Source organism: uncultured Sulfitobacter sp. (assembly GCF_947500075.1).
Lineage (GTDB): Bacteria > Pseudomonadota > Alphaproteobacteria > Rhodobacterales > Rhodobacteraceae > Sulfitobacter.
Genome location: NZ_CANMQS010000012.1, coordinates 1 through 57,671, shown reverse-complemented (window position 1 = coordinate 57,671; position 57,671 = coordinate 1). Strand labels below are relative to the sequence as shown.

The 57,671-nt window shown below is 58.7% G+C and carries 31 protein-coding genes and 1 pseudogene (1 of these 32 running past the window's edge); 19 read left to right on the top strand and 13 right to left on the bottom strand.

What is annotated here, in order from left to right; all coding sequences use genetic code 11:
* The 7 genes from Q1A91_RS22600 to Q1A91_RS22570 all read left to right on the top strand — a co-directional run.
* Positions 1 to 17,753: the 3' end of an LEPR-XLL domain-containing protein gene (locus Q1A91_RS22600; protein ID WP_299882912.1), read on the top strand. Its footprint begins 17,884 nt before the window's first position; 17,753 of the gene's 35,637 nt are visible here — the last part of the coding sequence; its start codon lies off the left edge, out of view; its stop codon occupies positions 17,751 to 17,753.
* A 153-nt stretch (positions 17,754 to 17,906) separates the two neighbouring features.
* Positions 17,907 to 19,898: an HlyD family efflux transporter periplasmic adaptor subunit gene (locus Q1A91_RS22595; protein ID WP_299882910.1), complete on the top strand. Its 1,992-nt coding sequence runs from the start codon at positions 17,907 to 17,909 to the stop codon at positions 19,896 to 19,898.
* A 4-nt stretch (positions 19,899 to 19,902) separates the two neighbouring features.
* Positions 19,903 to 22,050, top strand: coding sequence for an efflux RND transporter periplasmic adaptor subunit (locus Q1A91_RS22590; RefSeq protein ID WP_299882909.1), 2,148 nt, complete (start codon positions 19,903 to 19,905; stop codon positions 22,048 to 22,050).
* A 108-nt stretch (positions 22,051 to 22,158) separates the two neighbouring features.
* Positions 22,159 to 22,944, top strand: a complete 786-nt coding sequence (locus Q1A91_RS22585; protein WP_299882907.1) for a SapC family protein — start codon at positions 22,159 to 22,161, stop codon at positions 22,942 to 22,944.
* Positions 22,937 to 24,955 carry a translocase gene (locus tag Q1A91_RS22580; protein WP_299882905.1) on the top strand — a complete coding sequence of 673 codons (2,019 nt, stop codon included), beginning with the start codon at positions 22,937 to 22,939 and terminating at the stop codon, positions 24,953 to 24,955. The genes Q1A91_RS22585 and Q1A91_RS22580 overlap by 8 nt, the downstream gene beginning before the upstream one ends.
* Positions 24,956 to 24,960: 5 nt before the next feature.
* Positions 24,961 to 25,764, top strand: coding sequence for an efflux RND transporter periplasmic adaptor subunit (locus Q1A91_RS22575; RefSeq protein ID WP_299882903.1), 804 nt, complete (start codon positions 24,961 to 24,963; stop codon positions 25,762 to 25,764).
* A gap of 49 nt (positions 25,765 to 25,813) precedes the next feature.
* The gene (locus Q1A91_RS22570) at positions 25,814 to 26,668 is read left to right on the top strand and encodes a sulfotransferase (RefSeq protein ID WP_299882902.1); all 855 of its coding nucleotides are present in this window, start codon (positions 25,814 to 25,816) and stop codon (positions 26,666 to 26,668) included.
* An 18-nt stretch (positions 26,669 to 26,686) separates the two neighbouring features.
* Here the strand turns inward: Q1A91_RS22570 and Q1A91_RS22565 are convergent, their stop codons facing one another.
* A complete protein-coding gene (locus Q1A91_RS22565) occupies positions 26,687 to 27,562 on the bottom strand; it encodes a sulfotransferase domain-containing protein (RefSeq protein WP_299882901.1) in 876 nt (291 codons plus the stop codon).
* Positions 27,563 to 27,731: 169 nt separating this feature from the next.
* Positions 27,732 to 28,898, bottom strand: coding sequence for a nucleotide sugar dehydrogenase (locus Q1A91_RS22560; protein ID WP_299882899.1), 1,167 nt, complete (start codon positions 28,896 to 28,898; stop codon positions 27,732 to 27,734).
* 396 nt (positions 28,899 to 29,294) lie between these two features.
* Between Q1A91_RS22560 and Q1A91_RS22555 the strand changes: the two genes are divergently transcribed.
* The 4 genes and pseudogenes from Q1A91_RS22555 to Q1A91_RS22540 all read left to right on the top strand — a co-directional run bounded on the left by Q1A91_RS22555 (position 29,295) and on the right by Q1A91_RS22540 (position 32,015).
* Positions 29,295 to 29,711, top strand: a complete 417-nt coding sequence (locus Q1A91_RS22555; RefSeq protein ID WP_299882897.1) for a DUF4279 domain-containing protein — start codon at positions 29,295 to 29,297, stop codon at positions 29,709 to 29,711.
* Between the two features lie 234 nt (positions 29,712 to 29,945).
* Positions 29,946 to 30,387: pseudogene (locus Q1A91_RS22550) on the top strand (cupin domain-containing protein).
* Positions 30,387 to 31,433: an FAD-dependent oxidoreductase gene (locus Q1A91_RS22545; RefSeq protein ID WP_299882895.1), complete on the top strand. Its 1,047-nt coding sequence runs from the start codon at positions 30,387 to 30,389 to the stop codon at positions 31,431 to 31,433. The pseudogene Q1A91_RS22550 and the gene Q1A91_RS22545 overlap by 1 nt, the downstream one beginning before the upstream one ends.
* Positions 31,434 to 31,445: 12 nt before the next feature.
* Positions 31,446 to 32,015, top strand: coding sequence for a TetR/AcrR family transcriptional regulator (locus tag Q1A91_RS22540; protein WP_299882893.1), 570 nt, complete (start codon positions 31,446 to 31,448; stop codon positions 32,013 to 32,015).
* A gap of 2 nt (positions 32,016 to 32,017) precedes the next feature.
* On the opposite strand, the gene Q1A91_RS22535 is transcribed toward Q1A91_RS22540, so the two are convergent.
* On the bottom strand, positions 32,018 to 32,584 hold the full coding sequence (locus tag Q1A91_RS22535; RefSeq protein WP_299882892.1) for a TetR/AcrR family transcriptional regulator: 567 nt from the start codon (positions 32,582 to 32,584) through the stop codon (positions 32,018 to 32,020).
* Between the two features lie 84 nt (positions 32,585 to 32,668).
* Between Q1A91_RS22535 and Q1A91_RS22530 the strand changes: the two genes are divergently transcribed.
* From Q1A91_RS22530 to Q1A91_RS22515, 4 genes are all read left to right on the top strand, one after another.
* Positions 32,669 to 33,130, top strand: a complete 462-nt coding sequence (locus Q1A91_RS22530) for a (2Fe-2S)-binding protein (protein WP_299882890.1) — start codon at positions 32,669 to 32,671, stop codon at positions 33,128 to 33,130.
* Positions 33,131 to 33,132: 2 nt separating this feature from the next.
* Positions 33,133 to 35,370 carry a molybdopterin cofactor-binding domain-containing protein gene (locus Q1A91_RS22525; RefSeq protein ID WP_299882888.1) on the top strand — a complete coding sequence of 746 codons (2,238 nt, stop codon included), beginning with the start codon at positions 33,133 to 33,135 and terminating at the stop codon, positions 35,368 to 35,370.
* Positions 35,371 to 35,381: 11 nt separating this feature from the next.
* Positions 35,382 to 35,732, top strand: a complete 351-nt coding sequence (locus Q1A91_RS22520; RefSeq protein ID WP_299882887.1) for a hypothetical protein — start codon at positions 35,382 to 35,384, stop codon at positions 35,730 to 35,732.
* A gap of 87 nt (positions 35,733 to 35,819) precedes the next feature.
* Complete coding sequence (locus Q1A91_RS22515; RefSeq protein ID WP_299882885.1) at positions 35,820 to 37,070, top strand: glycosyltransferase family 4 protein; 1,251 nt, start codon at positions 35,820 to 35,822, stop codon at positions 37,068 to 37,070.
* Here the strand turns inward: Q1A91_RS22515 and Q1A91_RS22510 are convergent.
* Positions 37,067 to 37,993, bottom strand: a complete 927-nt coding sequence (locus Q1A91_RS22510; protein WP_299882883.1) for a glycosyltransferase — start codon at positions 37,991 to 37,993, stop codon at positions 37,067 to 37,069. The two genes, Q1A91_RS22515 and Q1A91_RS22510, sit on opposite strands and share 4 nt — an antisense overlap.
* A gap of 231 nt (positions 37,994 to 38,224) precedes the next feature.
* On the opposite strand from Q1A91_RS22510, the gene Q1A91_RS22505 reads away from it, so the two are divergent.
* From Q1A91_RS22505 to Q1A91_RS22495, 3 genes are all read left to right on the top strand, one after another.
* A complete protein-coding gene (locus Q1A91_RS22505) occupies positions 38,225 to 41,878 on the top strand; it encodes a hypothetical protein (RefSeq protein WP_299882881.1) in 3,654 nt (1,217 codons plus the stop codon).
* A 136-nt stretch (positions 41,879 to 42,014) separates the two neighbouring features.
* On the top strand, positions 42,015 to 45,365 hold the full coding sequence (locus tag Q1A91_RS22500) for a calcium-binding protein (protein ID WP_299882879.1): 3,351 nt from the start codon (positions 42,015 to 42,017) through the stop codon (positions 45,363 to 45,365).
* 72 nt (positions 45,366 to 45,437) lie between these two features.
* Positions 45,438 to 46,223 (top strand): Stf0 family sulfotransferase, encoded by a 786-nt coding sequence (locus Q1A91_RS22495; RefSeq protein WP_299882877.1) that lies wholly within the window; start codon positions 45,438 to 45,440, stop codon positions 46,221 to 46,223.
* On the opposite strand, the gene Q1A91_RS22490 is transcribed toward Q1A91_RS22495, so the two are convergent.
* Positions 46,224 to 46,880 carry an ABC transporter ATP-binding protein gene (locus tag Q1A91_RS22490; RefSeq protein ID WP_299882875.1) on the bottom strand — a complete coding sequence of 219 codons (657 nt, stop codon included), beginning with the start codon at positions 46,878 to 46,880 and terminating at the stop codon, positions 46,224 to 46,226.
* 9 nt (positions 46,881 to 46,889) lie between these two features.
* Positions 46,890 to 47,969 (bottom strand): capsule biosynthesis protein, encoded by a 1,080-nt coding sequence (locus Q1A91_RS22485; protein WP_299882873.1) that lies wholly within the window; start codon positions 47,967 to 47,969, stop codon positions 46,890 to 46,892.
* A gap of 450 nt (positions 47,970 to 48,419) precedes the next feature.
* Here Q1A91_RS22485 and Q1A91_RS22480 point away from each other — a divergent pair, with 450 nt between their 5' ends.
* Positions 48,420 to 49,232: an ABC transporter permease gene (locus Q1A91_RS22480; protein ID WP_299882871.1), complete on the top strand. Its 813-nt coding sequence runs from the start codon at positions 48,420 to 48,422 to the stop codon at positions 49,230 to 49,232.
* On the opposite strand, the gene Q1A91_RS22475 is transcribed toward Q1A91_RS22480, so the two are convergent.
* From Q1A91_RS22475 to Q1A91_RS22445, 7 genes are all read right to left on the bottom strand, one after another.
* The gene (locus Q1A91_RS22475; protein ID WP_299882869.1) at positions 49,222 to 51,717 is read right to left on the bottom strand and encodes a glycosyltransferase; all 2,496 of its coding nucleotides are present in this window, start codon (positions 51,715 to 51,717) and stop codon (positions 49,222 to 49,224) included. The genes Q1A91_RS22480 and Q1A91_RS22475 overlap by 11 nt on opposite strands.
* Positions 51,718 to 51,762: 45 nt before the next feature.
* The gene (rfbA, locus tag Q1A91_RS22470; RefSeq protein ID WP_299882867.1) at positions 51,763 to 52,635 is read right to left on the bottom strand and encodes a glucose-1-phosphate thymidylyltransferase RfbA; all 873 of its coding nucleotides are present in this window, start codon (positions 52,633 to 52,635) and stop codon (positions 51,763 to 51,765) included.
* Between the two features lie 139 nt (positions 52,636 to 52,774).
* Positions 52,775 to 53,635 (bottom strand): dTDP-4-dehydrorhamnose reductase, encoded by an 861-nt coding sequence (gene rfbD / locus Q1A91_RS22465; RefSeq protein ID WP_299882865.1) that lies wholly within the window; start codon positions 53,633 to 53,635, stop codon positions 52,775 to 52,777.
* Positions 53,632 to 54,672, bottom strand: coding sequence for a dTDP-glucose 4,6-dehydratase (gene rfbB, locus Q1A91_RS22460; protein WP_299882862.1), 1,041 nt, complete (start codon positions 54,670 to 54,672; stop codon positions 53,632 to 53,634). Before rfbB ends, rfbD begins: the two co-directional genes overlap by 4 nt.
* Positions 54,669 to 55,235: a dTDP-4-dehydrorhamnose 3,5-epimerase gene (gene rfbC, locus Q1A91_RS22455; RefSeq protein ID WP_299882860.1), complete on the bottom strand. Its 567-nt coding sequence runs from the start codon at positions 55,233 to 55,235 to the stop codon at positions 54,669 to 54,671. Before rfbC ends, rfbB begins: the two co-directional genes overlap by 4 nt.
* A gap of 68 nt (positions 55,236 to 55,303) precedes the next feature.
* Positions 55,304 to 56,392 carry a DUF2793 domain-containing protein gene (locus Q1A91_RS22450; RefSeq protein ID WP_299882858.1) on the bottom strand — a complete coding sequence of 363 codons (1,089 nt, stop codon included), beginning with the start codon at positions 56,390 to 56,392 and terminating at the stop codon, positions 55,304 to 55,306.
* Between the two features lie 168 nt (positions 56,393 to 56,560).
* A partial coding sequence (locus tag Q1A91_RS22445) for a ParB/RepB/Spo0J family partition protein (protein WP_299882856.1) occupies positions 56,561 to 57,671 on the bottom strand: 1,111 nt, incomplete at its 5' end.

The window sequence follows — 57,671 nt, the reverse complement described above, 5'->3', positions numbered from 1 at the left end:
GCGACGCAGGCTCCGGCGGTCTTGTCGGTGTCGCAGGCGCGGTGCTGAGCGCCAAGGTCGGCGGCGCGGTCATTGCCGAAATGAACGGCGACGTGAATGATGCAAATGCGGTGACTGTCACCGCGACCGGCAACAACAACGCCGATGCAGAGGCGCTGACCATCGCGGTTGGCCTTGCGGGTGGCGCGGGTGCAGGGGCGACGGCAGAAGTCACCTCCGCAGCCGATGTGGAAGCCAAGGTGGGCAGCACGGCTGTGCTGACAACACCGAATGCGCCGGTATCGGTTACCGCGACGGGCGACAACAATGCCCGTTCCAAAGCGAATGGCGGCGCTGCTTCGCTGTCGCTTTCCATCGCGGCAATGCTGCCTACTGCCAAGGTTGGCGGTGCGGTGCTTTCCGAATTCTCGGGCCAGATGGCGGCAGACAATGCCGCTTCCAGCCTGACAGTGAATGCGCGCGGTGAGAACACCGCGAATGCCGAAGCGATTGCGGTAGCAGTTGGTCTTGTAGCTGGTGGCGCAGGCGCAAACGCGGTTGCCGAAGTGACAACTGACGCGGACATCACAGCGCGTCTGGGTGCTGCGGCAATGGTCCGCACCACGGGTAACGTTACAGTCGATGCGCGCACAACTGGCCTTGGCAATTATGCCAAGGGTTCCGCCAAGGGCGGCGGCGGTGGTGCCTTTGCCGGTGCTGCGGTCTTCTTGAGCGAAGCGCGCGTTGGCGGGTCGGTTATTGCCGAAGTTGCCGGCGACGTGCTGGAATCCGCCAATATCACCGTCAATGCGGATGGTCGCAATTACGCCGAGACCGAAACGCTGGCCGTTTCCGGTTCCTTCGGTTTGAGCGGCTCCGGGACAGGTGCATCTGTCGAGATCCTCGGCGATGACAGCTCTTCCGGCAATCTGGTTGAGGGCGCAAATGTCGTGGCCCGCGTGACGGATACGGCGCAACTATCAACAGACGGTGCGTTGGACGTGACTGCGACCGGCGACAATGATGCGATTACCAACAGTGATGTCGGTGCGGGCGGTGTCGTCGGAATTGCGGCGGCAGAGCTGAAAGCCAAGGTTGGCGGCGCTGTGAAAGCCACGATGGATGGCGATGTCACTGATGCCAGCGCTGTGACGGTAGATGCGGATGGTGATAACAAAGCCGATGCCAAGGCGCTTGCAATTGCCATCGGGCTTGCAGGTGGTGCCGGCGCAAGCGCGATTGCGGAAATCAGCAGCGCAGCGGATGTCGTGGCCAGCGTTGGATCAGCGGCGGTTCTGACCGTTGCGGGTGCGGCTGTCACGGTCAACGCGACGGGTCGCAACGAAGCGGATGCAGTGTCAAACGGCGGCACCGGCGGCATCATTGCCATCACGGTGATGTTGCCAACTGCAACCATCAACGGCGGCGTAACTGCCGCATTCGATGGCACGTTGACGGATGGCGATACCGATGCGGCCTCGCTCGATATCGATGCGATTGGCAGCAATGACGCGCAAGCAACCGCAAAGCTGCTTTCAGTCAGCCTCTTGGGTGGCAGTGGTGCGCAGGGCACGGCGACCATCGGGTCCGAAGCGGATATCGTTGCACGCATCGGCGGATCGGCGAGTGTCGCGGCTGATGTTGTGACAGTAGATGCAACACATGGCGTGCGTGCGGGCGCAACCAACAGCGATGGTGGCGCGGCACAGGCGCAGAACCGCGCAATCAGCAAGGTCGAATCCTTCAACGGAGCGCTGCTGGCCAGCATTTCAGTGGTTCGGACGACTTCCACCGTCGACGGCGCTGTGCGAGCGCAGATGAATGGTGACATCACCGATGGCGGGGATGTCAGCGTTGCCGCGGACAGCGACAATTACGCTTGGGCGCGTACTGAAACACTCGGCCTCGGGGCGATCAGCTTTGGCTCGGCCGGGTCGAGCGCTACGGTCGGCAACAATGCCCGGACCGAAGCGACAGCGGCGAATGGGTCCAGTGCGGCCATCAGCGGTAATCTTGGATTTGTCGCAACCAGCGACAGCGATGCGATTGCCTTCTCGGATGCGAAAACCGGTGGTTTGGCAGCGGTTTCCACAACGAAACCTGTCGCAAGCGTTGGTGCGAAGACCCGTGCAGTTGTCGATATTGATGTAACCGGCGCGGGCGGGATCAATGTACGTGCGACGGCGGACAACGACGCCAAGGCGACGTCAAATGCCGTTGCCGGCGGTCTTGTCGGTGTGAACGATTCAAACGCTCAGGCGGATATTACGTCCGAGGCGGTGACCGAGGCAGAGATTGGCAGCAATGCCGATATCAACTCGCCCGCTGCAGACATCGTGGTTCTTGCCGAAGCCAACAACGACGCCATTGCCGAGACGGATTCCACAAGCGGCGGTCTTCTTTCGATCGGTGCGGCAAGCCCGAAGGCAACGGTTTCCAGCATCACGCGCGCAAACATCCTGGGCCAGGTGCGTGATGGAGATGGTGCGGGTGCCGCGTCTATCTCGGTAAACGCGCGCGGTTCTGATGCCGCTGTGGCCACTGTCATCTCTACGGGCGGCGGTCTGCTTGAGGTTGGCTCGTCCAATTCCGAAGCACGCAGTGGCGGCAGCACCAATGCAACGGTCGGCAAATCCGCAGGCAAGATCATCGCGACCGGCAATATCGAGGTGCGCGCGCTGGGTCTGACGGATGCGGATGCCACGACCCGCTCGACAGGCATTGGCGGGCTGAGCATTGGTACCTTCGGTGGTGCGGCAGTCAGCACAAGCGCGGTAAACGTGACCGTTGAAGGTGGCTCCACATTACAGTCACTGGCAGGTCTTGTTTCCATCGCTGCGGATCACAATGTGCCTGATGGCATTGCCTCCGAAGGGGCGTTCAATGCAGCACAGGTGAACGGCGCCACGGATACGATCCTGTTCGATCTGCCGCATGGTCTGACCACGAATAATTCGGTGACCTACAGCGCCAACGGCAACACACCGCTCAGCCAGCTGACGGATGGGGCGGATTACACTGTTCTGGTGCCGACTGCGAATGGCATCCAGCTGGGCGCTGCAACACAGACTGTTGGTGGGTTCACAGCTGTCGACACAGCCGCAAATACAATCAACTTCCCATGGCGTCACAACCTGACCGACGGCATGATCGTCACCTATTTCTCCAGCGGCACACCCATTGGCGGGTTGGTCGATGGCGAAGATTACCGCGTCAAGGTGATCTCGGAGGATGTGATCAAGCTGCAGGACAACGATGTACCGCCTGCGATTGTGAACACGACAGCCAACAACGTGTCCGGCAACACGGTCACTGCGACGAACACTTTCAATGATGGTGATCTGATCACCTATACCGCCGAGGCGGAGATTGACGCATTCAGCTCCCTGTTCGTGGATGTCGCAGTCGCCGGTGGTGAAGTTGTTCTTGATGGCATGGAAAACACGACCGATGTGCCCGGTAACAACAACATCATCGTCGAAGACGGCAGCCCGCTGAACGTGGGGGATCAGGTGATCTACAACCTGATCGACAATGACACCGATCCGGGGACCAATCCGGTTGCAATCGGGGGTCTGACAGATGGCTCAATCTATCGTGTCGCAACGAAAGATGGCGATTCCATTCAGCTCAAGCGGAACGACCGCCTGTTGAACCTCTCCGTCGATTTCATCCGCGATGGCAACAGCGGAAACGTCACCGCCAAACGTCTGGATGGCGGCAATTGGGGCAACAATGGCTTTGGTCTGACGGCCGGGGAGCAGGTGGACATCACCATGAGCGCGGCGGCAAATGGCACCTACACCATTGTCAGCATCTCAGGCGATGAGATGGTTCTGTCCGGCGCAAGCGGCATTGATGCAACCATTGCCGAGATCGCGCTTGAAGGCATTCAGGCCGCCGAAGACGGTATGGGCAACCCGACCGGTCCAAATGACCGTCTGGTGCGTTCCGATGGCCGCAGTTGGTTGGATGATGGCTTCACCAACGGGACACAGATCACCGTGTCGGGTGCCGGGTTCGCAAACGGAACCTACACGGTTCTCAACGCCTCCGCGACGACCCTTGAACTGACTGTGCGTAATCAGATCAACGATGGTACTGACGGATCGGCGCAGGTGGAGCGTGCCAACACTGTTGCCACCTTCGATCAGGGCATTATTGCGCTGTCACCGAACAAATCTGCTGGTGCGGCTGAGGATTTCCACACGCTTCAGCGGGTCCAGGATCAGCAGCTGAACCTGACCAACGGCGCGGACTATTATGTCGTCAACAGCGACGGCGGCTCTTTCCAGTTGTCAGAGACCGAGGGCGGAACGGCGATCAACCTGAACCCCAATGGCTACAACGCCGGGGATCACAAGTTCGAGTTGGAAGGCCTTGACCTGACGTCGCCGGGCAGTGGTGAACATCGTGTGGTGATCGATATCGAGCCTGGCGCAGGCACGCATATGTTCGACCTGACGAGCGCTGCGAACTTCTCCGGTGCGCCATCCGGTGACCGGGCTGTGACGTCCTCCGCCTCCGGCGGCGGCGGTGGTGCAATTGATGTCAAGGTTGCCAATGCGACGACAAACGTCACCGTGAACGGCAACCTGACTGTTGAGAACGGTGCGCATATCGAAGGCAACGAAGTGGATATCACCACTGATATCCGCGGAACTTCCCTGGCGGTCGCGACGTATCGCGGCGGCGGCGGTGTGTCAGTCGGTGATGCGAACGCCACAGCGAACCTGACGATCATCAGCGATCTGGACATCGGTGAAAACGACGGCGGTGCTGATACAGCAGGCGCCCTGGCCCCAACGATCATCGCCAATGGTGATGCAGCGACCGGTCTGGCAGGTGACACGTCTGGCAACGCAAATATCGAAGGCCGCGTCCAAGCCAAGACCGAGGCGACGTCCTCCACCAATACTGGTGGTTTGGGTGCCGGCGCAGACAGCACCGCGAAATCGACAACCAACGTGACCAATACTGTCGACATTGACGGCTTGGTCAAAGCCTCCGAAGAGCTCACAGCAGCGGGTCGGACCTTTGTGGATGGTGATGTCTACGCCCGTGCAGACGGTTCCGGCTTTGGCGCTGACGCAAGTGCCAACGACACTGGTGGCAAGGGTGTGACGATAAATGCGACCACGCGGGTCACGCTTGAGAACGAAGCTGTACTCGAAGCCAACGACGTCGACATTGTCTCCTCCAACGAGGTGAACGGTCGGGCGGATGCCTTTGCCATCGCCCGCGCCTTTGGCGCGGACAGCGATGCACGTGGCGACGTGACCCTCACCGGGGCAAGCCATGTGATCCTCGATACCGGTTCACAGATCCTTGGCAACAGCGAGGTCGACATCTCGGCCCGTTACGACAAGCTGGACCTCCGGGCAGATCCGCGTGCTGAACTCTATGCGGTAGGTGGGGACACCGACGGGCGTGCAAACGTCACCGCCAACAACATCGAAGCCAAGGTGTTTGGCCGCGATGAGAGCTTTGTGCGGACAGCTGAGTTGAACGTGAATTCGCTTGTGGACCGTGACCGCGTCGCGGCACAGGCGTCGCATCGTAAGTCAGGCATTGATTTCGGCAGCGTCTCCAACAACCGCAGCGAACGGATCGAGCGGGAAATCTTCTGGGAATCCACCGTGATCCTGCTGTCCTCGCCCAACCCGATCCTGCGGGTCAACGCCGGCGGCATTGTTGTTCAGAAGGTCAATGTGACACTGGCGGGTGGTCAGGAAGTCGGCGATCCAATCGGTGTCGGCGATGACATCGTGATCAACGACATCCTCAACACCGGTTCTGGCCGCGCGACATTCACGGCGAATGAACCGGGTGCCGGCAATCCAGCGGGTCAGATCTGGGGCAACGCGGGTCTGTTTGATCTGCATCGCACATGGGACTTCGTCCTGATCGAAAACCAGAGCGACCGAAATGTGGTGGTCAACCGCATCTCACCTGTCAATCCTGGCAGCCTTGGGACGAATCCGACCAATGTGGACCCGGCGGATATCGAAATCCGCGTTGCGGGTGTGCCCGGTCCGGTGAATGCGCCAGCCAACAATGTCTCGCTTGCAGAAAACACCGATTCCGGTGTGACCTTCGAATTTGACATCGTGAACACCTTCACCCGGACGGTGATCGACATTCTCAACCTGAATGCGAGCACCGGGATGGGGGCGAACATTGCACCGTCCAACATCATCCTGAATGGCCTGATCGATAATCCGATTGGCATTACGACCGTTCTGAACGAACGCGGCAACATACTTGCGGGGGCCAACGCGGTCATTCGCGGCAACGAAGTTTACCTTGACGCAACCGGCGGCTCCATTGGTCTGCTGGACGGCACGACGCGCGAAGCGATTGTTGTGGAGCTCGTCCGCTATCAGGACCGTGACACCACGGTCTTTACCGAGAACATGACAGCCAATGCCACGCAGGACGTGGTGCTTGACCTGTCGTTCTTTGACCGGTCTTCCGCCACTCTGGGCGACAACCTGCCTGTGACGGTCAATATCACCGAAATCACGGCTGGTGATGACGTGTCCATCGTCGTGAATGACAGCCGTGAAGGCAACGATCTGGGTACAGTCGGCAACGTGAGCGTCGCGGATCGCGGCACAACACCAGAGGTCGGGTTCTTCTCCAAGCATTTCCGGCCAACGGATAATACACCTGATGTGGCGCTTGACCGTATCCTCCGGGCCTTCGGCACTGGTGCGATTGGCATGGCAATGGCACCACGGGTGAACTCCGTCTATAACTTCCTGAACATCCGTTCCGGGGACGATATGGATATCGGCCATGTGGACGGCGACGCCGTGGGCGGCGAACAGCGTCTCTATGAGACCACGCGCCTTGGCGGCAGCACCTATGGTCTGTCCATCATCCCGGATGTGCCAACCACAACAATCGACTTTGTCATCAACGGTGACGTCGATTGGGCAGGTGGCATGTCAGAGGACGACATTGAGCAGATCTTTGTCACCACCAACGGCATGATCACCTACAACGAGATCGCAGGCGACTTGCAGGCGGGTCACATCAACTCCACCGCGGGTGACGTGGTGCTCAACAGCTCTGCCAAGATCACCGATGCGGACAACCTGCCGACGGTGGATGTGACAGCGGCGAATATCACGCTGAACTCCGGCGTGAACACGATGCTGCCAGCATCGCTGAACCCAACTGCGCCAACCGTCAGCGGGATTGGTGACGCGGACAACTTCCTTGAGATCAACACCGCCAAGGGTGGCACGGGCATGCTGAATGCCTGGGATTCCAATTCAGTTGTTGGCTCGCCCACGGTGGCGACCACAGCAATGGGTATCTATCTGGATGAAATTGCCGGTGACATGCCGGTCGGTGTCGTGGCTTCCGATGCAAATGTGTCGCTGCGGACGGTTGACGGTTCGGTCGCTGATGCGCCCGAGAACAACCTGACAAATGTCTATGGCCAAAGCGTCGACATTGACGCCAATGGCGGTGGCATTGGTGCATTTGACAATGATCTGGAGATCGACAGCCAGTTCGGCATCGCTGACAACACCAGCACGACGGCAGGTGGTGCCGACGTCGCACTTGAGGCAACGGGCGACATCTATGTCGAGGAAGCCGATGGCGGACTGCGCCTTGTGCTCGCGCACAGCTTCACCGGCGACATCAACCTGCTTGTGCGGGAAACCGCGGAGCTGGACGAAGATCTGATCATCGTCGATGCAGGTTCTGCCCGGTTTGCGGAAAACAACGACCGTGGTCCGTCCAACCAGGCGGATGCAGACCGGATCATCAACAACGGTGCCATCTTTGCCGAACAGGGCGGCATCGTCCTTCGGGTTGGCGACGATATCACCTTCGATGACAACGCCGATGTGCTGGCCGCGGAAAACATCGCGATCTTCGGGGACTTCCTGAACTTCGATTTCGGTCACGGCGCCGATATCATCCTGCGCGGCCGTATCATTGCCGGTGCCGATGTGGCACTGGGTAGCGAATCCGGTGGGGATCCGATGGGCACCGCCACGCCAACCTTCACGGCTCCGACCTTCACCACCACGGTGACGGGTAATAGCGATGTCGATGACATCCAGTTCGGTGACGCCACTGGTATCAGCGGCACAACCACGCAAGGGCAGGACGGCTACATCTTCCTTGGCTCCAAGACACGTGTTGAGGCCGGCGGGAATGAAGACAACATCACAGTCTACTACCTGCAAGACACCGCAACCGTGACGTCGCCTGCGCAGCTTGATGTGCTCACCGCGCTTGGCCATGAGAACGCAGAACATACGCTGCGTCTGGATGGTCAGCAGGGGACGGATACGTTCAATGTCTACACGCTGGGCTCCAATGGCCCGGATCAGCGGAACTACATCATCAACGTGCTGGACACCGGCGCGCAGAACGATGGTTCCGATGAGTTGTTCATCCACGGCAATGAGACCGAGGACGATATCTTCCTGCTGCGTGGCTCGAACTTCATCCCGAACGAGACGGCGGATCGTCCCGGTTATGTGGCGCTGGTCCACGGCGATGAGGACACCTACCGCGATACGCTGCAAGGCAATGAGCCTTTCGCAGAAGTGCAGCGCATTGGCTATGACACCTCCATCAATGGTCGCATGACCGTGCTGGGCAAGGGGGGCGACGATTCCTTCTTCACCGATGACACGACTGTCATCACCACGCTGGACGGTGGCGAGGGCGCTGATAACTTCCAGATCGGCCAGATCTACGGCCTGAAGCGGAACGAAGTGGACGGCAACTTGCTGCCGCAGGACGCCTTCCCGAATGTGATTGCCACAACGCGCGGCTTCCTGTCTGCGGGCACGAATTCACCACTGCTGGCGCAGGGTGGGTCAGGTAATGACACGTTCACCGTCTACTCCAACCAGTCTGAGCTGCGTCTTGAAGGTGGCGACAACGATGACACCTTCACCGTCCGCGCCTTCGCGCTGGCGCTGGTCGATGGATCCGGCGATCTCATCCTCGGCGATGATGGGCTGCCACAGCCGATCATTGGCGCCAATGGCTTCTCCATCGACCGTCCGGTTGATGTGCGCACCGGCGGTGGTGATGATGAAGTGCGCTACAACGTCAACGCACCTGTCTCCATCGAGGGCGGCACGGGCTTTGACAAGGTGGTCATCCTCGGCACCGAATTTGCCGACGACTTCGTGATCACGGATGAGGGTATCCTCGGCGCTGGTCTGAATGTGCGCTACGACACCATCGAGGTGATCGAAGTCGACGGTCTGGAAGGCGACGATGAGTTCTTTGTCCAGTCCACGGCCTTCGGCGTGGCCTACCGTGTGATCGGAGGCCTCGGCTCTGACACGATCAACGTGGCGGGTGACGTGACCGAAGACATCGTGACACGCGAGTTGGAAGGTGCCTCCGGTGCCGTGAACCATCTGCTGTCCTCTGACGATGTGGCCTACGATGGCTTGCTGGTCGACGGGTTCGATTACAACGTGCCGCGCGAAGAGACCGGCCTTGTCGTGATCGAGGAAACCGACGGCTTCACCGGGATCACCGAAGGTCCGGGTGCGACAGCAACCGACAGCTACACCGTGCGTCTGGCGGAACAGTTGCTGGCAGGACAGGTGGTATATGTCACTGTCTCCGGCGCGCGTTCCACGCAAGAAGAGCAGGACGGCACGTTGTTCAACGACGGTCTGCCCGGCGGTGTCGGTGACACCTTCTGGCTGTCGTCCACAGCACCTGCCGATGCAAACGATCCACAAGCGGTTGAGTTCACCCGTCCGGTGAACGTCGACAACGTGATCGAAAACAAAGAGAACCGTTCACTGGTGCTCCGCTTTGACCACACCAACTGGGATCAGGCGCAAAGCGTGCATCTGTTTGCAGTCGATGATCTGCGGGCCGAGGGCGACCAGCGTGTCGTCACCCAGCACACTGTCATTGCGACCGGCACAGGTGCTGAGGTTGAAGCCTACGACGGCATCGCGGTCCGCAACGTCGAAGTCGACCTGCGCGACAACGACACGCCGGGTGTGCAGATCTTCGAGATCGAGAAAGACAGCTACAGCCCTGTCGACAACACCTTTGTCGAAGATCAGGACACCACCGTCATCGAAGGTGATGCGGTTACAGGTCTGTCTGACCAACTGCTGGTCCGTCTGTCGAAAGCGCCAGAGTTGGGCGAAAGCATCGTCGTCAAGCTGGCGCTTGGTGAAGAAGCCGACAAGCAGATCCTGCTGACCAGCGCGGATATAGGCGCATTCGAAGGGGCCGATGGCTTCTTGCGGGTGACCTTCACCACTGCCAACTGGGACACCGGTGTGGTTGTGGATGTGGAAGCGCGTGACGACGCCCGGATCGAGGACACCAAGGGTGCCGTGATCATGGTGGAGCGTGATGATGCAACCACGCAGGCCGATTACATCTTCCCGAACCTGCGGTCTGATCCCGGCTTCCTGGATGTGACCGTGCTGGACAACGACACCGCCGGTGCACTTGTTCAGGAAAGCGGTGGCAGCACGTTGCTGGCGCCTGCGGATGACTACACCATCCGTCTGACAGGTACGCCCACAGCGGATGTCGATGTGGCGCTGTTGAATGACGGTCTGGCCAATGTCGTCAGCGTTAATGGTGTCAACGTGACACCTGCTGACTATGTTTCTGTCGGGGCGCTGCGCCCTGTGCAGCAGTTCCAGGGTCAGGTTGTGGCTGAAAACGCCGGTGGCGTTGGCACGATCAGCCGTGATGGCGTGGCGCAGGGCTTTGGCTCCTTTGTTGACGAAGGCTTCACAGCCGGTCAGCAGATCCGGGTTGAAGGTTTGGGCACTGGCTTTGATGGGGACTACTTCATCGCTTCTGTGACTGCACAGACCATTACACTGACCGAAGCCTTCACCGGCGCGGGTCAGGCGACAGCCGAAGCGGCAATCCTCTTCGATCTGGCGCGTATTGGTATCTATGAAGGCACTGTGACCAGCGCATTCGACGCCGATCCTGAGTTTGGCGGGCCGCAGCTGGTCCGTGCAGATGGCACCGGTTGGCTGGCTGATGGCTTCCTCGAAGGGCAGTGGATCCGTGTGACGGATCTCAACAACGCTGCCAACGAGATCGAAATGAAGATCGAACTCATTCGCGGTGACAACGACACCAACGATGAGAAGCTTCAGGTGACTGACTTCACAGCCGCCTTGCCCGCATGGCTGACGTCTGGGTCAACGGACGTCCGCGTAGAACGCATCGCCGCTGTGGCGACCTTCACCGATGCGGATTACTGGGTACAGCAGACCATCGGTCTGGAAGCAGATAGCTTCTTTGACACACCGATCACGCGCGAAGGCTCCAAAGTCTTCCCAGCGTCTCCGCATCTTCTGTCCAACATTCGCGGCCCATTGCAGGTCGAAGGTGGCGTTACAGGTGCGGATCGCTCGCTCCAGAACGGTCTGAAACTGCCGGGTGAGAAGGACGACTTCCTGTTCGCCATTGGGGCACAGGCGCCTGAAAGCCAGCAGATCGATGTGCTGAACATCTTCAACGACAGTTCCGTTGAGAATGGCACAGGCGTGATGACAGAAACCACGCTGACTGGCTTCGGCATGGCAGAAGAGCTCGACTTCGGGCCGCAGTCCGCCAACGAATTTGGCGAAAGCACCGTGGTGCCGGGTGGCATCAGCTTTGGCCGGATCACCTTCGGTGCGGACGGGTTCCAGACCGCAGACACCACAAGCACCATCGAAGTGGTGAATGTGATGCTGGGTCAGGGCAACGACACGATGACTGTCGAAGGCACGCTGAATCCTGCGAACTTCGTGGATACCACGGGTGAATTCACCATCACGCCAAACGGCACCGATGGTGGCACGATCAGCCGTGAAGGCATCGATTGGCTGGGTCTTGGCTTCCTCGCAGGCCAGACCGTGACCATCGAAGGCCAGACCGGTCAGTGGACCGTGGAAAGCATCGACGATGCGGTCACGCCAGAGGGTCAGGACCCCAACGACAACTCCATTCTGGTGTTGTCAGGTGATCCACTGCCTGTTCTTGCAGGCGAGATCACCGTGGTTGCCACGGATGCGCTGGTTGAAACCATCGGCACCTTCGCCGTGGCGACAACAGGTACAGAGACCCGTGTGACACGCTCCGATGGCGGCGATTGGGAAGATGATAACTTCCTCGTTGGTCATCTGGTGCAGATCAAGACCGATGCGGGTGTGCAATCCGTGCGTCTGATCGGCATCGAAGACGATGGCGACACGCTGGTGCTTGAGAACACCGATTTCGTCGGCACCTCCGTCGTCGAGATGGAATTGTCTGTCCAAGGTCCGCATGGCGGTCTGACCGTCCTGCACGGTGGTGGCAACATGCCGCTTGAGCTCTGCATTGATCTGTTCGGCTCCAACGAAGAAGGCGACACGATCGAGTTGACCCGCTTTGACGGTCTCGACTGGGCGGGCGACAAGTTCCAGGTGGGTGACTACATCCAGCTTGAGGGTGAAGACAGTACGCGTCTGATCCTCGACATCGTGGATGCTGATCCAAGCCTTGAGCCTGTGGATGCCTTTGGCAACTGGGGCGATGGCTCCACCCTGATCCTCGACGGTGGTCCACTGACCACCACGGGCAATCTGGACGATGCGAAGATCCACGTGGCCAAGGCCGAGCGGGTCGAGACGCAGGTCGAGATCGACATCGATTGCTGTGACAAGGGCGAAGGTATCCTTGAACTCAACATCGAAGGCGATTGGGAAGAGCTTGGCTTCTTCGTGGGTCAGGAAGTGACCATCGAAGGTCTGCCGGGCACATCCACCGTGGCCTCCATCGACGGCGGCACCATGCTGCTGACGAGCGAGACAATCGGCATCCAGATCGAAGGTCTGGTGACGGTCTCGGGCTTCAATCCGCGGATTGATGGCGGCATCCTGATTGGTGGCGACACGTTCGAAGTCTTGGGCGGTGCAGGGCCTGACAGCCCGCTGGTCATCTACGGTGACACAAGTCAGGACGGCAACTGGTACGCCGGTGAGCCTTACTCCGTACTTGGCTATGACTTCGGTGAAAAGCCATTCGATCCGTTCCCACTGCTGCCCGATGGCGACAATGAGGACGACGAATGGGTGATGCCATTGGCCAATCCATTCGACTACGCCGGTAACGACATCATTGACGCGAGCGCACTCTTTGCGGATGTGGCAACAGCCGATCTGCCAAGCGTGGGCATCACGGCTTATGGTGGGGCAGGTAACGACCTGATCATCGGCAGCCAGGCAGGCGATCACCTTGCGGGTGGTTCAGGGGATGACATCATCCTTGGCCAGCGTGGCACCGATCACATCTATGGCGACAGCGGCGTGAACGTCGATATCCTGACACGCGCCCTGCTGATCGCTGTGGACGACCAAAGCCCACTGCCAACGGTGAATCCGAATGTGCCTTCTGACGGCACCACATTGCAGCCAAACCCATCGCCGGTGCGCGATAATCTGGTTGCCGGCAATGACGTCCTGTTTGGCGATGGACCCGGCAGCATTGATGGTGGCCCAACCGCCCCAGAAGGCGCGTTCCGTGACATCATCTTCGGGGATCATGGTATCGTGATCCAGACCGTTGAGGATCCAAATCTGCCGCCAGAGTTGTTGCAGAAGATCCAGACCACCGACTTTGACACCGTCACCGAGATTATCGGTGTGGGTTCCGACAACGGCGGCCAGGATGCGATCTTTGGTGGTGTTGGTGAAGATGTGATCATGGGCGGTGCCGGTGATGACTTCATCGAAACCGGAACACTTCAGAACGTGCGCGACGTGGTCTTTGGTGACAATGGTCGCCTGACCCTGAACGGCAGCGAGACCTTCGATGCGCCTTCGGCAGAAGACCAGAGCGGTGAAGAGTTCACACATCTGAACTTCTCCTTCGACAGCCGTCCGGGTCGGGCGACTGTGATTGGTGTTGCAGGGACAAACGACAGTGTCTCGACCAACGGTCTGCCAGCACCGCGCAGCGGCAACTGGAACAACCTGACCACACCATCGGGCCTGATTGGCAACGAAGCGGGTGAATTCATCACTGATGAGAATGGCATTGATATTGCCGGTCTGACCATCGGATGGCGGGTGAAGACAGATGATGTCCCAGCCTACCTTGACGATGATTTCAGTGACGGCTTCGGCTATGATCCTGAGGACTACGACTTCGCCGAGGAAGCGTTCAAGTCAGAGGCGGATTACCTCGAGAACCGCATCTTCGGTCAATATCCCGCGCGCTTCGACGCACACCGTGAGATCGACCCACGTCAGGACAACGACAAGCGTCTGTTCGAAGGGTATATCTTCACAGCCAAGCGTTCGACCATCGAGGTCGTGATCGAGGGGCTGGATCAGTACTATTCCGAGTATGACGTCTATCTCTACATGGATGCTGACAATGACAACTCGCCTGACGGGCTGGGGACACGGGTTGCACGTATCGGGTCGGATGATCCGATCTACATCGCTGATCCACGTGGCACCCACTTTGATGGCCAGTACATTCAGGCCACATCCACTGATGTGAACAATCCGACAATCGGGAACTACGTCGCTGTATCCGGCCTGACCGACGGGCGTCTGGTGATTGAAGTCACGGCACCTCCCGGCGCGCTGTTTGCGACCCGTCCAAACCTGGCGGGCCTTCAGATCGTGGGCAAATCCCTGCCTGTTGACCGGGCAGAGACGGTGGATATCGAAGTTGGCGGCAACGATGCCATCTTCACTGGCGGCGGCGATGATGTGGTGTTCGGTGGGACCGGCAATGACTACATCGATACATCCGGCGATGCCGATCTGGGCGCGACCGACTATGATGCCGTCTTTGGCGACAATGGCCGCGCGACATTCACCCTGACCGAACGGACCGTCACACCAGAAGGTGGCGACCTGGGCGAGCTGCGGGATATGCGCACCCAGACCACGTCCGAAGTCTTCAGCTTCAACGACATCATCATCACCGGCAACGGTGAGGATATGGTGATCGGCGGTCAGGGCGACGATTGCATCCATGTCGGTGACACCGGCGTGCACAATGGCGTGGATGACGCGCTGCACGGTGAAACGCCTGACATCACGTCGCTTGGGTTCAACCTGTCATCGACCGTGGATGAGGCTTTTGTTGAAGGAACGACAGGCTATGTCGCTTCGGATAACTGGCTGAACCTCGACAACCGGACCTTGGGTGACTTCTTTGATCCTGCGGATGGTCTGGATGACGAAAACGGTCCCAAAGGTCAGGAAGCAGAACGTTTCACCTCTTCGGAAGGTGTGAGCCTCCTGATTGGTCGGGCACTGGATTCGAGCTTCCCACATGTGGGTCAGATCCGTGACAGTTCTGCCATCAACCCTGATACCCAACTGGGTCGCCTGTACAACGGCTACATGCGCGAAAACAGCGCCCGCGTACAAGGTGCAGACCTGACCGGTGTTGACGGGTTGGTCGGTGCAGGAAATGCCTATGACGTCTACCTCTATATCGACATGCAGTTCCGCCCGGAGCGGTTCGATGTGGATATCGAGTTGATTGACGCAAATGGTGTCGTGCATTCCATCCTGAACCCACGGGGCCTCGCGTTTAATCGGGAGCTCGTCACCAGCGATGGCAGCGATCCGTTCCTGCGGGCGAACGTCTTTGTCTTCAAAGACATCGTTGGCGATGGCTTCTCACTGCGTCTGGCGGGACAGGACGGGCGCAACATGCCTGCTCTTGCAGCGCTGCAAATCGTGAGCGGTAGCGACAAGGACAACATCGTTCCACAAGGTGACTTCGACAGTGATCGCGTGCTGGGTGACCAGGGTCAGATCCGTGTGCTGGACCGCGTGACCTACGAGATGAACTCCGAAGCGCTCGGCCTTGTGAACTCCTCCGACCAGATCTTTGGTGGATTGGACGGTGACGTGATCGTGGGTGGTGATGGTGCTGACTTCCTGCATGGTGAAGATGGGGATGATATCACTGTCGGTGATCATGCGCAGGTTCGCCTGTTCGCTGGTGAAGTTGTCCAGCTCGGCACACCTGACCTGAACAAGACCTTCCCGGCGGATAACAAGGATCATCCAAACTTCGATCCTTTCTCAGTCACGGGTCTGAAGCTGACGGATGTGACAATCGGCGGTGGCGACGTCATCGAAGGCGGTCGCGGTGATGACATCTCCTATGGTGGGATCGGCGACGACAACTACGTCTTTGCCGGCAGCCGCCTTGGCTCCGACATGATCATCGAAAGCGGGACATTCCCGGCTTCCATTGATCCTGATGGTGATGGCGGCGGGGCACAGATCCCCGATGGCCTGACCAACGACACCGGCGATGTGCTCGACTTCAGCAATTTCCACACGGGTATCACCCTTGAATTGCAGGACATCGGGGTTCAGGCCTATAGCGATGACGTCATCCTTGGCGATGCCGACGGATCTGTGCGGTTGTTCTCCCGTGACAATATCGAAGATGTTGTCGGGTCGGAGTTTGCAGACAACATCTGGGCCAATGACCGCAACAACGCGATCATGGGTCTGCGCGGCAACGATGAGATTGCCACCGGCGGCGGACACGACTTTGCCCACGGCGGCGGAGGTCACGACATCATCTGGATGGGTCTGATCGCCAGCACCAACGGGTCGCGTGACTTCGTGATCCCAGGTGCCGACGAAGACACCCTGTGGCGTCACGTGGCGCTTGGTGGCGGCGGCAACGACAACCTGTACCTGTCCAACGGTATCGACCTTGCCAGCGGCGAGGGCGGCAGCGACCGTGTTCTGGGTGGCGGCTTCTTCGGTGAGCCGGGCTCAGCTTCGCAGCCGGGTGATCTGCTCTTTGGTGAAAACGGGTCGGACCGTGTCGAAGGTGGCGCGGGTCGCGATACGCTTGTGGGTGGCAACGGCGAAGACTTCGTCCGCGGCATCGGCAACGACTTCATCGCGGGCAACAACCTGCCGCAGTCCGAACGTGACACACTGGTTCAGGCCATGCTGGCAGAATTTATCGCTGCCGCAGACCGGCCCGATCTGGTTGTGAGGGAGAACAGCAACAACGCCATCCGTGGCAAGCTGAACCCCTTCATTGCAACCATCCCGGCACCGGTGAAATGCCCAGAGGAAATGGTGATGCTGACGGCCTCCACCCATGCGGATGGTGTGTCTGATGCACGGGTGACCCTTGATGAGGCCCGCGAAGTCCTCGAAGCGGCAAAGGAACTGTGGGAAGAAAGCGGTCATCTGGACGACGAACAGATCGCAACCTTGCGTGACGTCGAAATCCGTGTGGCAAATCTTCAGGGTCAGGCACTGGCAGCAGCGCAGGGCAACACCATTTTGGTGGATGTCAACGCGGCTGATCACGGCTGGTTCGTCGATGTCCGTCCGGCTGAGGAGGCAGGCTTTGTCGCTGACAATGCAGGCACCCTGCGTGCGGTGGACGGCTCGGATGCGGAAGGCCGGATGGATATCCTGTCTACCCTGACGCATGAGTTGGGCCATACACTGGGCTACGATCACCTGATCGGCTTCGATCCGTCACATGTGATGAACGAAACGCTGGACACAGGCACACGCTTTGATGCGCCTGCCACCCTCGTCTTTGACGATGTGACCGGCCAGTTCGTTGATCCCGACACGGCACGGAGCCTGTCCGCAATCGGTGACGCGGATGACGATGGCAGCGTTGGCGCCCCCATTGAAGTCAGCGAATCTGAAGGCGCTGGCAGCTCTGGTGCAGTGAACTGGCTCGCTGGGGCGAATGGATTTGTGTCCAAACTGACCTCATTGCTGAAATAGGATCAGCTCAAGAAACAGTACCGGCCTCTAATACAACAGAGGCCGGTTCTTCTTTGAGCAATGCTTGATTTGCATCAGGTCATGGTGTTCTCCTATCCCCGATGATGGCCGGCAATTACGCCGCCCGCACCAGCCACCACGTCAGGGAACGCCATGTCCGATCAGGACACACCGCGAAATATGCCCGAAACCGGCGCGTTCATGTCTGTCCGAAAGGGCGGGCAGAACCCGGATGGTGAGGCGGATGGCGACACCCGCAAAAGTCGGATCACCCCGCAGAAAGGGATCGTCAGCACCAAGGCAGCCAAGACGGAACGGGCTTCTGAACCACGGGTGGCTGTTTTGGAGCATACCCTTTGGGCGCAGTTCCTGAACGCCAGTTCTGGTGAAGGTTTTGTACGCGCCTGGCTGGGTCTGCAATGCCGCAATATCACCGGGGCAACCGCGGCCGTGGTCGTCTTGGGAGAGCCGGAAGTCGGTCCCTTCACACCGGTTGCCACGTGGCCCGGAACCGATGACGTCTCCAACGCCTTGATGCAGGCCGCCAATGAAGCGCTGAGCAAAAAGCAGAGCGTCGTTGTCGGTGCCGCGCAAGGCGGCAGCGGCGGCACACTGGCACTGCCCTTGATGCTGGAGGACAAGATCTACGGCACTGTGGCGGTCACACTGGGGTCCAACAGCATGGCGGCTGCTGACGCCCTGCACCAATTGCGCTGGGGCACAGGCTGGCTTGAAGCCCTGCTACGCCGGGAGCAGGGAGCCGAGGATTCAGCCCTACACGCACGGACACTCAAGGCCTTGGATTTCGTCGCTGTCGCGCTTGAACAACGGCGCTTTTCGGATGCTTGTTCTGCTCTGGTGACCGAACTGGCCAGCCGCCTTGGGTGTGAGCAGGTGGCCCTTGGGTTCCTGAAACGTAAACGCATCCGCGTGGCAGCACTCAGCCATACCTCCGGCTTTGGCAGTCGGATGAATCTGGTGCGCGATATCGGTCTTGCGATGGACGAAGCGCTGGATCAGGAAGACGTGATCCTCTACCCCGCCCCGGAGGCCTGGGACTACCGCATCACGCGTATGCACAAGGACCTCTATCACGCGCACATGGCCGGCAGCATTCTGACGGTGCCCCTGCGTGCAGAGGGGGAGATGTTTGGTGCCCTAACCATGGAACGTCCGGCTGATGAACCCTTCGATCAGGAAACAGTGGAGCTTTGCGATGTGATCGCCAGCCTTATCGCCCCAATCCTGAACGAGCAGCGCAAGAACGACCGCTGGTTGATCACCAAGATATTCGACACCATCGGACGCCAGATCGTTGCCCTTCTGGGTCCGCGCTATTTCTGGCGCAAGCTGATTACCATTGGTTTGGCGGCAGTCATCTATCTGGGTGCGACAACCGAAGGGACCTTCACCGTATCCGCACCATCGCGGGTCGAAGGGTCGGTGCAGCGAACCATCGTGGCGCCCTTCGATGGCTACATCCAGACCGAAACCGTGCGGGCTGGGGCGCAGGTCGGGGCAGAGGACGTGCTGGCCACGCTGAACGACCGTGACCTGCGGCTTGAGCGTCTGCGATGGACCACTGCGCGCAACCAACGCCTGATTGAGTTTGACCGCGCCCTGGCGACTGGTGAGCGGGCGGAAGCCAACATCATCCGCAGCCAGATTGATCAAGCGGATGCACAGCTTGCACTGTTGGACGAACAATTGAGCCGGACACTGATCAAGGCTCCGTTTGAGGGCATTCTGGTCTCCGGTGATCTGAGCCAGCTTGTCGGCACTTCCGTCAATCGCGGACAGGAATTGTTCAAGATTGCCCCGCTCGACAGTTTCCGTGTCTTGTTGGAGGTAGATGAGACAGACGTTGCACAGCTTGACGTGGGCCACGAAGGTCAGTTGCGCCTCTCGTCCAGCCCGGATACCCCCCTGTTCTTCACCGTGCAGGGCATCACGCCGGTGGCAATGCAACGGGATGGGCGCAATTATTTCCGGGTCGAAGCCGAATTGGACAGTGCACCCGATTGGGTGCGTCCAAACATGGAAGGCATCGGACGGGTTGCCATTGATGAGCGTCTGATTGTCTCCATCTGGACGCGCCGGTTGGTGAATTGGGCGAAAATGGTCGCCTGGCGCTGGAGCCCGTAGGGTCATGGCAGGCAGTTTCTACTCCGCCTCCTGGTACCGGGTTGCCCCGCTGAAACCAAAGCTGCGCGCGCAGGCACGTATCTTCCGCAGCCACTATCGGGGCAAGCTGTGGTACGTGCTGCAAGACCGAACATCCGGTCGCTTCCATCGTTTCACACCCGGTGCCTATTTCGTTGTGTCCCTGCTGGATGGCGAGCATTCGATGGAAGATATCTGGCAGATCGTCTCTGCCCAGATGACCGACGACAGCCTGTCGCAGGATGAGATCATCCGCCTGCTGGGCCAGTTGCACAGCTCTGACATCCTGCAAAGCGACAGCATCCCGGATATCGAGGAAATGGTGACCCGCGGCGAAAGCAGCCGGTTCAAGAAGCGCGTGACATCCGTCCTCAACCCGCTCGCCTTGCGGGTGCCCTTGATTGATCCCGACGGCTTTTTGAAGATCACCGAACCGCTGGTCCGGCCGTTCTTCTCCATTGTCGGGGTCATTTTGTACCTGTGTCTGATTGGCTATGGAGCCACGCTGGCCGTGCTGAATTGGGACGGCCTGACCGACAACCTGATTGACCGCGTGCTTTCGACCGAGAGCATCATCCTGCTGCTGATCTGCTATCCACTGGTCAAGGCAATACATGAACTTGGCCATGCCTATACCATCACCCGGTGGGGTGGGGAGGTACATGAAATCGGGATCATGTTCCTTGTCTTCATGCCCGTGCCCTATGTCGACGCCTCCGACAGCCTGTCGTTTCCCAACAAATGGCTCAGGGCGTTGGTGGCGAGTGCAGGCATTCTGGTCGAAGTTGCGCTGGCTGCGATTGCGATGATCGTCTGGGTGAATGTCGAAGGAGGGTTGGTCAGCGCCTTTGCCTTCAACGTGATGCTGATCTCTGGCGTGTCGACGTTGCTGTTCAACGGCAACCCGTTGCTGCGCTTTGACGGGTACTATGTCCTGAGCGACATCATTGAGATCCCGAACCTCGGCCGCAGGTCAAATGAATACATCGGCTACCTGATCCAGCGCTACATTCTGGGCATCAAGGACGCCAAGAACCCCGCCACCGCGAAAGGGGAGGCCGTCTGGTTCTTCTTCTACTCCATCGCCGCATTCATCTATCGGCTGTTCATCACCTTTGCGATCATCCTGCTGGTGTCGGCCAAGTTCTTCTCGCTCGGTATCCTGCTGGCTGTCTGGTCCGTGGTGCTGATGTTCGTGGTGCCGCTGGTCAAACAGATCTGGTTTCTCCTCGCCAGCCCGCGTCTGCGGCGACGCCGGGGCAGGGCACTGAGCGTATTGGGTGTAACCCTTTCGGTCATTGTGGGGCTGCTGGTGTTCCTGCCGCTGCCCTACTCGACCGTGTCCGAAGGGGTGATCTGGGTCCCCGGCGACGGTGCAGTTCATGCAGAAACAGACGGGATTGTGCAGCATGTCGCCGTGAACCAGGGGGCGGACGTGAGCGTGGACACGCCGCTGGTCCAGCTTCACGACCCGCTGCTTGACGCGCGGGTCAGGCTTTTGGAAGCGACGCTGGCAGAGATACAGTTGCGCCGGATTACGTTGTCTCTGGATGATCCCGCAGGTGCAAAGATCGCTGAAGAAGAAATGGAGCACGCACTGGCTGATCTGGAGCTTGCCCGCGACCGTCAGCGGGCGCTGACCGTTGCGGCAAAGCAAAACGGGCGGGTCGCACTCTTCAATGCCACTGATCTTGAAGGACAATATGTCACCAAGGGTCAGCTGCTGGGCTATGTCAGCACCTTTTCAGAACCCGTGATCCGGGTTGTTGTACCGGAAAATGACACCGACATCGTGCGCCGGGAAACGCGCGGGATCGACATTCGCTTTGTCTCCAATCCCGACGAGACACTTGAAGCGGAAATCCTGCGCGAAGTACCCGCGCTGGACTCCGTCCTGCCGAGCCTTGCCTTGGCAACCGAAGGGGGCGGCAGCATTGTTCTGGACCCCTCTGATCCGAACGGTCAGCGGGCCTTTGGGCGATTCCTTCACCTTGACCTCGCGTTAAGTGTGCCACATTCTTTTGAAACAATAGGCGACCGCGCGATGGTTCGTTTCTCGCATGAACCCATGTCGCTCGCCAAAAGGGTGTATAGACGGGCCAGACAGGTCTTTCTGAGGCAGTTTGACATATAAATGTGGATTTTTGGCCCGACACATGCTCAGAATTTGGCCGACCGTATACCCGAAAGGAGTACGGAATTTATTTAAGATTGCGTCCCGGGGGGCGCACAGGAGGATATTATGGCGACCCAACTGCTTTTCTACGATAACGCTGCACCTGTCAGTTCCAAGAAACACGCGAAGACCTGCGTCAAGGCAGGCACCAGCTTTGCTTTTGCAAGCAAGGTCAATTCCGTGCCTCTGACCGCGTCTGAATTTGCAGATGCTGCCGCAGAATATCCCGTCGTCTTCGCGGGCGAGGGTGAGAACGTGATCCCGACAGCGATCCTGGGCGTTGCGGGCGAAAAGAACGCATATGTGAACGCAGATGGCTCCTGGGCCGGTCGTTATGTGCCTGCGTTCATCCGCCGCTATCCCTTCGTGTTCAGCCAGCAGACCGACAGCGACCAGCTGGTGCTGCACATCGACGAAAGCTTTGAAGGCGTGAACACGGATGACCGTGGCGAACGTCTGTTCGATGCGGATGGCAACCAGACCCAGTACCTCAAGAATGTGCTCGCGTTCCTGCAAGACTATCAGGCGCGCTTCAACCGCAGCACGACCTATTGCAAGCGCCTTGTTGAACTGGATCTGCTGCGCCCGATGCAGGCACAGTTCACCATGCCAGGGGGCGAGCAGCGTTCCCTGACCGGGTTCATGACTGTGGACCGGGAGAAGCTCAAGGCGATCGACAAGGACACGCTTGCAGCGATGATGTCCACCGATGAGCTGGAGTGCACCTTCCTGCACCTGGCCTCCCTGCGCCACTTCGGTCAGGTCGCGGACCGCGCCAACGAAGAAACGGCCGAGGCTGAGAAGCCAGCTGCCAAGAAAGGCAAGAAGGCACCAGCGGAGAGCGATGCCTGAGGCATCATCCTCCCATCCTTTGTTTGGACGGGCGCGCGCGGCCACGGGCTTCGCGCGCCCTTTCACCCTTCGGGCCTATCCGACCCGCGATGATGCACGGCTCAGCGACATCGACCATCGGATGCACCAGATATTCGGGCGCCTTACAGGACGTATCGGGATGCTGCGCCGCGCGCGGCTGAAACAGATCCTGCGCCGCGCGTGCAGACGCGAAGAAAACATCAAGGCCATGAGCGACGCGGACCTGCGGGAGGCCATCGACGCCAATCGCGCGCGGCTGATCACCACGCAACTCAGCGGCCCGGCCTTGGGCGAAGCCGTGTCTCTTGTGCGCGAGGTCAGCCGCCGCACTTTGGGCCTGCGCCCCCATGATGAACAATTGTTCGCAGCACTCACGATGCTCAGCGGCAAGCTGGTTGAAATGGCAACGGGGGAGGGTAAGAGCCTCGCCGCCGCCCTGACCGCCGCCGTGGCCGGACTTGCCCGCTTGCCCACCCATGTTGTGACCGTGAATGACTACCTTGCGCAACGCGACGCGGAGGAGATGAAGCCGCTTTTTGACTGGCTCGGCCTCAGCGTTGGGAGCATTGACCACGAACATACGCCCGATGAACGCCGTGAGACCTATCTGAGCGACATCGTCTATTGCTCCAACAAGGAGATCGCATTCGACTACCTGCGCGATCAGGTGAAGATCGGGCAGGGCACAGGGGACATCCGCCTGCGCCTGCGCCGGATGGAAGGGGATGATACGGACGCGCCCGTGATGCGGGGTCTGCATTTCGCTGTGGTGGATGAAGCCGACAGCGTGTTGATCGACGAAGCCCGCACGCCACTGATCCTGTCACAGGAAACAGACGTTGCTGCGGAGGAGGCATGGGCGCGCACCACATATGATCTGGCGGATCAGATGTTTGAGGATCTGCACTACAAGAAACGCACCAGTGAGAAGCGCATTGAACTGACAGATTTTGGCAAGGACCGGCTGGAGGAGTTCTGCAAGCCCCTTGAGCCGCTGTGGCACAACAAGATCCAGCGCGAGCATGCTGTAAGTCAGGCCATCACCGCGCGCACCTTCTTTGAGGAAGGCGATCAGTACGTCATTCAGGACGGCAAGATCGTGATCGTGGATGAATACACCGGGCGTCTGATGCCGGAACGGTCCTGGAACGATGGGTTGCACCAGCTGGTGGAGTTCAAGGAGGACCTTGAGCTGACGGGTCGAAAGCTGGCCATCGCGCGCACGACCTACCAGAAGTTCTTTCGCCGCTACATGCGCCTGTCCGGCATGTCGGGCACTGTGCAGGAAGTGCAGCGTGAGATCTGCGCAGTGTACCGCATTCCAACACTGCGGCTGCCCACGCGCTTGCCCACCAAGATGCGCCACCTCGGCACGCGGATTACCCGAAAGGAAGAGGCAAAACTTGATCTGATTGCGGACAGAGTGAACACCCTGCGCAGCAATGGGCAGGCTGTTTTGATCGGGACCCGCACGGTTGGGGCATCGGACAAGATCAGCGCCCATCTGACCAAGCGCGGTGTTCAGCATGATGTGCTGAATGCCGTCAACGCCGATGAGGAAGCGGAGGTGATCAAGGATGCCGGGCAGCCGGGGCGTGTGACCGTGGCCACCAATATGGCCGGGCGCGGCGTCCATATCCACGTGCCAGACGAAGTAATCAAGGCGGGTGGTCTGCATGTGATGCTGACCGAACGCCATGATAGCGCGCGTATCGATCGACAGTTGATCGGGCGCACGGCCCGTCAGGGTCAGCCGGGGTCCTATGAAACCATTCTATCGCTGGATGATCCTCTGGTCACAGCCATCAAGACACCGGTGATCAGCCAGCTTGCACAATTGCCCAGCATATTGGGCCGCCCCTTTGCCATGATCGCCTTCCGCCGCAGTCAGAAACGCGCGGAAGGATTGAACGCCCGCGCACGCCGACAGCTTATCAAGATGGACCGGCAATTGGACCGCGTCCTTGCCTTCTCGGGATTTGAAAAATGATGCCTTTGCTTCGTACAACCGCTCTTGCTGCCTGCTTTGGGTTTGGCGCTTTTTCTGCCACCGCCCAGACATTCGATTGCGTGATCACACCGGCGGTGACCGTCAATATATCCGCCCCGGTTGGCGGTCTGCTGAGCGAAGTAAACGTCGGGCGGGGCGATCTGGTGGAGAAAGGGCAGGTGATTGCCCGCCTCGATACCAGTATCGAACAAACCACCGTGGATCTGATGAAAGAACGCGCTGCGAGCCAATCGGACGTTGAGGTGCAGCGCGCGCGCCTTGCGCTCGCCGAAAGCCGGATGGAGCGGGTCGCCACGCTGGTGGAACGCAATATCACCAGTGCAGAAGAGCTGGAGGAAGCCAAGGCTTCCGTCGATGTCGCGGGCGGAGAGCTTGCAATGGCGGAAATGCGCAACCGCATCGCCACGCTTGAGCTGAAACGTGCCAATGAGATTGTGAGCCAGCGCACCATTACCAGCCCCATTGACGGCGTTGTGCAGTCACGCGCGCTTTTTACTGGTGAATATACCGACCAGGATGCAGAGATCGTGACCATCGCCCAGCTGGATCCACTGCATGTCGAAGCGTTTTTACCGGTTGAGATGTTCACCAAGCTAGACCTTGATATGACAGTGGAAATCACGCCGCGCGCCCCTCTTGAGGGCACCTTTCAGGGGCGCATAAAAGTCATCGACCGCATCTTTGATGCGGCCTCCGGAACCTTCGGCGTGCAGGTGGTGATGCCCAATCCGGACCTTGCCCTGCCCGCGGGTCACCGCTGCGAAGTCAGTTTCCCCAACCAGGGTTGAACACCGCAAGCGCCGCTGCGCATAGTGCGCGAGGCAACCTGAGTACCCTATGACTTCGCTTCGCACATTCCTTGGCATCGGCGCACAAAAGGCCGGGACAACCCGCTTGGCGGGGTATCTGGCCCATCATCCGCATGTCTACATTCCTCCGATCAAGGAAGTGCATTTCTTTGATCTGCTGGGCAATGACCGTGGCCTGCGCAAGCGCGCAACGCTCGACATCCGGCTGCGTCATCGGTTTCTGGAAGCCGCCGTGGCCGAGGACAAAGACATCACCGCAGAGATGAACGAAATCCGCTCCATCATTGATCGTTTTGACATTGGCCATGATCCCGCAAAATACCGCGCAATGCTGATGGACGCACCGCCGGGTAAAACCATTTGCGGCGAGTTCACACCGGCCTATGCCGCGATGTCTGCCGAAGACATCGCGCGCATCCCGCAGGTCTTGGACCGCCCGCGCATCCTGTTTATCCTGCGTAACCCCGTTGACCGCTTTCTGTCACAGGTCTCTCACCACGCGACACCGCTGACGCTGAAGCCACAGGAGGTGGAAAGTCCGCTGCACCTGTTGCACAAACCCGGCTTCGCCGAGCGCACGCGATATGACTGGACGTTGTCCTCCCTCGACAGTGCGTTTCCAGCCGAGGACATCTATGTGGGCTTCTTCGAAGACCTCTATGGGCCAGAGGCGGAAACCTATCATCACCGCATTTGCGACTTTCTGGATCTCGACCCCGCGCTGGGGCCAAAGGTTCCCAAGGGCAAAGCTGCGAAAATGCGTGAATGCGATCCAGACGACCGCAAAACGCTGGTTGAGGCGTTTGAGCCTGCTTACAGGGACGTCAAGAAACGGCTGGGCCGACTGCCAGACACATGGGAAGCTGACCTCTCCAGCCTGTAGGTGATACCACGCAGGGCGCTATATGGACGTGTGATCGGCAATCCGCGCACGCAGTTCCGCAACCCCTTCTTCACCAAGGTAGTATTCAGCAGCATTGACACGCGGCAGCTTGAAACCAAGGCGAATGATCTCATCGCGGATGGGGTCGTAGTCTTGCTTGGGCAGTCCGGCGAGGTAAAGCTGGCTGTAGGCTGAGACCAGCCAGGGGTGCACACCGGTGTTGACGAATTTGTCCTCAATCTCAAGGTCGAGATCAGGGTGCCCCATCAGGGTCAGGAAATCTTCGGTAATCCCGGTGGGACCGCGCTGCCGAACAACCTGATCGTAGTCCTGCACCAGAACATTTTCCGCCCCGAAAGTTGCCCGCCAGCCTTCAAGCCGTCGGTCAAAACGCACATTCTCAAGCGCGATATGATGGCCATTCACAAAGTCGCTGAAGTGCTTGTGATAGACCCGCACCCTGATTTCGTGATGATAGAGCGAAACAAGGAACGCCACGGCATCGCGTGTATACGCGACGATCTGCGTCCGGGTATCCGGCAGATTGCCCAGACGGTCATGCAGAGCGCGCAGAAATTCTTCGCGCAGATCAATACGGCACAGTTCCTCGCTCGACAGGATCAGCGTGGACCCTTCCGGCGCATCGGCCACCATGTCCGCGTAGTGGCCACACACTTCATCGAGGTCATATTTCTCTTCTACCCATGGCACTTCATCTGGAAAAAGGGCCGCAGGAAGCTCGATATGCGACTGAAACTTGCACAGCGGTTTGGGATAGATCAGCCCCGCAGCGGCAAGCTTGTCCGCATTGGCATAGAACCCTTCCTGCAAGGCCGACGTTCCGGTTTTGTGAAAGCCGATGTGCAGTACCAGTCTCTTACTTCGTTCGCTCATTTTCTACACACCTTCTTATTGGTCACGTACACTCTGGACTGGGCCTAAGAACACCTGTTGCCGCCTCATAATCCACCATGCTTTCACAGGCGCAGCAAGCCATCTCATGACCAATGACCAGAGTCAAAAGCGGTATTTCGCTTGCCGCGCGGATGATGGCAGGCCTCTTCTAGCCCGAGCCGAAGAGATCGCGGGTAAAGACCTTGTCCCGAACATCAGCCAGTTCATCCGTATGCCGATTGGCGACAATCAGGTCACAGGATGACTTGAACACGTCCAGATCGCGGATCACTTCCGAATTGTAGAACCGATCCTCTTTGAGGCTGGGCTCATAAACCACAACATCAATGCCCTTGGCCTTGATCCGCTTCATAATCCCCTGAATGGAGGAATGGCGGAAGTTGTCCGACCCGGTTTTCATGACCAACCGGTAGATGCCGACTTTCTGCGGGCCATGGGCGATGATCTGATCTGCCAGAAAGCCCTTTCGCGTCCGGTTTGCATCAACAATCGCGCGGATCAGGTTTTGCGGCACTTCTGAGTAGTTCGCCAGAAGTTGCTTTGTGTCCTTCGGCAGGCAGTAGCCCCCATACCCAAACGATGGGTTATTGTAATGATCCCCGATCCGGGGATCGAGGCAAATCCCCCGTATGATCTCACGTGTGTCCATGCCACCAGCCAGCGCATAACTGTCGAGTTCGTTGAAATAGGCCACGCGCATGGCAAGGTAGGTGTTGGCGAAAAGCTTGATCGCTTCCGCTTCTGAGGGGCCGGTCAACAGCACCGGAATATCGGTCGCAACCGCGCCTTCAACCAGCATATCCGCAAAGATCTGTGCCGCTTCGGTCCGATCCCCGACAACGATCCGACTTGGGTGCAGGTTATCCGCCAACGCCTGACCTTCGCGCAGGAATTCAGGGCTGAAAATCACACGCTTTGTATCATGCTCCGCACGGATACGGTCGATGAACCCAACCGGGATGGTGGACTTGATGATGACCGTGCTGGTCGCAGACAGTGCCAAAGCCTCAGCAACCACATTCTCGACACTGGACACATCGAAATAGTTCGTCTCCGGATCATAGTCCGTCGGCGTGGCAACAACGACGTAATCCGCTTCCCGCATCGCATCGGCCCCATCGGTGGTGGCTGAAAGCATCAATGGCACGTCATTCAGATAGCGGCTGAGTTCCTGATCGACGATAGGGCTTTGCCCGGCATTGAGCATCTGCACCCGCTCTGCGGACAGGTCTACACCTGTGACATCGTTGTGCTGCGCCAGCAGAACTGCATTCGACAGGCCGACATAGCCCATTCCAACCACTGCAATCTTCATTCTCTATCCTGACAGAATATGACCCTGCGCGCTTATCAGCCGCCAATGGGTCCGCGCAACAGTTTTGGGTCAGAACGCGCAGAGCGTGGCAGAGCGTTGATCCGGCATTTGTCATTTACATTACATAACATGTCTTACCCTCATTTGACCGTTGTAGTCGGCACATTCAAAAACGAAATGAAAATTTCGTATTAAAACAGAGTGTTGCATGGGATCCTGCTCCTCTCACCTGAGACTGGAAGAACGCCGCAAGCTGGCCGTCGCCCGCCGGGTCGTCCTTCAAGGATGGAAGCACATAATGAACGCAGGCGCGAGGAACGAACCGCCGAAGGCTGACAAGGATGAGTTCTCACAATATACCCAGATGATGACGAGACACTTTCAGGAAAGCAATTCATGGCTGTATTGAGCGGCTCAGCCGCTTCCCTTCGGTTCTTTGGTGATGACTTAGACCCAGATGAACTCACCCTTCTCCTGGGTCGTCAGCCAACCAACTCTGAGAGGAAGGGACAAGAGATTGTCGGCAAGACCACAGGGAGCAAACGAACGGCCCGAAGTGGCGGCTGGCGGTTGAGTGCAGAACGGCGCGAACCGGGCGACCTTGACGCTCAGATATCCGAGGTACTTGGTCAGCTCACCGACGACATGAGCATTTGGCAGGACCTCACCTCACGTTTCCGGGCAGACGTCTTCTGCGGCCTGTTCATGGAAGAAGGCAATGAAGGTATCAGTCTGTCGAACGAGACGTTGCAAAGGCTGGCTGAGCGCGGTCTGACAATCGACTTCGACATTTACGACAGTTCCGACGAATAGTCCCGCAAGGCCTTTCAGCCTTGCGACATTTGAGGCCTCCGCTCTGTCAGGCTTTGCTCCCGCCACATCACAGTGCGGTGAAGGCCTCGACGCAAGGTCAGATAATACTTGTTCCATATCTCTACCTAGTGGTAGGTAGATCATGATCGCGATTTGCGAAATAGCTCCGACCTCGCCCGGACGTCCCGGATCAACAGCATCCCGTCGGACACCCAAAACAAAAGGACCCGCCACATGGAACTGAACGCAGATTTCAACGCCCGCGTGGTTGTTCACTCCGAACAACTGGCGTGGACCCCGTCCCCCATGGCCGGTGTGGACCGCCGGATGCTCGACAGGATCGGGGACGAAGTTGCCCGCGCAACCTCCATCGTGCGCTACGCGCCGGGGAGCCATTTTTCCGCCCATACGCACACAGGTGGGGAAGAATTCATCGTTCTGGACGGCGTTTTTCAGGATGAACACGGGGATTTCCCGGAAGGCACATACGTCCGCAATCCCCCGACAACTTCTCATCATCGGCGGGAGCCTGACCGAAGGTGGAGAGACGTTGAGCAAAGGCGCCTGGCTGCGACTGCCCGATGGGGCATCGCTTCGATCCGTTGCCGGAGAAGGCGGCGCAAAAGTCTGGATGAAGACCGGTCACCTTGTCCATGCCAAGGCACCCGCGACCTGATGTCCGTGCTGATTGTCGGCGGTGGTCTGTCTGGCCTCACCCTCGCAGACATGCTGGAACGCGAGGGGCGCGATTATCAGCTGGTCGAAGCCCGCGCGCGGTTTGGCGGCCGCATCAAGACTGAACATTGCGGCGAGGGCGCATTTGATATGGGTCCTGCCTGGTTTTGGCCGGGGCAGCCACGCATTGCAGCGCTGATCAAAGATCACCGGCTCGCCGCGTTTGAGCAATACGCACGCGGGGATCTTTTGTACGAAGGGCCCGATGGGCGTGTCGAGCGTGGGCGCGGATTTGCATCCATGCAGGGATCATTGCGGCTTGAAGGCGGATTGGAAAAACTCACCTCACGTCTGGCAGGGGGTCTGTCATCGCAGCGCATCCATCTGGGCAAGGCAGTAAGAGCGCTTCAAAAGACCGAAGAGGGCATAACCGCAGCGCTGCAAAGCGGGGACGTCCTTGAAGCCAAGCAAGTTGTGCTCGCCCTGCCGCCCCGCATTGCTGCGACTCTTCACTTTGATCCCCCCCTGCCGGAGACGATGCGAAACGCCATGCGCGACATTCCAACTTGGATGGCCGGGCACGCAAAGGCCATTGCGATCTACGACACCCCCTTCTGGCGCGACGCCCGGCTTTCGGGAGATGCGACCAGCCGCCATGGGCCGATGGTCGAAATCCACGATGCCTCCCCTGCCATGGGCGGCCCATACGCTCTTTTTGGTTTCCTTGGTGTCCCGCCAGAGGGTCGCAAGGATGTGCCACGCCTTCGCCAGCATATCGTCGCGCAGCTGGTCAGGTTGTTTGGGGATGCCGCAGCCGCGCCCCGGCAATTGATCCTCAAAGACTGGGCTTTTGATCCGCACACAGCAACGCCACTGGATCATGCGCCACTCTACGCGCATCCATCCTACCGCTTGCCCGCAGCGCTTCAAGGCATCTGGCACGGCAGGCTTTTGTTCGCCGGGACTGAAGCCGCACCACAGTTTGGCGGTTATCTGGAAGGTGCCTTGGAAGCCGCTGAAAATGCGCTGCACAGCCTGAAAACTTGAAAGAGGTCGAAGATGGCAAAGGATACCAAAACAGCCCTTCTTGACTCGGCCGAACGGGCAGCCCGAACGCGCGGGTTTGACGGGTTCAGCTATGCGGATCTGGCGCAGGAGGTTGGCATTCGCAAAGCCAGCATTCATCACCACTTTCCGACCAAGGCTGCGTTATCCGCCGCGATCATGAAACGCTACACCCAGGCGTTCGCGAAAGCGTGCCAGAGTATTGATGCAGAGTGCGCGACCGGCGGGGCGCGTCTCGCGGCGCTCATCGATCGTTACCGCGCCGCATTGGAGGGCGGGCAGAGCCTGTGTCTTTGCGTGTCGTTTTCCACCAGCCGCAATAGCTTGCCCGCAGAAGTGATCAGCGAAATCGTCGGGTTTCGTCAGATGATGCTGGCATGGATAGCAGCGACATATCACTTGGGAGGATCGGACCGCTCAATCGCAATGGTCCATGACCCCGCGCAAGAGGCCGCGGCCACGCTGGCAATGTTGGAAGGCGCGCAGCTGCGGGCAAGGGCAGAGGAAGACCCGGCGCATTTTGACAATGCGCTTGGGCTGCTCAGATCACGCCTGGCGCGTTGATCTTACCGGGTATTCGTAACCAACGCCAAGACTGACCTCTTGAGCATCTCCAGCCGGTTTTCGAGAACGCTGCGGCTGCCGGCACTGTATTTGGCATTGATGCTGCCTGCGTAGATAAAGTCCGCCAATTCGGCCGCACGGGCCACAATCGGGTGGCCCGCCGGGACTTCTGCCAGCAGCAAGGCTTCAAACCGTGCTGTCCATTCCTGCGCTGCCTGCTGCAACTCCTCCGCCGCGACTTTGTGCAGGCCTTCCAAAATCTCCGCAGCTTCCGGAGAGGTTTGCGCAAAGTCGTACCATGCCAGCGGTCCAATTCTGAAGAACGCCTCAAGATGCGCGTCAAGCCCGTCGCAGTCACGCCAAGCGGCGGTCACTGCGGCATCGGTTTCGGCAATCGACAGACGCACTGCCGCGCGCAGCACTTCGTCCTTGCCGGCATAAGCGTTGTACAAGGTCTGCCGCGCCACGCCGGCCTCGCGGGCAATGTCCGCCATTGTTGTCTTTGCAAAGCCATACCGTGCAAAGACAAGCCGCGCGGCTTCTATCAATTTCCGGTCCCGATCCGTCATCGTCCCATCTTCACCGACTAAATGCTCTTGTCAAATTAGACATATCGATTATATGTGTCCAAGTGTCAAACGGAGAGAGGCCGCATGAAACTCACTGTGAATGGACAAGAACACACCGTGGATGTCGAGCCTGACATGCCGCTTTTGTGGGTTCTTCGAGACGAATTGGGGATCACAGGCGTAAAATACGGCTGTGGCATTGCTCAATGTGGGGCCTGTACCGTGCATATGGACGGCATCGCAGTTCGGAGCTGCCAGATCACGGCCGAGGCGCTTGAAGGCAGCGAAGTGACCACAATCGAAGGTCTTGGCACGCCGGATGCCCTGCACGCGCTCCAGGAGGCATGGGTCGATCATCAGGTCGCCCAGTGCGGCTACTGCCAGTCGGGGCAGATCATGCAAGCCGCGACCCTGCTGGATCTCAACCCTACCCCCTCTGACGCGGATATCGACGAAGCGATGAGCGGCAATCTCTGCCGCTGCGGGACATATCCCCGCATCCGTGCCGCCATTAAAACCGCCGCAACGAAAATTCAGGGGGCCTGATCATGGGACGCGCAAGAACCATCACCCGCCGCGCCTTTCTGATTTCCTCCGCTGCCGTCATGGGAGGCGTTGCATTCGGCAGCTATGCGGTCAGCCGCCCCCACGACAACCCGCTGGCGCAGGGGTTGGGGCCAGATGAAGTCGCATTTAACCCCTACATCAAAATCACAGATCAAGAGATCACGCTGATCGTGCCACATGCGGACATCGGTCAGGGCGTGCAGTCTGCCCAAGCGATGCTGATCGCGGAAGAACTGGACGTCGACCCGACGGCGGTCACCCTGTCTTTTGGGCAACCCAGTGCGGCCTATCATAACACCGGCTTTGCTGCGGACGGCGTGCCGTTTCAATCCTTCGACAAGAGCTTTGCTGCCGAAACAGTGCGCGGGATTGCCGGTGGCGCGATCAAGCTGATCGGCCTGCAAGGCACGGGCGGCTCTACTTCGATGCCTGACCAATATGTGAAACTGCGCAGCGCCGGTGCGGTTGCGCGCGAGACGTTGAAGCTTGCTGCAAGCCAGCAATCAGGTGTCGCCGTCGCGGACCTGAAAACCGAAAATGGCACGGTGATCCTGCCCGATGGCACTGCGCTGCCCTACACCTCGCTCGCTGCGGCGGCGGCGGGGATTGAACCTGTCGCAGATGTCACGCTGCGCGATCCGTCTGAGTGGCGGCTGATCGGAAAGGACGTCCAACGCATCGACATTTCCGCAAAAAGCACCGGGACAGAGATATACGGCATCGATCTGCAACTTGACGGCATGGTCCATGCTGCTGTCCGCCTCTCTCCGCGGCGCAGCGCGGCGACTCGCCATGACGATAGCGCCGCGAAGGAGATGCGCGGTGTCACAGATGTGTTGCCCGTTACGAATGGTTTCGCGGTCATCGCAGACAACACCTGGCGCGCGATGCAGGGGGCGCTTGCGCTTGACATCGAATGGGCACCTGCGGCCTACCCGGCAGAACAGGAGGACCATTGGGCCGAAGTCAGTGCGAGTTTCGTGGCTGGGCGGCTGGACGCAGAATGGCGTGCTGACGGGGATGTTGACGCAGCCCTTGATGGCGCAGAAACAATCGAAGCCGAGTACCGCGCACCCTATGTCGCCCATCAACCACTGGAACCGCTCAGCGCGATTGTGCGCGCAGACGCCAACGGGGCGGAGGTCTGGGCGGGGCATCAGGTGCCGCGGTTTGTACAGATGAAAGTCGCCGCAATCGTGGGCTGTGCCTCTGAAGATGTGGTGTTTCACAACCAGATGACCGGCGGCAGTTTTGGTCATCGGCTGGAATTCGACAACATCACCGTAGCCGCAGAGATCGCTGTGCAGATGCGCGGGACACCCGTGAAGCTGACCTTCAGCCGCGAAGAGGACTTCGCGCAGGACTATCCCCGGCACATTGGCATTTCGCGCTCTTCCGGCGTGGTGAAGGACGGCAAGGTGGAAAGCTGGGCGCTCGACATTGCGTCGCCTTCCGTACTTGGCTCGCAAGGGACACGGCTTGGCGCGCCGATGCCCGGCCCCGACCTGCAAATCCCGGCAGGCGCTTGGAACATGCCCTACGACATCCCCAACCTGCGTGTGCGCGCCTACCGGGTGCCGGAGCTTGCACCTGTTAGCTCATGGCGGTCTGTTGGAGCGTCATCGGTTGGGTTCTTTGCGGAGAGTTTTCTGGACGAATTGATCCATGCCGCCGGTGCGGACCCGATGGAAGAACGCCTTCGGCTGATCAACAACGATGTGCACCGCAAGGTGCTGGAAGCAGTGGCAGAGATGTCAAACTGGGGCAGTCCCCTGCCGACGGGCCGCGGGCGCGGTGTGGCGATGGTCGAATCCTTCGGCGTACCCTGCGCGCAAGTGGTCGAGGTCACGATGACCGATGACGGCATCAAGCTGGACCGGGCTTTTGTCGCGGCTGACGTGGGCCAGATCATCGACCCTATCAACCTTGATGCACAGCTGTCTGGCGGCTGTATCTGGGGGTTGGGCCACGCGATGAATTCCGAGATTACATATTCCGACGGGATGGCGGAGCAGGACAACTTCTATGTCCACGACGCAATGCGGATGAACCAATGTCCCGTGGTGGAAACCCGTGCACTGGAAAACGGCACCGACATCAAAGGCGCGGGCGAACCCGGCGTGCCCCCTGCCCCGCCCGCCTTGTCCAACGCGATTTTTGCAGCAACGGGTATCCGCCTGCGTGAGATGCCGTTCTACAACCACATCGATTTCGCCTGAGGAAACCCGCTATGACTGTTCCTGCTTCTTACCGTCTTGCCGCTGTCTTTGTGCTGATCAGTGCCGCGCTGCATTTCTTCGCCTTCACCGTCGGCGGTCTCAGCACGGCGGCGCTGGTGCTGATCCCCTTTGGCGTGGTCTATCTGCTGATTGCCGCAGGGCTGAACCGGGGCAAGCGTTGGCTTGCATGGCTCAGCTTTTTTGTGATGGGTATTGGCGGCTCAATTGCGTTGGGTTTGTCTTATGGCAACGGTCCCGTTCCGGATTGGTGGTATCTGGCCATCACGCTGGCCGACTGGGCGGCAGCGCTTTGGCTCTTCGTCGCCCTCTGGCAGTCGGCCCCCTCCGCAGAAATGCCCTGATCGTTTCATATTTCGTCCATCTCTGCTGTGCTATCCGCAGCTGGATCGGGGTTGCACTTTGGCCTGCCCCGCGCAAAGGATGGCGTCATGAAAATACTCTTCGTTCACCAAAATATTCCGGGCCAGTATCGGGAACTTCTTGGATTCCTGATCGCCCAGAACAAGCATACGATCTACTTCCTGACCCAACGGGACGACGTCAAGATCAAGGGCATCAACATCCGGATTTACAAGCCGATCCACACCTCAACGGAGGAATCGTTCAAACTCTCCCGAACGTATGAGGATGGTGTCGCGCATGGCTTCTCCGTGGTTGAGGCGGCCAAGAAGATCGAAGAAGACGAAGGTTTCCTGCCCGACATCATCATTGGCCACACCGGCTGGGGAGAGTTGACGTTCTTCAAGGACCTCTGGCCCGATGTGCCGATCATTGGCTTTTTTGAGTATTTCTATCGCGCAACCGGCGGCATTGTCGGCTTTGATCCCGAAGAGCGCGTCTCTCCTCAAGCCGCCTACTTCGCCCGCGCCCGCAATGCGCTGCCCTACATGAACATTGATTCCGTCGATCTGGGGCATAGTCCAACCAAATGGCAGCAGGATCGGTTTCCAAAAAGCTTCCATAGCAAAATGTACGTTTGCCATGACGGCATCCGAACCGACAAACTGAAGCCAAACCCCAAGGTGAGCGTCACTTTGGGCCGCCTGCCCGAACCGCTGACCCGTGATGATGAAATCATCACCTATGTCGCCCGCAACCTTGAGCGCGCCCGCGGATTTCACGTGGTCATGCGCGCATTGCCAAAGCTGTTGTCGGAGCGCCCGAATGCGCGGGTGATCGTCGTTGGCGGTACTGAAAGCTCCTATGGTCAGGAGGTCGAACATCAGGGCGGCCTGCGCGGCATCATGGAGGAAGAGCTGGGCGAAACGGTTGACTGGGACCGCGTGCACTTTCTGGGCCGTGTTCCCTACAACGGGCTGTGCGACCTGATCCGTGTTGGTCGATGTCATCTCTACATGTCGCAGCCCTTTGTCCTGTCGTGGTCCATGCTTGAGGCGATGGCGATGGGCGCTACCGTCATCGGCTCTGATCTGGAGCCCACGCGGGAGGTGATCGAGCACGGCAAAAACGGTCTGCTGGTGGATTATTTCAAGCCAGAAGCGCTCGCTGATCAGATCATCGACATTCTGGCCAACCCGGATGCTTATGCGCATATCGGCCCAAATGCGCGCGAACATGTGGTCAAGAACTATGACTTTGCCACGGTCTGCCTGCCGGAGCATCTGCGCCAGATCAATGCGCTTGTCCCCAAGAGCAAGGCAATCAAGCTGGAAATCTAGAACCGCCCCAGAAGCGCTGCGAGATCAAGCAGCGCATTCCCTGCCCGCGACGTCCGCCTGACGCCAAGACGGTGCAATGCGGCAACCCGGCCGGGTCCGGCAGGTCGGGTCTCATCTTGTAAGACTCGCAACAGCTCTACGGCATCCGCGCTCAGCACGTCACGTCCATCCCACAAGGCCTCCCGGTGCGCCGCTGACCAGGCCCCGAAGGTGCCGTTGATCACCATTTTCGCGCGCGCGACGGCCGCGCCCGGCCCACGCGAGACGCCAAGTGTATTGCCTGCATGCTGACGGTAAATCACAACCTCTGCGTCATCGACGATACAGGCCACACCATGGCCGGCCATGACTTGATAGATCCACCAATCGTGGAACACGATCTGCCTTGGCCTGCCTGCGCGGCGAAGTATCTTGTGGGCCGCATGGTTGAGCACGAGCGTATGGCCGCTCAGGATATTCTGCACCAAGGCGTTGCCGAAATGCGCAGGCCATAACCGGTTTTTAGGGGCGCGCTGCGTGCTCAGGTCATCGTTTCCAACAATGCTCTGTGCGCCGTAGGCGATTGGCACATCGCCATCACCGACAATGCTGACCGCCCTTGCCAGTTTATGCGGCAACCACACATCATCCTGATCGGAGAGGGCAATCAATCCAGCCGGAACCTGCGTGCGGTGGATCAGTGACAGGAAGTTCTGCGCCGCGCCCTCGCAAGGCCCGGGCACAACCGTCACCCGGTGGCCCGGATGCGCATCGCGGAAGTCATCGATCATCGCGCGCGTCTTATCGGTGGAGCCATCATCACTCACCCAGAGCGACCAATCCTTGTGTGTTTGCATCGCAAACGACTGCAATTGCGCTTCAAGATGTGCCGCGCCATTGTGCGTGCACATCAAAATCGCAACATGCTGGTCTTTATTGGTCATTGTCCCTCACGCATTTGGCCTCGGTGATGGCCAAACAGCACCGCCTGCGCAAGCATCATGGGACAAACCGCACACAGTTCCCTACAAATGAGCCGATAATCACACGAAAATTGGAATTTCCGCCAAGAACCGCTTAAGCGGTAACACTCTGGTCATCTTAATCACAGTTGATCACACCCTTATAGTCGGTCAAAACAGGCCGACCTTGTTCTTACCAATGCGGCAGGAAAAATGAACGAAGACATCAAGTTGATCTCAGCCCATCTGGAAAAGGATTTCTATCTTTATCAACATCCACATGCGCGCCACAGCACCTTGTCCCCGGCGGAACACTACCTGCGCATTGGCGGGTTTCTTGGCCTGAACCCGAACCGTTCGTTTTCATCAGCTTCTTATCTGGACGCCAACCCCGATGTCGCCGCGGCGCAGGTGAACCCGTATCTGCACTACCTGAAATACGGTCAGGAGGAGGGACGTCCCATCGGTGATCCCACCTTTGCCCGGCCCGACGCTCTGACACGACCGCTGCTGCTGCTCAATTTCTTCAGGCCCCTCAATTGGCAGCATACCGAAGCGATGCTGAACCGGTTGGGCGACAACATCCACCATTACAACCTGCGCAGGCCACAAAACGACCTGCCTTTCCCCATTCCCAATGACATGCCCGATGCCTTCTATGGCAAAGACCCGGGCGCGGATCACGCCTTTATCTCTCATCTGGAGGGGCAAATCGCGGGGCGAACACTGTCGCTGGATATCTGGGATACGTTACTGCGCCGCCGCTGCCACCCGGACGAAGTGAAATTGCGCACCGCGCGGATGCTCTGGCTGCGCGGAAGACACGCCTCGCCCCATCTTGCCGCCTTGCATCCGATTGATGTCCTCCAGGCCCGCCGCATGGCCGAAGCCCTTCAAGCCAATGAGTTGGGAGAGTACCGTTTCGCCGACGCGGCTGCGATCTGGCTCGAAATGGTACAGCTCACGGGGCATTTCACACCCCAAGAACTTGTTGAGATGGATCTCGTCGTTGAGAAGGAAACCTCTTACCCCGATCCGACAATCGCTGCGCTCCTTTCAAAGGACGTTGGCCGGGTCATCTGCGTGTCGGACTTTTACCACGATGCCGACGCGCTCAGCGCATTGCTGACGCATCACAAGCTGGATCAGGTGCAGGAAGTCTACGCCTCCTGCGATCACCTGCTGCCCAAGCGCAACGGCGCCCTGTTCGATGTCGTACTTGAGGGCGAGGAATGCACGCCCGACGCGCTGTTCCACGTTGGTGACCGGGCAGATGCGGATGTGACAATGCCACGGCAACGCGGAATCGACGCAGAACAGTATATCAATCTGTGGCATGACGGTTCCGCCGCGCGCGACCACGACCGGTTCTGGAGCCATATCAACGGCGACACCCGACTGCACCAGGAAGCGCTGCTGCGTTTGCTCAAACTGCCGGCAACCGATGGCGACACGCCCTTGCCGATCAAGGCAATGGGCATTGTTGTTGCAGGTTTCGGAATGCGCATCATCGAAGATGCCTTGCGGCTTGGGGTCGACAAGGTCTTTTTCTGTACCCGTGAGGGTGTTTTCTTCCGCGCTGTCTATGAAGCGATGGTCAAGGAGAACGTGTTCGAGCTGGCACATTACCCGGAAGCGGAGACACTGCACGTCAGCCGCCGCTCCACCTTCGGGCCGTCGCTCAAGACCTTCACCATGAAAGAGCTGATGCGTCTGTGGAACCAGTATTCGCAGCAGTCGCTGGGTATGCTCGCAACCTCTCTCAACATTGATGCCGCCGATTGGCGGCCGTTTGCAGCCGCCGAAAACATCGACATGGATGAGACGATCGACCTGCCGTGGGAAGACACCCGTGTGCAGCGGTTGATGCGGGATCAGGGGTTCATTGACAGTGTACGCAAGGCGCTTTGGGACAAACGCGCGGGCCTGCAGACCTACCTGACCGGAAAAGGTCTGGGCACCAAGGCGCAGGCCCAGACGCTGATGGTCGACATCGGATGGCGCGGCACCATTCAGGACAGCTTGTCCGAACTGGTACGTGGCGATGTCCATGGCAGCTACCTGGGTCTGGACTTCTTCATCAACCAACAGCCTGCAAATACCACAAAATCTGCCTATCTCTTTGATCGAAATCACAGTTTTGATTTCTCTGTTAACGAATACTCCGCGCTTGAGTTCTTGTTCAACAGTCCCGGCGGCTCCGTCATTGATTATGAAGATGGTGTGCCCGTAACAGAGATTTCCGAAGGTGAGGAGAAAGTGATCATCGGCCCTGTTGCCGAGTTCCAGTCAAAGATACTCGCCAGCCTGCCCGCCATTGCGCGCTATGTCCGCGATCACGGTCTTGTCGCCGATGACCTGCAACAGCTGTCCCGGCGCATCGTGCGCAGCTACATGACAAACCCGCCCAAGGAAGTCGCAAAGGCTTTTGCCGAGCTTGACCACAATGAGACATTTGGCACCGGCGGTTTCGACGATATGTCAGGCTCAGAAGCCCGCTTGCAGGCGGGCTTCAAACACGAAAATGCGGACATGCACGCTGCGCTGTCCGAGACCGGCAACGATCTGCGCTGGATCGAAGCACTCATCCAGATTGATGGTATCCAGAAGACACTGAAAGACATGCCTATTGAGGCAAAGCTGCACCTGCCCACAAAGGTATTCGCCCCCAGATACCTGCGCAGCCAACACGGCAGTCAGCCAAGAATCGCAATTGCAGCGCCTGCCCCCCTTGCGGGTTCTGGCGGGCATCGGACGATCTACAACATGGGCAGGCGGCTGGCCGACCTGGGCGCAGACGTACATCTTATGTCAGAAGCTAAAGGCAATGACCAAGCCAGCAGCTGGATGGAGACCGTCACCGAAGGGGCGGGGTTCACCCATCACAAGAGTTGGAATGCTGCGCTTGCCCCGGACGTAGCCATTGCCACGATCGCCTACAGCGCCCCGTATGTTCGCAAGACGTTTGGCAAAACTGCGCACACATTCTATTTCGTTCAGGATCACGAGGCCGAATTCAATCCGGTCTCTGACGGCTATCTGCGGGCGCAAACCACCTTCACGCAGACTCAAAATCACCTCAGCATCGGCAACTGGCTGTCGCATATGATGGCAACCCAATTTGGCAGACCGGCTGCGGCAGGCGGCCTTGGGGTTGATCATGGCATCTACGGACCGGTGAAAGCCGCCATCGGGGACAAATCCGGCAGTCCGTACAAGGAAGTCGCGCGCAAGAAACAGGTCGCTTTCCTTTATCAGCCTGAGAAATGGCGCCGCGCTCCGGAGATTTGCATTGCCGCGCTGGCCCGTGTGAAACAGCGCCTGCCCGAAGTAGACATTGTCCTGTACGGCTCTGACCGGAACGTTGAAGTCCCCTTTGAGGCCGATCACCGTGGGTTGATCACAGATCTCTCCAAGCTCAACGAAATCTATAACGAAAGCCGAGTGGGTCTGTGTATCTCTGCCACAAACCCCTCACGGATTCCGTTTGAGATGATGGCGGCAGGCTGCGTGCCTGTGGATCTTTACCGGTACAACAACCTGTTTGATTATGCCTCCGGCACCGGCGTTCTGGCCTATCAGACACCGGACTCAATCGCCGAAGCAATTTGCCAATTGATGGAGGATGACACTTTGGCCGCCGAGCGCGCGCAAGCGGGCCGCGCTTATGTTGCCCCCCGGACATTGGATTGGGAAACGGATGTGGCCGCGAACGCAGTCAATCATGTTCTGTCGGGTGGGACCCTTGACGATCTGCCGACACCAAAGCGCAGTTACCATGATGCACCTGTGCTTTCTGCCAATTGCGACAGCAATGCCGCACAGCGGTTCCTGAGCTGGCAGGCCAAGCTGGCCGATACCGAGTGATCCGGGATTAACCTGATGTAAAACGGCTTAAAAATCGGTGAAACTTGGCCCTAAAGGTCACGGTTTTGCCGCCTTCTAGGTCCGTTACCAGCCAGACCTGCATCTTAATTCCTCTTCCGCTTCTGGGGGAGGAAAAATGGTTGAACTGACGCATATTGGCACGCGGCAAGGCGATCCGGACGATGAGGACCGGATCCTCAGCGACATAGACTTCGCGCGGATCGACGGGCAGCTCGTTCTGTTTGCGACGTCCTACACCGGCATGACGTTGAGCACCTTTACCCTGACCAGTGGCGGTATTTCACTGCGGGACGAGACGTTTCTGCCGCCCGGAAATGGGCTTGGCAGCCCGGCAGCGCTGCACGTTGGTGAATTGAACAATGCTGATGTTGTGATCACCACCGGTCCTCAATACGCAGGTCTTGTGACGCATGAAGTCATGGGCAGCACGCTTGGTTCCCGGTCGGTGGCAGGCAACACCCTGCCAGGCGCGATGACGGCAATCACGACATTTGACCTTGGCCCGGACCAGATGATCCTGTCGGCACACCGGGGTCAGGACACCCTGGCGACCTACAGGGTGCAAAACGATGGAAGTCTGGCCAATCCGATTCTGACGACCCTTCCGGGCAATGGCCTTGGCGACGACATCACCGCAATCGCCGCGCTGAATGGTAGCAGCTTCACGCATGTGTTTGCCCTGTCTTCTGCTGCAAACAGCCTCATGTCCTTTCGCGTCAACCCCAATGGCACCATGAACCCGCGCGCCACAATCGACAGCGATAGCGGTCTTTATGTTTCCAACCCGACCACGATGGCACTTGTGGAGGTCGCAGGCACGGATTTCGCCGTGATAGCCGGTGGCAACAGCGCCTCTCTCAGCGTGGTGGAGCTGTTTGACAACGGCGCAATGCGCGTTGTGGATCATGTCATCGATGGCCGGGATACCCGCTTTGACAACGCCGCCGCGCTCTCCGTCGTGCAGGATGGTGACCGGGCCTTTGTCGTGGCGGCAGGCGCGGATGATGGTGTTTCCCTGTTCCAGATCCTGCCGGATGGCTATCTGCTCCATCTCGACAGCTTTGCCGATACAACAGAGACGGCGCTGACCAACGTCACCGATCTGGCCGCTACAATGGTCGGAGGTCGGATTGAGATCGCCTCCGTTGCGGAAGCCGACGCGGGCATCACACGCCTTCAGGCCGATGTCGGCAACCGTGGGGTCACGCAAGTCGGGTCCACCGCGGCGCAGTTCATGTCCGGCACCAGCGCCGATGATGTGCTCCGGGCAATGGGAGGGGATGACACACTTTCAGGCGGCGCAGGGAATGATACCCTGATGGGAGGGTATGGCACGGATCTGCTAACCGGTGGAGGTGGCGCGGACACGTTTGTCTTCCGCGCCGATGAGGCCCGCAACGACATAATCACGGATTTCAACATCAACGAGGACCGCATTGATCTGTCAGGTCTGGGGTTGGTGTATACGCTTGACGCGCTTGAGTTCACGACCACCGGCAGCGGCGCCATCATCGAATTTCGCGGCGACCGGCTGGTGATCAATACGCATAACGGCAGCTCTTTGCGGGTTGAGGATTTTGCGACCGAAGATTTCTTCTCTCTCACCCATCTGACCCCAATGCAGTTTGGCTCCATTCTGACGTTTGAAGGAACTTCGCAAAACGACATCCTCGAAGGGACAGACCTTGAGGATACAATCAGCGGGTTGGGCGGCAACGACACTCTGGATGGCGGTGCGGGTGCAGACCGCCTGATCGGCGGGGACGGGATCGACCGCGTAACTTATCAAAGTGCTGCGTCCGCCGTGGTTGTGGATCTGGCAAACACCGCAATGAACACAGGCGCAGCGGATGGGGATGAGTTCTTTTTCATCGAAGAAATCCACGGGTCCGCTCTGGCCGATACGCTTTATGGGGACGGCGGGGACAACCGTCTGATTGGCTATGTCGGCAATGACATGCTTCAGGGTCGTGGCGGCGATGACGCGCTGATCGGTCGGTCGGGGAACGACACCATGATCGGCGGCGCGGGCGCGGACCTGCTGGAGGGGGGTGTCGGCATTGATGAGGCGAACTACAGCTTCTCCACCAACGGCCTGCTGGCCGATCTTGGTTTTGCGCAGTTCAATACCTTTGAAGCGGCAGGCGACATCTATGTCAGCATCGAGAACCTGCGCGGCTCAAACTTTGCGGACAACCTGCGCGGTAACAACGTCGCCAACGTCATCTGGGGCGGCGGCGGCAATGACAACATCGCCAGCCGCAACGGAAACGACACGATCTTTGGCAACGGCGGCAACGACATCCTGATGGGGGGTGCGGATGCAGACCGGCTTGACGGCGGTGCGGGCATTGACCGGGTGACATACTTCGCCTCTCAAACTGCGGTCACCGTTGACCTGCTGTTTGCTGCCTTCAACACGGGCGAAGCTGCGGGCGACACCTTCGTCTCCATCGAGGAAATTCAGGGCAGCGAATTTGGCGACAACCTGCTGGGCACAAACGACGACAACACCTTGTTCGGCAACAATGGCCGCGATTTTCTGTCCGGGCGCGGCGGAGACGATGTCTTGCGCGGCATGGGCGGCGATGACGACCTGAGAGGTGGGACAGGTGCGGATACGCTCGATGGTGGGAATGGCGTGGATCAGGCCAGCTACCGGAACGCAGCCCAGGCGGTGGTGGCGGATCTCGCCTTTGGCGTGAACAACACCGGGGACGCGGCGAACGATGTGTTTCTATCCATCGAAAACCTCGCCGGCTCCCGGTTCGCAGACGGGCTGCGCGGCAACGATAGTGCAAACGTGCTTTTTGGTGATGATGGCAACGACTGGCTGACCGGCCGGTTGGGGCATGACACACTTCAAGGCGGCAACGGCAACGATGTTCTGGTGGGCGGCGTGGGCCGGGACCTGCTGGATGGTGGCGGCGGTATTGACCGGATCGACTACCGGGAAAGTCCCTTTGGGCTGACGGTGGACCTGCGCAACCCGGCCAACAACACGCGCGAGGCGACGGGCGACGTCTTTGTTTCCATCGAGAATATCTATGGATCAAACGCCAACGACATCCTGACGGGGGATGCAAACAACAACACCCTTTGGGGTGCGGGCGGCAATGATCGGTTAATATCAGCCGCAGGAAACGACCGATTGCTGGGGATGGATGGCAATGATCAGCTCAACGGTGGTTTTGGCAATGATGTCATGACCGGTGGCGCGGGGGTCGATACGTTTGTGTTTGCCCAGGGTGTTGATCAGATCACCGATTTCACACTTGGCGAAGACATGCTGAGGATCGCGGACACAATTTGGAACGGCATTGACTATTCGGTCGAGGATGTTATCGCTCTGTTCGCGTCAAACGATGGGTCTTCGACTGTTTTGGACTTTGGCGACGGCAATATCCTGTTTGTGCAAGGGATAACGGATCCGGAGAGCCTTTCGGATAGCTTAACAATTATCTGACGGGATCGCGGATCTATGTGGAAAGGTTTTGCCAAAGAATCGGAGCTGGACCGAAACAGGTTTGCGCGCGAAATGAAGCTGCCTGCGGCACCCACGCAATATGTGATGTTCTTTACGCCGCGCTCCGGCAGTTCCTGGCTTACCGACATCGCGGACCGCACACGCAAACTCAGCATCCCTGGGGAGTGTTTTAACCCCAACTTCATGCCCAATATGACCCGTGCGCTGAACGCAACAAACATGGACGAGTACATCGACATTCTTGTGCGGCGGCGCAATACCTCAGGTGTCTTCGGCTTTCAGATAACTTACCATCAGCTCAACGCAGTCTTCCGGAACAGGGAGGATTTCCTTGAGCGCTTCCCCAGTGAGAAGTGTTTTTGGCTGATCCGCGAGGACATCCTGCTTCAAGCAATCTCTTTGTATAAAATGCAAAAAACCCAGCTTGGTCACGCATCGCAAGCAAGTGCCGCTGAACTGGAAGCCAAGGAAAAATCATTCACCTACAATGCTGGCCAGATCAAGCGCTGGCTCGAACACATACGCCACGCTGAGGTGGATACCGAAAAGCTCTTCGCAGATTATGATCTTTCACCTTTCCGGATGAGTTATGAACAAAACACTTCATTGCGTCCGGCAAAGGTTGTGAACGCAATGGGCCATTACCTTGGTCTTGAGCATATGACCGGGCTCAAACTGAACACGGCACACCGGAAAATCGGAACCACCACCAACGATGTGTATGCTGCGCGTTTCCGTGAAGAAATGGGCGACTACATGAAGCGTGTTGAAGAAGATCGTGCGCCAATGCTGGCCAAGATCAAGCACATTGTTCAAAGGGATGCTGCCACCCTCTGATCAAGCACTCATGTTCCGCTCATGATGTTCAATCGCTTCGTCCAGATCATCGTAGTACGTCAGATCGCCATCCTCCAGCACCGCACCCACGTCGCACAGCTGACGCACCATCGGCATGGAGTGGGACACAACAATCGCGCTTGAATACCGCATGCGGTCCCGGAGCAAGTCACCGCTCTTGCGCCTGAATATCGCATCACCGACCGCGACGACTTCATCAATCAGATAGGTGTCAAAAGGGATGCCCACCGACACGCCAAATGCCAATCGGGAGCGCATGCCCGAAGAATAGCTGCGCAGCGGCAGGTGAAAATGCGGGCCAAGTTCGGCAAAGCGGGCGACAAAATCAATCAGTTCGGTGGTTTCCACCCCATAGATGCGGGCGATGAACCGGGTGTTCTGTGCGCCCGTCAGGTCCGGGTGGAACGACCCTGCAAACCCGACTGGCCAGGAAATGGTCCCCGTGGATCGGATTTCCCCTTCGGTGGGGTCCATCGTGCCGGCGATCATCTTGAGCAGCGAAGATTTACCGGCCCCATTGCGCCCCAACAACGCCACGGAAGTTCCCGTCGGGAACACCTGGCTGATGTTGCGCGCCACTGTTTTGCGCTGACCTTGCAGCAGGAAAGTCTTGGTGAGATTGCGCAACTCGATCATGGCGCGCTCCTATCGGCGGTCCCTCAGGGCGTAATAGATCAACACAAGGATCGACCACCCCAGCACCAGAAACAGCCCGATCAACCCCAGCAGCATTTCCCGTTTGGGATATTCCGCCCGCTCCGCCAGCGTGGGCAGCACATGCGCGGCCAGATAACGGCTTTGCCGACGGGCCTCGGCCAGAGAGGCATCATAGGCGGCCAGCGCAGAGACATAGGCCGTCTCAGCAAATTCGCGGTCCACCACGAGGCGTTCATAGTCTCCCACAAGATTCGCGAGAAAATCACCATCCTCGGCCCCACTGCCGAAACCAAGCTTCTTGCGCTCCGCATCTATGCGTTCTTCGATGACCCGCACCCGCCGTTCGGCCTGAACAATGCGGGGGTCGCCCGACCGGGACGTTTCTTCCAGCAGGTCGAGTTCGATCAGGGAATTGGCAAGCTCCGCTTCTAGCGAGCCGAGCAAACCGGCCTGGCTTTGCAGGTCCACCGTGGGATCGACAATCTGGTTGCGGTTGCGGAACTGGGTCAGGACCTGCCGGGCCTGACGCAGGCGCTCGACCGCGTTTTCAAGCTCTTCACGGGCATAGCGAATCGCATCTTCGCGGGCGATGGCGTTCAGCTCGTTGATCATGGACGAACTGGCGGCAAAGACTTCCTCCGCAATGGCATTTGCGTCATCCGGGTCAAATGCCAAGACCCGCAATTCGATCAATCCAGTGCCCGTATCGTAATAGACTTTCACCTTCCGCAGCCAGTGTTCCAACAGATCCTCGATGGTGCCGCTGGTGTCATAGGCAAAGATCGGATCGTTTTCCGCTTTTGACCAGATGGTGCGCAGATCAAGAGCGTTGTCGATGTCCCGAACCAGTTTCTGACTTTGCAGGAACTCGAACAGAATATCGGTGTCAGAAGAGCTTGACCCGGAGAGTTCGGTGATCCCGCCCAAGATCTCGATCGCGGAGCCAACCTCTTCGGTACGGACCGAAAAGCCGACCGTTGAGGCATATTGATCCGCCGCTCTGGTCCACAAGTAGAACCCCGCAACTGCCATGGGCAGCAGCACCAGCAAAAGAAAGCTCAGTACCACGCCCCAGTGCCGCCGTCGTGCTCTGGCTTGGCTCACGGGCTGAAACGCGCTCACGTCGGTTTTTGGTGCGGCCTGTGCGGCGGGGCCTCCTGCCCCGGCAGGGGGCTTTGGCGGGGCGGCGGTCGGCGCATTCTGACCCGTTTGGGCCGCTGCCGGTTTGCCGGCGCCCTGAGCCGCATTCGGGGCAGGCTTTGGGGGAACCGGTTTGGTTTGTGGGAGTTTCTCGGGCGTCGAAGCCTCCGCGGCGGGCGGCTGCTTTTGCCCGGACGTCGGCTGCTGCGTTGTTTGTGCCTTTGTCGGGCTCAATCGCAACCGCTGAACGGTACCGCCTTCGGACTTCGATTGTTTGGGCTCGTCGTTCACCCGCATACCCCCGAGGATGAAATTGCAATTGCTTTGACCGTCATACATAGTAAGGCCTTGGAAAACTAGCGCAAACACCACTCAATCATGTCCTCGACCGCCCCTGCCCTGCCCCAGAAACCGCCGCGTGTTCGGCGGAAATTCGCAACGCCACGGGCGATTGTGGCGCTGATGCTGCGCGAGATGGCAACAACCTACGGTCGTTCACCGGGTGGATATATCTGGGCCGTGCTTGAACCGGCCGCCGGCATTGCATTGCTGACCGCGATCTTCTCACTGGGGTTCAGATCACCCCCCATCGGGTCGAACTTTCCGATCTTTTATGCCACGGGCCTTGTGCCCTTTCTGGCTTTCATCGACGTGACCAACAAGACCGCAGCTTCCGTCATGTTTTCAAAACCGCTGCTGGCCTATCCAAGTGTCACGTTCTTTGACGCAATCGCAGGGCGGTTTCTGGTCAATGGCATCACCCAGTTGATGGTGGCCTTTATCATCCTCGTCGGCATTGTCGCGCTGTTTGACACGCGAACCGTCGCTGATTTTCCGCAGATCATCATGGCCTTTGCCATGCTCGCTGCCTTGTCGCTGGGCATGGGGACAATGAACTGCTTTTTGCAGACCATGTTCCCGGTCTATCAGCGGATATGGAGCATTCTGACAAGGCCGCTCCTGCTGATTTCGTGCGTCTTCTACATGTACGATACCATTCCTGCGCAGTTTCAGACCTATGTCTGGTTTAACCCGTTGGTGCATGTCGTGGGACAGATGCGCAAAGGGTTCTACCCCAGTTACGATGCCACCTATGTGAGCGAGGTGTTTGTATTCGGTCTGTCCTTCACCGCGTTGCTGATCGGGCTTGTGTTCCTGCTCCGCTACAAACGCGACCTGATCAACTACTGAGCATCGCCAGCAGGATCGCCTCCGGCAGATCGGCCATGTCCGCGGGGCGGGTGATGATATGGCCATTGCGGGCGGCACCAACGGCTTCGGCCTGCGCGCCCAGATCCAGACAATAGACCGGCATGCCTGTTGCAAGGGCTTCATGGGTGGTGAACGAAAACGTCTCTGGCCCGATGGAGGGTATCAGCCATTTCGTGATGCCGTAGGTTTGGACGATCTCCGGCAGATCGGTCTTCTCATAGCGCCCATGTACCATCGCAGGCGGGCTCAGAGCATAGGTGGGATCGATGTCGCCAATCACGACCAATCCTGCGGCATGGCTCTGCGCCAGATCTGCTGACATGGCTTGCAGGACAGACGCCCCCTTCTGGTACCCGATATTGCCCAGAACACCAATGACCGGGTCGCCTTTGGGATGCTTCGATTTCGGCATCTTCAGGGCTTTGAGGTCTGGCTTGTGGGGCTCGATCACGCAGTGTTCTGCGAAATCCGGATAGGCTTGAGAGAATACCGAAGCCGAATCCTGCGAGAATGCTGTGATTTGATCGGCATGCGCCAATACCTTGGCCCACTCCGCGCGCCAAAGCGACAATGGTGCCCGCGTATTGTCAAAGCGCAACGCATGATGCTCGGGATCCTCGGTATCTTCGGGCGGCACCCCCTCGTAAATCCCCTTGCTGTTCAACAACGTATAGGCCGGGCTGACCAGCATGTAGTCATGCACCAGCACTTCCAGCGCATCAGACGGCCCGTTTCGGAGCGCCAGAATGATCTCTGGCAACAGCATTGGATCGTGGTGCCCAACACCATTGGAGTAGATCACCCTGCGCCCCTGAACAGGGGCCAACACCTGATGAAGCACCACGTCATCTTCAAGCAGGCAACCCTGCACGCCCATATGCGCGTGCAATTCAACCGTCCAACGTGCTTTGCCACCAACGCGCACAACCACAACGCTTGATCCGTCTTCGATATGGGCCTTGATGCGCCGTTTGAGATCAACTTCCGCACCCCCGCCCATGGAATGCGCGATATAGAGCGGCATCAATCCGTCCTGGCGGCCCTGGGCCCACGCGAGGCCCAGCATCATCCGTGGCCCCTCCACCGGGTCGTTTTGCAGGAACTGCTGCACTTCCAGATCGTAATCGTTGTAGCGGTCCGAGATCAGGTTGCTGTTGTGCTGGATCAGCGCAAGCTTCTCCTTGCTGCCGAAGGAGACACCGCCGCGATGCTCGACAAAGAGGGAGCCGATGATCTCATGCCGCCCTCCCACCGCTCTGGCGCGCTGGCACCAATCAACCTCTTCACCGTATCCACGTCCGAAAGCGGTATCAAAGGCCGGCACCTGTTTCAGGAACCGCGCATTCATCGCCATGCAAAAGCCAACCCCTGTCGGAGCTTCGCCCCGCGCGACCAACGGATTGAGGGTCTGGGCGAAAGCATCAATGACGTCGACCTCTCCCGGTTCCAGATCATGGCGGACACAGGCGACGGGCGCGTTGCAGATTTCCGCATCGTTGGACATCGGTGTCACTGTCGCGACATCCGCATCTTCCAGAATGGGGCGCAGCAGACGGGTGGCCCAGGCCTTGGGCAGGAACGCATCTGAGTTCAACAGAACCACATGACCAGCATGCTGTCGGGCTTCGTCGAAACCCCGATTCACACTGCCAATGAATCCAAGATTTTCAGCATTCTCCACAAGAGTGACACGCGCCTGTGTTTCTTCGGGCAGCGCCTTCACCCATTCCCGCAGGAACGGGCGGACTTTGGTATCTGAGGAACAATCCTCAACCATCACGAGCCGCCAGGGCAGATCCGTGTTGTCCCTGATCCGTTGCAGCACCTCTGGCAGCAGATCCAAGGCGTTATAGACTGGCATCACAATCGTGATCTCTTGGGGCTTTGGCGGTGCCGAGGTGTCAGGCTCCAGAATTTCGGCATCGAACAGGGAAATGCTCGGCGGCAGATCGCTCAGCCGAAGTGCACGTTTGACACCTGCACGCGCTGCCGGATTCCGTGTGACCGCCCATTTTACCAGATGTGGCCCCGCGCGCATCAGATCCCGTGCGAAGGGTACCCTGACCGCGCGCGTCGCGCGGTCCAGTATCGCCTCATCCGGCATCGGGACTTCAAAGAAGTAGGTCCTGCCGTTCCCCATCCCAATCCCAAGCACGCATCGGCCTTCGACATAGTGTTGGGCAACCACGAACCCCAGGAGGCGATCCCGCTCAAGACCCAATGCTTCGGCCACATCCACGCGGGTCATGCTTGGCATCGCACGGCGTTCATTGCCGTCGAGGATCATGTGAACATCGCGGCCGGTGGTCCACCCTTCGAGGATTGCGCGGTTTTCCGCAATCCGCAGACGATCAAGGTAGCCGATGCGCCGCCCCAATTCATCGAGCAGTTCAAAACCCTCGTACTCGACAATCTGATGTGCCGCGGCATACCGCCGAAACAGACCTTGAAGCCGCCTGATCATTTTGTCTTTCCCTGACTCAAATGGCTTAACGTCTTTCAGACGTTCTCATTTCAATAGCTCAAACAAATACTCGCCATAGGTGTTCTTTTTGAACAATTCCGCGCGGCGTTCCAGATCTTCTGGGCTCAGCCAGCCTTTCTCGAATGCGATCTCATCGGGGCTGCCGGTTTGCAATCCCTGTCGCGCTTGCAGGGTACGCACAAAGTTGCCTGCATCCAACAGCGAACCATGCGTGCCTGTATCAAGCCAGGCGTAACCACGACCCATCCGCTCAACGCTCAATGACCCTTCGTGCAGATAGGTTTCCAGCAAGGTGGTGATTTCCAGCTCGCCGCGCTCGGACGGTTCGACCTCAGCGGCGCGCGCGGGTGCGGTGGCGTCAAGGAAGTACAAGCCTGTGACGGCATAATTGGATGGCGGCACAGGCGGCTTTTCGATTATCGCGCTGGCCTTGCCGACCTCGTCAAACGCCACCACGCCATATCGTTCAGGATCGGCAACGTGATAGCCAAAGACGGTCCCGCCTGCCCCTTGCTGATCCGCCTTTTCCAGCATCGTGGGCAAGCCATGACCAAAGAAGATATTGTCCCCCAGCACCATTGCCGAGGGTGCGCCGTTCAAGAAGTCCTTCGCCAGCAAATAGGCTTGCGCCAATCCATCCGGTGACGGCTGAATGATATAGGTAAACGCCAGCCCCCACTGGCTGCCATCCCCCAAAAGCCGCTGGAACTGTTCCTGATCTTCCGGTGTTGTGATGATCGCGATTTCGCGTATCCCGCCCAACATCAGCACCGACAATGGATAATAGATCATTGGCTTGTCGTAGATCGGCAACAGCTGCTTTGAGACTCCCATGGTGATGGGATACAGCCGCGTGCCGGAACCGCCTGCCAGAATGATACCCTTGCGTGTCGTCATGTCTTCCTCACATCCCGGATGTTTTGACCCATATCCGTTGGTCAGCGGATAGAGCCTAGAAGTTCAAAAGTCATCCGCAGATATGCGATTTAGTGACGAACGTCGCTTTCAGGTCATCGTGCCGGCAGGCTTTGGCCGACTACACGACGTCCAATGCGCGCAAACAAGCGGACAGGCCCGCTCGCCAGTCCGGGCGGGCGATGCCAAAGGTCTGCGCCGTGGCGCTACAATCCATGCGGGAATTTGGCGGCCGCACGGCTGGGGTCGGGTAATCAGCTGTCGGAATGTCTGTCACCGCAACATCCCTGCCCGCCTGCGCAAAGATCTCACGCGCGAAGTCAGCCCAGCTGACGTCAGGCGCGCCGGAGAAATGGTAGATCCCGCTCACATCCGGATCGTCGCATAGCTTTGCCGCCATCACCCAAAGTGCCGCCGCGATGTCGGCAGCAGGTGTTGGCCCGCCAATCTGGTCACCCACCACGGTCAGGGCATCCCGCGTCTCTGACAGTCGCAGCATCGTCTTGAGAAAATTCGCCCCATCTGCGGAAAACACCCACGATGTGCGCAGAATAGCATAAGAGCCGCCCGCAGAGGCCACGCCACGCTCCCCAGCGAGCTTTGTGCGCCCATAGGCCCCCAGCGGCCCTACAGGGCTCTCAGGGGCCCACGCATGGGTTCCCTGCCCGTCAAACACGTAGTCCGTTGAGACATGCAGAAAGGGCACGCCTTTGGCCGCTGCCGCTTTGGCCATGGCGGTGGGCGCATCTGCGTTCACCAACAGCGCTGTGGCCTCATCCTCCTCCGCCTTGTCGACGGCTGTGTAGGCGGCGGCATTGATCACCACGTCTGCATCGCTGGCTGCCACCAAAGCAGCGCAGCCCGCAGGATCGGTCAGATCCGCGTGATCCCGACCCAAGGCTTCCATCGTCCATCCCGCAGGGACCGACCGGGACAACGCCAAACCGACCTGCCCCGTCGTGCCAAGTACCAGCGCCTTCATGCGTCTTTGCCCAACCGTGTCCCGACACCGGGCCGGTCCAGCAAGGGCCGCCACCAATCCTCATTATCGAGGTACCAGCGCACCGTGCGCTCCAACCCATCCTCAAGCGTGACTGAGGGCCGCCAGCCCAGTTCCTCCCGGATGCGGGTCGGATCAATCGCATATCGTTGGTCGTGACCCGGCCGGTCCGTGACGTAGGTGATCAGATCTGCATAAGGCGCGTCACCGGGTTTCAACCGATCCAAAGCGGCGCAAATCATCTGCACCACTTCGATGTTCTGCGCCTCGTTCTCGCCGCCGATGTTGTAGGACCGTCCCAATTGACCTTTCTGAAGAACCGTCAACAAAGCATCTGCGTGATCTTCAACATAGAGCCAATCCCGCACGTTATCGCCTTTGCCATAGATCGGTATGGGCCGCCCATGCAGCGCGTTGAGGATCACCACAGGGATCAGCTTTTCAGGAAAATGATATGGGCCGTAATTGTTGGAACAATTGCTCAAGACGACAGGAAGTCCATAGGTCTCCCCCCAGGCCCGGACCAGGTGGTCACTGGCGGCCTTTGACGCCGAATAGGGTGACCGCGGGTCATAGGACGTTTCTTCGGTAAACTGCCCCTCTGGCCCCAAAGATCCAAAGACCTCATCGGTTGAGACATGGTGAAACCGAAACCCGTCCGGTTTCCCCTGCCCCAACCAATAGGCTCTGGCCGCTTCCAGCAAGGTGTAGGTGCCCATGATGTTCGTCTCTAAGAAGGCACCGGGGCCGTCGATTGAACGGTCCACATGACTTTCCGCCGCCAGGTGCAGGATCGCCTCCGGCTGATGGTCCGCCAGAACCCTGTCCATCGCGGCTCTGTCGCAAATGTTCTCATTCTCGAAACAATAGCCCGGATTGTTTCCAATTTCGCGAAGGTTCTCCAGACAGGCTGCATAGGTCAGCGCATCAACGTTGATAACCTCATGCCCTACCCGCACCGCTTGTCGCACCACTGCTGACCCGATGAAGCCAGCACCACCTGTTACCAAAATCTTCATGCCGCGCCCTCCCAGACGAAGGGGCTGTCGAAATCTGACAGCACAGGTGCCGCTGCATCCTTACCGCTTAAGACGGCCTCACCGGACAGGTCCCAATTGATCCCGATCTCGGGATCATCGAACCGCACCGCCCCATCGCATTCCGGTGCGTAGTAGTCTGAGCATTTATAGCAAATCTCTGTGTCAGGAGTCCGTGTCGCAAAACCATGGAGGAACCCTGTTGGCACCAGCAACTGCCGCCCGTTCTCTGCGCTGAGTTCAACCCCGACCCACTTGCCATAGGTCGGGCTGCCTTTTCGAATGTCGACGGCAACGTCGAACAATACACCCTTGCCGCAGCGCACCAGTTTCGCCTGCGCATGGGGCGGGGATTGAAAGTGCAGCCCCCGCACTGTGTTCACCTCTGCCGAGACGGAGTGATTGTCCTGCACGAATTCCGTGGTGATCCCCAGCCCCTCAAGCGTCTTGCGGTTCCAGGTTTCAGCAAAAAAGCCGCGGTCATCCCCAAAGCGCCGTGGGGTCAGGATCACCACACCGGGCAAGGTGGTTTCTTCGATCTGCATGGGGTCTTCTCTCGGATGCTACTGATTACAGCGCACCCTTAGCAGCCTACCCCACGTCTGTCAGCACCTCAGAACCACAAACCATAGGCCATCAGATTGACCTCGACCGTGTCAGGATCAGCGGCCTGGTGCAATTTGACATGCCACCCTGTGGTATCGGCCCAGATACCCAACTCCCCCACCACCTTGCGGCGCACCGCCCCGCCAGTGCGCAGGGTGCTGTCCATCTCGGCGATATTGGCGCCGGAGGCACTTGCCGTCAGATGCGTCGCCATGGGGATTGGGTAGTCAAACGGTTGGTTGGCAATGGTCGAGGTATCAATCGTTACCTTGCGGGTACAAATCATCGTACCATCGGCCCATTTGACGTAGTCACCCATGGCGTTGGACCCCCGCTCAATCACCGCACCGGTCGGAATACCGCCTGTTTCGCTCGCGACACCGACGATCTGGTCGCGCAACACAGCGTTCTGGGCCAACACCAGCCGACCGCTGGTCGTATCCCCGGCGCTTTGCTGGATCGCCTGCCCTGTCGCGTGTCCTGTGGTGGGATCAAACCGCATCGCCGTGGTCCAGCTTGCACCATCAGCGCTCACCTTGATGGAGAACGCATCTTCCCCGGCAAGACCCATCTCAGCCCGGCCGGAGAACCCGGTCTGGAACAGCAGACTGGCCGTATCCCCAAGCCCTGCCTTGTTCACCGTCAACCGATGATCGTCACCCTCATGGGTCAGCAGTGTCGCAGGCGAAGCAACGCTCAACCGATTGGTCGCATTGGCGGAGGTATTCACCCCAAGCATGTCAGGGCTGACATCCCCGGCCACCAGCGACCAGGAGCTGCCATCATATTGGGCGAATGCCCCCTGGTCTCGCACATATGCGATCCACCCAAGGTGGGGCGGATAGAACATCCATGCGCTATCCTCATAGACAGCGACAGAACTCTCCTGCCCTGCCCAAGCGCCAGTGGCCCCCTGAGCGACGATAAAGCGTTCGCCAACGGTCGGGGACCCCGGCGGTGTTGCTGTTCCAAGAGCATCGACGCTTAGCTGCACGGTTGCATCCAAAACGCGAAGCGCTTCGTTATGCGTCACATGTTTCTGAGCTTGTGCGGGCTGAATGTACGGCAAAGAGAGCAAAGCAGAGGTCTGGGGCATGGGTCTGGTCCTGTTGCAGATCGGGTTGCCCTATCCCTAGCCTGCGGTACGGCAAAAACGCCTTATGGCACCGTGACGGTGGGGGTGATACACCCTGCCTCTCCCTCACAGATTATAACAACTATTTGATTTTAAAATGTATTTCACAAGTTTCGCGCGCGAAACCAGCTACGAACCGGAATCCAATACCCGTTTTAGACCATCCATCGCAGCTTCAAGCACATCAGCGTCAACCATCTCTCCCTCCAGCCGGATGTAATACCCGCTGCGATCCATATCCCACATCAGGGAGATCCCGTTGGACAGTTGATGATACCCCCTGCCCTGCTTCGGCTGGGTGACTGCTGTCGGCGTCTTTGGCCGCTTCTTTTTGCCCGGCTTTCCCGCCTCTTCTGACACGATCACTGTGGGTTCAAGCAATGTCCATTCCGACGCAGGATCACCCCCCTGCCCTACCTCAAGAGCCTCTCGCAACTGACCTGTGTATCCATTGCGCATAGCGGCGACCAACCGCAGACCCTGACGCTCCCCCAGATGCGAACCAAAGCTGAGCATGTCGCCAAGTTCCTCATGCAACGCTGCAAAGCTGCGTATCTTTGAGCGCTTCGCCTTGGAGCCACTGGCGTAAAGCGCATTGACCGCATCCTCAACCGAAGCGAACGCGCCATGTGCCGTCGCCATGACTGCGATGCGCCCCCGTTCATAGTGGCTCAGATTCGCCCTGATTTCATTTTCTTCCACCATGGCGACATAGGCTTTCGGACCCGTTCCCACGTCCCGCACAAATGCTGGCACCACTTCAAAGGTTGGATCGCCCGTCTCAATCGCCAGCGCCCGGAATGCCATCAGACGCCGCCACCCTGAAATCAGGCCGTAGCGTTCACCATTTGCGCCTTGTTCAGCCAGCTCAAAAAGGTCAACGGGCAAGCGCAACCCGTACAGACGGATGCTGCTCTTCAGCTCCTCCATAGCTTCAGCATCTACCGTCACACGGTCCCGTGGCATCGCCTCCATCAAGACCTGACCGACGGCGATCTTTTGGACAACCAACCCATCTGCCAGCGCATCCCTGTACCGCTCGGCATCCGCCCTATCTACTGCCTGTGCGGCCCGTACCGCAGGATCAACAGCCTCCCCACTGGCTGCTGCATCGGCGGCAACCTGCGCAATTGGCGGGATGGGCCCTAACGCACCCCCCTTGGTTTCGCGCGCGAAACCCTTCTCAAGCTCATCCAGTTGCGCGGCACTTGGCGCTTCCAATCTACGACGTTTAGCCATC

Bases quoted from the DNA above. Each gene is read 5' to 3' on its own strand.
- Q1A91_RS22595 (WP_299882910.1), top strand. From the start codon at position 17,907: ATGTCCGATCAGGACACACCGCGAAATATGCCCGAAACCGGCGCGTTC.
- Q1A91_RS22590 (WP_299882909.1), top strand. From the start codon at position 19,903: ATGGCAGGCAGTTTCTACTCCGCCTCCTGGTACCGGGTTGCCCCGCTG.
- Q1A91_RS22585 (WP_299882907.1), top strand. From the start codon at position 22,159: ATGGCGACCCAACTGCTTTTCTACGATAACGCTGCACCTGTCAGTTCC.
- Q1A91_RS22580 (WP_299882905.1), top strand. From the start codon at position 22,937: ATGCCTGAGGCATCATCCTCCCATCCTTTGTTTGGACGGGCGCGCGCG.
- Q1A91_RS22570 (WP_299882902.1), top strand. From the start codon at position 25,814: ATGACTTCGCTTCGCACATTCCTTGGCATCGGCGCACAAAAGGCCGGG.
- Q1A91_RS22565 (WP_299882901.1), bottom strand. From the start codon at position 27,562: ATGAGCGAACGAAGTAAGAGACTGGTACTGCACATCGGCTTTCACAAA.
- Q1A91_RS22560 (WP_299882899.1), bottom strand. From the start codon at position 28,898: ATGAAGATTGCAGTGGTTGGAATGGGCTATGTCGGCCTGTCGAATGCA.
- Q1A91_RS22555 (WP_299882897.1), top strand. From the start codon at position 29,295: ATGGCTGTATTGAGCGGCTCAGCCGCTTCCCTTCGGTTCTTTGGTGAT.
- Q1A91_RS22545 (WP_299882895.1), top strand. From the start codon at position 30,387: ATGTCCGTGCTGATTGTCGGCGGTGGTCTGTCTGGCCTCACCCTCGCA.
- Q1A91_RS22540 (WP_299882893.1), top strand. From the start codon at position 31,446: ATGGCAAAGGATACCAAAACAGCCCTTCTTGACTCGGCCGAACGGGCA.
- Q1A91_RS22535 (WP_299882892.1), bottom strand. From the start codon at position 32,584: ATGACGGATCGGGACCGGAAATTGATAGAAGCCGCGCGGCTTGTCTTT.
- Q1A91_RS22530 (WP_299882890.1), top strand. From the start codon at position 32,669: ATGAAACTCACTGTGAATGGACAAGAACACACCGTGGATGTCGAGCCT.
- Q1A91_RS22525 (WP_299882888.1), top strand. From the start codon at position 33,133: ATGGGACGCGCAAGAACCATCACCCGCCGCGCCTTTCTGATTTCCTCC.
- Q1A91_RS22520 (WP_299882887.1), top strand. From the start codon at position 35,382: ATGACTGTTCCTGCTTCTTACCGTCTTGCCGCTGTCTTTGTGCTGATC.
- Q1A91_RS22515 (WP_299882885.1), top strand. From the start codon at position 35,820: ATGAAAATACTCTTCGTTCACCAAAATATTCCGGGCCAGTATCGGGAA.
- Q1A91_RS22510 (WP_299882883.1), bottom strand. From the start codon at position 37,993: ATGACCAATAAAGACCAGCATGTTGCGATTTTGATGTGCACGCACAAT.
- Q1A91_RS22505 (WP_299882881.1), top strand. From the start codon at position 38,225: ATGAACGAAGACATCAAGTTGATCTCAGCCCATCTGGAAAAGGATTTC.
- Q1A91_RS22500 (WP_299882879.1), top strand. From the start codon at position 42,015: ATGGTTGAACTGACGCATATTGGCACGCGGCAAGGCGATCCGGACGAT.
- Q1A91_RS22495 (WP_299882877.1), top strand. From the start codon at position 45,438: ATGAAGCTGCCTGCGGCACCCACGCAATATGTGATGTTCTTTACGCCG.
- Q1A91_RS22490 (WP_299882875.1), bottom strand. From the start codon at position 46,880: ATGATCGAGTTGCGCAATCTCACCAAGACTTTCCTGCTGCAAGGTCAG.
- Q1A91_RS22480 (WP_299882871.1), top strand. From the start codon at position 48,420: ATGTCCTCGACCGCCCCTGCCCTGCCCCAGAAACCGCCGCGTGTTCGG.
- Q1A91_RS22475 (WP_299882869.1), bottom strand. From the start codon at position 51,717: ATGATCAGGCGGCTTCAAGGTCTGTTTCGGCGGTATGCCGCGGCACAT.
- rfbA (WP_299882867.1), bottom strand. From the start codon at position 52,635: ATGACGACACGCAAGGGTATCATTCTGGCAGGCGGTTCCGGCACGCGG.
- rfbD (WP_299882865.1), bottom strand. From the start codon at position 53,635: ATGAAGGCGCTGGTACTTGGCACGACGGGGCAGGTCGGTTTGGCGTTG.
- rfbB (WP_299882862.1), bottom strand. From the start codon at position 54,672: ATGAAGATTTTGGTAACAGGTGGTGCTGGCTTCATCGGGTCAGCAGTG.
- rfbC (WP_299882860.1), bottom strand. From the start codon at position 55,235: ATGCAGATCGAAGAAACCACCTTGCCCGGTGTGGTGATCCTGACCCCA.
- Q1A91_RS22450 (WP_299882858.1), bottom strand. From the start codon at position 56,392: ATGCCCCAGACCTCTGCTTTGCTCTCTTTGCCGTACATTCAGCCCGCA.